At 71.9% G+C, this 46,007-nt stretch carries 44 protein-coding genes (1 of these 44 running past the window's edge); 21 read left to right on the top strand and 23 right to left on the bottom strand.

Annotation, left to right across the window (positions count from 1 at the left end; genetic code table 11):
* Positions 1-225 precede the first annotated feature (225 nt).
* The gene (locus ACIBK8_RS18105) at positions 226-1,047 is read left to right on the top strand and encodes a purine-nucleoside phosphorylase (RefSeq protein WP_399042826.1); all 822 of its coding nucleotides are present in this window, start codon (positions 226-228) and stop codon (positions 1,045-1,047) included.
* A 123-nt stretch (positions 1,048-1,170) separates the two neighbouring features.
* Positions 1,171-2,853 carry a phospho-sugar mutase gene (locus ACIBK8_RS18100; RefSeq protein WP_399042825.1) on the top strand — a complete coding sequence of 561 codons (1,683 nt, stop codon included), beginning with the start codon at positions 1,171-1,173 and terminating at the stop codon, positions 2,851-2,853.
* A 148-nt stretch (positions 2,854-3,001) separates the two neighbouring features.
* On the opposite strand, the gene ACIBK8_RS18095 is transcribed toward ACIBK8_RS18100, so the two are convergent.
* Positions 3,002-3,622, bottom strand: a complete 621-nt coding sequence (locus ACIBK8_RS18095) for a PH domain-containing protein (RefSeq protein WP_399042824.1) — start codon at positions 3,620-3,622, stop codon at positions 3,002-3,004.
* Between the two features lie 202 nt (positions 3,623-3,824).
* Here ACIBK8_RS18095 and deoC point away from each other — a divergent pair, with 202 nt between their 5' ends.
* From deoC to ACIBK8_RS18060, 7 genes are all read left to right on the top strand, one after another.
* Positions 3,825-4,820, top strand: coding sequence for a deoxyribose-phosphate aldolase (gene deoC, locus ACIBK8_RS18090; protein WP_399042842.1), 996 nt, complete (start codon positions 3,825-3,827; stop codon positions 4,818-4,820).
* Between the two features lie 25 nt (positions 4,821-4,845).
* The gene (locus ACIBK8_RS18085; RefSeq protein ID WP_399042840.1) at positions 4,846-6,276 is read left to right on the top strand and encodes an aldehyde dehydrogenase family protein; all 1,431 of its coding nucleotides are present in this window, start codon (positions 4,846-4,848) and stop codon (positions 6,274-6,276) included.
* Positions 6,269-7,129, top strand: coding sequence for an aldehyde dehydrogenase family protein (locus tag ACIBK8_RS18080; RefSeq protein ID WP_399042823.1), 861 nt, complete (start codon positions 6,269-6,271; stop codon positions 7,127-7,129). The genes ACIBK8_RS18085 and ACIBK8_RS18080 overlap by 8 nt, the downstream gene beginning before the upstream one ends.
* A 136-nt stretch (positions 7,130-7,265) precedes the next feature.
* Positions 7,266-7,583, top strand: a complete 318-nt coding sequence (locus tag ACIBK8_RS18075) for a hypothetical protein (RefSeq protein ID WP_399042822.1) — start codon at positions 7,266-7,268, stop codon at positions 7,581-7,583.
* Positions 7,580-8,752: a WXG100 family type VII secretion target gene (locus ACIBK8_RS18070; RefSeq protein WP_399042821.1), complete on the top strand. Its 1,173-nt coding sequence runs from the start codon at positions 7,580-7,582 to the stop codon at positions 8,750-8,752. Before ACIBK8_RS18075 ends, ACIBK8_RS18070 begins: the two co-directional genes overlap by 4 nt.
* Before the next feature lie 33 nt (positions 8,753-8,785).
* On the top strand, positions 8,786-9,460 hold the full coding sequence (locus ACIBK8_RS18065) for a hypothetical protein (RefSeq protein ID WP_399042819.1): 675 nt from the start codon (positions 8,786-8,788) through the stop codon (positions 9,458-9,460).
* Between the two features lie 2 nt (positions 9,461-9,462).
* Positions 9,463-10,128, top strand: a complete 666-nt coding sequence (locus ACIBK8_RS18060) for a hypothetical protein (protein WP_399042818.1) — start codon at positions 9,463-9,465, stop codon at positions 10,126-10,128.
* A gap of 58 nt (positions 10,129-10,186) precedes the next feature.
* Here ACIBK8_RS18060 and ACIBK8_RS18055 read toward each other — a convergent pair whose 3' ends face one another.
* Positions 10,187-10,579 (bottom strand): hypothetical protein, encoded by a 393-nt coding sequence (locus ACIBK8_RS18055; protein WP_399042817.1) that lies wholly within the window; start codon positions 10,577-10,579, stop codon positions 10,187-10,189.
* Positions 10,580-10,807: 228 nt separating this feature from the next.
* Here ACIBK8_RS18055 and ACIBK8_RS18050 point away from each other — a divergent pair, with 228 nt between their 5' ends.
* Positions 10,808-11,506: an ATP-binding protein gene (locus ACIBK8_RS18050; RefSeq protein WP_399042816.1), complete on the top strand. Its 699-nt coding sequence runs from the start codon at positions 10,808-10,810 to the stop codon at positions 11,504-11,506.
* A gap of 227 nt (positions 11,507-11,733) precedes the next feature.
* On the opposite strand, the gene ACIBK8_RS18045 is transcribed toward ACIBK8_RS18050, so the two are convergent.
* Complete coding sequence (locus ACIBK8_RS18045; RefSeq protein WP_399042815.1) at positions 11,734-12,537, bottom strand: SigE family RNA polymerase sigma factor; 804 nt, start codon at positions 12,535-12,537, stop codon at positions 11,734-11,736.
* 224 nt (positions 12,538-12,761) lie between these two features.
* Here ACIBK8_RS18045 and afsQ1 point away from each other — a divergent pair, with 224 nt between their 5' ends.
* From afsQ1 to ACIBK8_RS18020, 5 genes are all read left to right on the top strand, one after another.
* The gene (gene afsQ1, locus ACIBK8_RS18040; RefSeq protein WP_131124765.1) at positions 12,762-13,439 is read left to right on the top strand and encodes a two-component system response regulator AfsQ1; all 678 of its coding nucleotides are present in this window, start codon (positions 12,762-12,764) and stop codon (positions 13,437-13,439) included.
* Complete coding sequence (locus ACIBK8_RS18035; RefSeq protein ID WP_399042814.1) at positions 13,436-15,274, top strand: ATP-binding protein; 1,839 nt, start codon at positions 13,436-13,438, stop codon at positions 15,272-15,274. The genes afsQ1 and ACIBK8_RS18035 overlap by 4 nt, the downstream gene beginning before the upstream one ends.
* Positions 15,271-15,957, top strand: coding sequence for a hypothetical protein (locus ACIBK8_RS18030; protein ID WP_399042813.1), 687 nt, complete (start codon positions 15,271-15,273; stop codon positions 15,955-15,957). Before ACIBK8_RS18035 ends, ACIBK8_RS18030 begins: the two co-directional genes overlap by 4 nt.
* Before the next feature lie 358 nt (positions 15,958-16,315).
* Entirely contained in the window at positions 16,316-16,867 is a 552-nt protein-coding gene (locus ACIBK8_RS18025; protein WP_399042812.1) for a VanZ family protein, read from the top strand.
* Between the two features lie 43 nt (positions 16,868-16,910).
* The gene (locus tag ACIBK8_RS18020) at positions 16,911-17,114 is read left to right on the top strand and encodes a PspC domain-containing protein (RefSeq protein ID WP_393689900.1); all 204 of its coding nucleotides are present in this window, start codon (positions 16,911-16,913) and stop codon (positions 17,112-17,114) included.
* Between the two features lie 83 nt (positions 17,115-17,197).
* Here the strand turns inward: ACIBK8_RS18020 and ACIBK8_RS18015 are convergent, their stop codons facing one another.
* The gene (locus ACIBK8_RS18015; RefSeq protein WP_399042811.1) at positions 17,198-17,473 is read right to left on the bottom strand and encodes a hypothetical protein; all 276 of its coding nucleotides are present in this window, start codon (positions 17,471-17,473) and stop codon (positions 17,198-17,200) included.
* Between the two features lie 140 nt (positions 17,474-17,613).
* Entirely contained in the window at positions 17,614-18,774 is a 1,161-nt protein-coding gene (locus ACIBK8_RS18010; protein ID WP_399042810.1) for an adenosine deaminase, read from the bottom strand.
* 103 nt (positions 18,775-18,877) lie between these two features.
* Between ACIBK8_RS18010 and ACIBK8_RS18005 the strand changes: the two genes are divergently transcribed.
* Positions 18,878-19,693, top strand: a complete 816-nt coding sequence (locus ACIBK8_RS18005; protein WP_399042809.1) for an alpha/beta hydrolase — start codon at positions 18,878-18,880, stop codon at positions 19,691-19,693.
* A 39-nt stretch (positions 19,694-19,732) separates the two neighbouring features.
* On the opposite strand, the gene ACIBK8_RS18000 is transcribed toward ACIBK8_RS18005, so the two are convergent.
* The 3 genes from ACIBK8_RS18000 to ACIBK8_RS17990 all read right to left on the bottom strand — a co-directional run bounded on the left by ACIBK8_RS18000 (position 19,733) and on the right by ACIBK8_RS17990 (position 23,199).
* On the bottom strand, positions 19,733-21,556 hold the full coding sequence (locus ACIBK8_RS18000; protein WP_399042808.1) for a caspase domain-containing protein: 1,824 nt from the start codon (positions 21,554-21,556) through the stop codon (positions 19,733-19,735).
* A gap of 4 nt (positions 21,557-21,560) precedes the next feature.
* A complete protein-coding gene (locus ACIBK8_RS17995; RefSeq protein WP_399042807.1) occupies positions 21,561-21,944 on the bottom strand; it encodes a hypothetical protein in 384 nt (127 codons plus the stop codon).
* A 196-nt stretch (positions 21,945-22,140) separates the two neighbouring features.
* The gene (locus tag ACIBK8_RS17990; protein WP_399042806.1) at positions 22,141-23,199 is read right to left on the bottom strand and encodes a LysR substrate-binding domain-containing protein; all 1,059 of its coding nucleotides are present in this window, start codon (positions 23,197-23,199) and stop codon (positions 22,141-22,143) included.
* Between the two features lie 62 nt (positions 23,200-23,261).
* On the opposite strand from ACIBK8_RS17990, the gene ACIBK8_RS17985 reads away from it, so the two are divergent.
* The gene (locus ACIBK8_RS17985) at positions 23,262-24,566 is read left to right on the top strand and encodes an MFS transporter (protein WP_399042805.1); all 1,305 of its coding nucleotides are present in this window, start codon (positions 23,262-23,264) and stop codon (positions 24,564-24,566) included.
* Positions 24,567-24,637: 71 nt separating this feature from the next.
* On the opposite strand, the gene ACIBK8_RS17980 is transcribed toward ACIBK8_RS17985, so the two are convergent.
* From ACIBK8_RS17980 to ACIBK8_RS17915, 14 genes are all read right to left on the bottom strand, one after another.
* The gene (locus ACIBK8_RS17980; RefSeq protein ID WP_399042804.1) at positions 24,638-25,231 is read right to left on the bottom strand and encodes a Uma2 family endonuclease; all 594 of its coding nucleotides are present in this window, start codon (positions 25,229-25,231) and stop codon (positions 24,638-24,640) included.
* A gap of 97 nt (positions 25,232-25,328) precedes the next feature.
* Positions 25,329-26,606, bottom strand: coding sequence for a thymidine phosphorylase (locus ACIBK8_RS17975; RefSeq protein WP_399042803.1), 1,278 nt, complete (start codon positions 26,604-26,606; stop codon positions 25,329-25,331).
* 107 nt (positions 26,607-26,713) lie between these two features.
* Positions 26,714-27,115: a cytidine deaminase gene (locus tag ACIBK8_RS17970; RefSeq protein ID WP_399042802.1), complete on the bottom strand. Its 402-nt coding sequence runs from the start codon at positions 27,113-27,115 to the stop codon at positions 26,714-26,716.
* Positions 27,112-28,392: an ABC transporter permease gene (locus tag ACIBK8_RS17965; protein ID WP_399042800.1), complete on the bottom strand. Its 1,281-nt coding sequence runs from the start codon at positions 28,390-28,392 to the stop codon at positions 27,112-27,114. Before ACIBK8_RS17965 ends, ACIBK8_RS17970 begins: the two co-directional genes overlap by 4 nt.
* Positions 28,389-29,546: an ABC transporter permease gene (locus ACIBK8_RS17960; protein ID WP_399042799.1), complete on the bottom strand. Its 1,158-nt coding sequence runs from the start codon at positions 29,544-29,546 to the stop codon at positions 28,389-28,391. Before ACIBK8_RS17960 ends, ACIBK8_RS17965 begins: the two co-directional genes overlap by 4 nt.
* Positions 29,543-31,174, bottom strand: coding sequence for an ABC transporter ATP-binding protein (locus tag ACIBK8_RS17955; RefSeq protein ID WP_399042839.1), 1,632 nt, complete (start codon positions 31,172-31,174; stop codon positions 29,543-29,545). The genes ACIBK8_RS17960 and ACIBK8_RS17955 overlap by 4 nt, the downstream gene beginning before the upstream one ends.
* 136 nt (positions 31,175-31,310) lie before the next feature.
* On the bottom strand, positions 31,311-32,342 hold the full coding sequence (locus ACIBK8_RS17950) for a BMP family protein (protein ID WP_399042798.1): 1,032 nt from the start codon (positions 32,340-32,342) through the stop codon (positions 31,311-31,313).
* A 225-nt stretch (positions 32,343-32,567) separates the two neighbouring features.
* Positions 32,568-32,915, bottom strand: coding sequence for a hypothetical protein (locus ACIBK8_RS17945; protein WP_399042797.1), 348 nt, complete (start codon positions 32,913-32,915; stop codon positions 32,568-32,570).
* Positions 32,912-33,778 carry an oxaloacetate decarboxylase gene (locus ACIBK8_RS17940; RefSeq protein WP_399042795.1) on the bottom strand — a complete coding sequence of 289 codons (867 nt, stop codon included), beginning with the start codon at positions 33,776-33,778 and terminating at the stop codon, positions 32,912-32,914. Before ACIBK8_RS17940 ends, ACIBK8_RS17945 begins: the two co-directional genes overlap by 4 nt.
* 262 nt (positions 33,779-34,040) lie before the next feature.
* On the bottom strand, positions 34,041-35,288 hold the full coding sequence (locus ACIBK8_RS17935; RefSeq protein ID WP_399042838.1) for an amidohydrolase: 1,248 nt from the start codon (positions 35,286-35,288) through the stop codon (positions 34,041-34,043).
* 168 nt (positions 35,289-35,456) lie between these two features.
* On the bottom strand, positions 35,457-36,551 hold the full coding sequence (locus ACIBK8_RS17930) for a hypothetical protein (protein WP_399042837.1): 1,095 nt from the start codon (positions 36,549-36,551) through the stop codon (positions 35,457-35,459).
* A gap of 127 nt (positions 36,552-36,678) precedes the next feature.
* Positions 36,679-37,611: an N-acetylneuraminate synthase family protein gene (locus tag ACIBK8_RS17925; protein ID WP_399042794.1), complete on the bottom strand. Its 933-nt coding sequence runs from the start codon at positions 37,609-37,611 to the stop codon at positions 36,679-36,681.
* Between the two features lie 80 nt (positions 37,612-37,691).
* Positions 37,692-39,002: a cytidylyltransferase domain-containing protein gene (locus tag ACIBK8_RS17920; protein ID WP_399042793.1), complete on the bottom strand. Its 1,311-nt coding sequence runs from the start codon at positions 39,000-39,002 to the stop codon at positions 37,692-37,694.
* A 53-nt stretch (positions 39,003-39,055) separates the two neighbouring features.
* Positions 39,056-40,408: a DUF6716 putative glycosyltransferase gene (locus tag ACIBK8_RS17915; RefSeq protein ID WP_399042792.1), complete on the bottom strand. Its 1,353-nt coding sequence runs from the start codon at positions 40,406-40,408 to the stop codon at positions 39,056-39,058.
* A 187-nt stretch (positions 40,409-40,595) separates the two neighbouring features.
* Between ACIBK8_RS17915 and ACIBK8_RS17910 the strand changes: the two genes are divergently transcribed.
* Genes ACIBK8_RS17910 through ACIBK8_RS17900 form a run of 3 tightly spaced genes read left to right on the top strand, consistent with a single transcriptional unit; the run spans position 40,596 to position 44,124 of the window.
* A complete protein-coding gene (locus tag ACIBK8_RS17910; RefSeq protein WP_399042791.1) occupies positions 40,596-41,573 on the top strand; it encodes a glycosyltransferase family 2 protein in 978 nt (325 codons plus the stop codon).
* A complete protein-coding gene (locus ACIBK8_RS17905) occupies positions 41,573-42,922 on the top strand; it encodes an alpha-2,8-polysialyltransferase family protein (RefSeq protein WP_399042790.1) in 1,350 nt (449 codons plus the stop codon). Before ACIBK8_RS17910 ends, ACIBK8_RS17905 begins: the two co-directional genes overlap by 1 nt.
* Positions 42,919-44,124: an acyltransferase family protein gene (locus ACIBK8_RS17900; RefSeq protein WP_399042789.1), complete on the top strand. Its 1,206-nt coding sequence runs from the start codon at positions 42,919-42,921 to the stop codon at positions 44,122-44,124. Before ACIBK8_RS17905 ends, ACIBK8_RS17900 begins: the two co-directional genes overlap by 4 nt.
* A 21-nt stretch (positions 44,125-44,145) precedes the next feature.
* Here the strand turns inward: ACIBK8_RS17900 and ACIBK8_RS17895 are convergent, their stop codons facing one another.
* Positions 44,146-44,844 (bottom strand): TetR/AcrR family transcriptional regulator C-terminal domain-containing protein, encoded by a 699-nt coding sequence (locus ACIBK8_RS17895; RefSeq protein ID WP_399042788.1) that lies wholly within the window; start codon positions 44,842-44,844, stop codon positions 44,146-44,148.
* A gap of 38 nt (positions 44,845-44,882) precedes the next feature.
* Between ACIBK8_RS17895 and ACIBK8_RS17890 the strand changes: the two genes are divergently transcribed.
* Positions 44,883-46,007, top strand: the 5' portion of a protein-coding gene (locus tag ACIBK8_RS17890) for an FAD-dependent monooxygenase (RefSeq protein WP_399042787.1). It continues 459 nt past the right edge of the window; 1,125 of the gene's 1,584 nt are visible here — the first part of the coding sequence; the start codon lies at positions 44,883-44,885; the stop codon falls past the right edge of the window.

Below are 46,007 nucleotides of genomic sequence, written 5' to 3'. Positions count from 1 at the left end.
GCAGCGACAGGTGCCAACACCGGCAGCTTTCTTGACTGGTACCCGAGGGCACATGCGTCGAGGAGACGACCCGGTGCGGCCCCTCCGACCCACCCCCACCCACAAAGACCAAGCCCCCCACCGGGACCACCGACCCCCTCGACACCGGCCCCACAAACGCGCCATTCCCACCCCACACCCAGCACCATCTACGCGCGTAGGAGATTTCCCGCTACCCTCGTCCGCGTGAACGCATCTGTTACTTCGGACATCGCCCGCGACCCGCAGGGCGCCGCCGCCGACGCCGCCGCCCGCCTGCGCGACCTCACCGGCGCGGAGACCCACGACGTCGCCCTCGTCATGGGCTCCGGCTGGGCCCCCGCCGCCGAGGCCCTGGGCGCGCCCGAGCACGAGTTCCCGGTCACCGAGCTGCCCGGCTTCCCGCCCCCGGCCGTCGAAGGCCACGGCGGCAAGATCCGCTCGTACCGCATCGGCGAGAAGCGCGCGCTGGTCTTCCTCGGCCGTACCCACTTCTACGAGGGCCGCGGCGTCGCCGCCGTCGCGCACGGCGTACGGACCGCCGTCGCCGCCGGCTGCAAGACCGTCGTGCTCACCAACGGGTGCGGCGGCCTGCGCGATGGCATGCGCCCCGGCCAGCCGGTGCTCATCAGCGACCACATCAACCTCACCGCCACCTCCCCGATCGCCGGCGCGAACTTCGTCGACCTGACGGACCTGTACTCGCCGCGGCTGCGCGCGCTGTGCAAGGAGGTCGACGCGAGCCTGGAGGAGGGCGTCTACGTCCAGCTCCCCGGCCCGCACTACGAGACCCCCGCCGAGATCAAGATGATCCGCACCCTGGGCGGCGACCTGGTCGGCATGTCCACGGTGCTCGAAGCCATCGCCGCACGCGAGGCCGGCGCCGAGGTGCTGGGCCTGTCCCTGGTCACGAACCTCGCCGCGGGCATGACCGGCGAGCCGCTCAACCACGAAGAGGTGCTCCAGGCCGGCCGCGACTCCGCGACCCGGATGGGCAGCCTGCTCGCCCAGGTGCTCGGCAAGCTCTGAGCCACGGGCCGCACGGCGGGCGGGCCGGGGGTGCTCGCCCGCCCCGCCCCCCGGGGCGGACGACAGGACTTCACGGACGCCCCCAGCGCTCCCCCACCCGCACCCACCCGTCAGGAGCATCACGTGGCCACCGATCCCACGGAGCTGACCCACCGCGCCCAGGCATGGCTGGCCGAGGACCCCGACCCGGAGACCCGGGACGAGCTGTCCCGGCTGATCGAAGCCGGGGACCACACCGAGCTCTCCGCCCGCTTCGCCGGCACCTTGCAGTTCGGCACCGCCGGCCTGCGCGGTGAGCTGGGCGCAGGACCGATGCGGATGAACCGCGCGGTGGTCATCCGTGCGGCGGCCGGACTCGCCGCGTACCTCAAGGCCAAGGGCGACGGCGCGGGCCTCGTCGTCGTCGGCTACGACGCGCGCCACAAGAGTGCCGACTTCGCGCGCGACACGGCCGCCGTGATGGTCGGCGCGGGGCTGCGCGCCGCGGTGCTGCCCCGCCCGCTGCCCACGCCCGTCCTGGCGTTCGCGATCAGGCACCTGGGCGCGGTGGCCGGTGTCGAGGTCACCGCCAGCCACAACCCGCCGCGCGACAACGGCTACAAGGTCTACCTGGGCGACGGCTCGCAGATCGTGCCGCCCGCCGACGGCGAGATCGCCGCGGAGATCGCGGCGGTGCGCTCGCTGGACGACGTGCCGCGCCCCGAAGCCGGCTGGGAGACGCTCGGTGAGGACGTCCTGGCGGCCTACCTGGCGCGTACCGACGCGGTGCTGACCCCCGGCTCGCCGCGGGACACCCGGGTCGTCTACACACCGATGCACGGCGTCGGCCGGGACACCCTGCTGGCCGCCTTCGCCCGCGCCGGCTTCCCGGCCCCGCGGGTCGTCGCCGAACAGGCCGATCCCGACCCGGAGTTCCCGACGGTGGCCTTCCCGAACCCGGAGGAGCCGGGCGCGATGGACCTCGCGTTCGCCACCGCCCGCGCGGCCGGTCCCGGGATGGTCGACATCGTCGTCGCCAACGACCCCGACGCGGACCGCTGCGCCGTCGCCGTACCGGCACCCGGCACCGACGACGGCTGGCGGATGCTGCGCGGCGACGAGGTCGGCGCCCTGCTCGCCGCGCACCTCGTCAGCAAGCGGGCCGCCGGTACCTTCGCCACCACCATCGTGTCGTCGTCGCTGCTGTCCCGGATCGCGGCGGCCTCCTCACTCCCCTACGAGGAAACCCTGACCGGGTTCAAGTGGCTGGCCCGGGTGGACGGCCTGCGCTACGCGTTCGAGGAGGCGCTGGGCTACTGCGTCGACCCGGAGGGCGTACGGGACAAGGACGGCATCACCGCCGCGCTGCTGATCACCGAACTGGCCGCCGAACTGAAGCAGTCGGGGCGCACCCTGACCGATCTGCTGGACGACCTCGCGGTGGAGTTCGGCCTGCACGCGACCGACCAGCTGTCGGTGCGGGTCGACGATCTGTCGCTGATCGCCGACGCCATGCGCAGGCTGCGCGAGACGCCGCCCACGACCCTTGCGGGCCTGGCCGTGCGCAGCGCCGATGACCTGTCGCAGGGCACCGACGCGCTGCCGCCGACCGACGGGCTGCGGTACCAGCTGTCCGGCTCGGCGGATTCCGGCGTGGCGGCGGGCCGGGTGGTGGTCCGTCCCAGCGGGACCGAGCCGAAGATCAAGTGCTACCTGGAGATCGTGGTCCAGGTCGCTTCGGCGGCGGCGCTCCCGGAGGCCAGGGCGAAGGCGGCGGCGGCGCTCGCGGCCGTCAAGTCCGACCTGTCGGCGGCAGCCGGTATCTGACGAGCGGGGCCCCGTCACCGGACGGGGCCCGCTTCGGCACGGCGGGCCCCGCTTCGGCACGGCGGATCCCGCAGGGCAATCCCCGTAGGGAATCCGCCCGGCGCCCCCGCAGGGAAGCCCGGCGGAACCGGCACCCCGCCCCGCCGCCCTACACCGCCAACATCACGATCAGCCCCACCACACCCACCACACACGGCCCGATGAAGCCATAGGCCCACCGCACCACCGGCTCACCCTTGGCGCTCTCGCGGTGGGCGGCGCGTTCCTTGATCTCGCGGAGTTCGTCCATCGTCTGGTCGGCCATCGCGCGCGGCACAGGACCGGCGTCGGCGCGCGGCCCGAAGCGGCGGGGTGCGGTGCCGCGGGCGGCCTGCTTGCTGACCTTCTTGCGCTGCCGCAGCGAGACCGGCACCGCCCACAGCTGGTACTTGCCGTCGGCGGTGAACACCTCGCTGGTGAACGACGCCCGCAGGTCATCCACCGCGCCCCAGGGCAGCGTGATCGTCCGGAACGGGTTGCGCACCAGCAGCCGGTCCTCGCCCGCCTTCACCAGGGGCCGCAGCGTGTAGGCGGCCACCAGCGGCACGCCGACGAACAGGGCGAAGGCCGCCGTCAGCTTGGTGTGCGCGACGCCGCGCAGCAGCGCGTCGCCGCCGAGCCAGAGCCCGAGCAGGAGCAGCAGCACGCCGCCGACGAGGGCCGCCGGTGAGCGGTAGGTGCGCTCGGCGTATTTCTGCTGCGGCGTGGTGGAGGGTTCCGGGCTCGTCATGCTGCCGATTCTGCCTGACCGTCCGGATGCCGGACATTGCGTTACGGCATCATTCGGGCACCGCGGCGCCGCCCGGCGATCCCGTACGGGACGACGTCGACGCACCCGTACGGGACGGCGGCCGTCCCCCGCAGGGTCCTGATTCGGCCCACCGCGGGGGATGACAGGGCGCTACGCGCGTAGATATGCTCCCCTCGTGACCATGCCCATCACTGTTCCCGCATACGGCAAGGAAGCCGCGGGGCGTCTGGCGTCGATGGCGGACGTGACCGCCGACGACGGTGCGCTGCGCCGCTTCCTCCACGGCCTCCCCGGTGTCGACGCGGTCGGCCTCGAAGCCCGCGCCGCGACCCTCGGTACCCGCTCGGTCAAGACCACGGCGAAGGCGTACGCCATCGACCTCGCCGTCTCGATGATCGACCTGACGACGCTCGAAGGAGCCGATACCCCCGGCAAGGTGCGGGCGCTGTGCGCCAAGGGCATCAACCCGGACCCCACCGACCGGACCGCCCCGAAGGTCGCGGCGATCTGCGTCTACCCCGACATGGTCGCGACGGCCAAGGAGGCGCTGGGCGACAGCGGCATCCACGTCGCGTCGGTCGCCACCGCGTTCCCCGCGGGCCGGGTCGCGCTGCCGGTGAAGCTCGCCGACACCCGTGACGCGGTCGCGGCGGGCGCCGACGAGATCGACATGGTCATCGACCGCGGCGCCTTCCTCTCCGGCCGCTACCTGGCGGTCTTCGAGGAGATCAAGGCCGTCAAGGAGGCGTGCGCACGCCCCGACGGCAGCGCCGCGCACCTCAAGGTCATCTTCGAGACCGGCGAGCTCCAGACGTACGACAACGTCCGCCGGGTCTCCTGGCTCGCGATGCTCGCGGGCGCCGACTTCATCAAGACATCGACCGGCAAGGTGGCCGTCAACGCCACGCCCCCGGTCACCCTCCTGATGCTGGAGGCGGTCCGCGACTTCCACGCGGCCACCGGCGTCCAGGTCGGCGTGAAGCCGGCCGGCGGTATCCGTACGACCAAGGACGCGATCAAGTACCTGGTCATGGTCAACGAAACGCTGGGCACGCCCTGGCTGACCGCCGACTGGTTCCGCTTCGGCGCCTCCAGCCTGCTCAACGACCTGCTGATGCAGCGCCAGAAGCTCAGCACCGGCCGGTACTCCGGCCCCGACTACGTCACGGTGGACTGAGGCACCCATGACCTTCGACGGATCCATGACCTTCGATTACGCACCCGCCCCCGAGTCCCGCTCGGTCGTCGACATCGCGCCGTCCTACGGCCTGTTCATCGACGGCGAGTTCGCGCCGGGCGCCGACGGCAAGGTCTTCAAAACCACCTCCCCATCCTCCGAGGAAGTCCTCTCCGAGGTCGCCCAGGCCAACACCGCCGACGTCGACCGCGCCGTGCAGGCCGCCCGCAAGGCGTTCGAGAAGTGGTCCGCGCTGCCGGGCGCCGAGCGCGCCAAGTACCTGTTCCGGATCGCCCGGATCATCCAGGAGCGCTCGCGCGAGCTGGCCGTCCTGGAGTCGCTGGACAACGGCAAGCCGATCCGCGAATCGCGCGACGCCGACCTCCCGCAGGTCGCCGCGCACTTCTTCTACTACGCGGGCTGGGCCGACAAGCTCGGCCACGCGGGCTTCGGCCCCGACCCCCGGCCGCTGGGTGTCGCGGCCCAGGTCATCCCCTGGAACTTCCCGCTGCTCATGCTCGCGTGGAAGGTCGCGCCCGCGCTGGCCACGGGCAACACCGTCGTCCTCAAGCCCGCCGAGACCACCCCGCTCTCCGCGCTGTTCTTCGCGGATATCTGCCGCCAGGCGGGCCTGCCCAAGGGTGTCGTCAACATCCTTACCGGCGACGGCTCCACGGGCGCCGCGCTGGTGGCCCACCCCGGCGTCGACAAGGTCGCCTTCACCGGTTCCACCGAGGTCGGCAAGGCCATCGCGCGTACCGTCGCGGGCACCGACAAGAAGGTGACGCTCGAACTGGGCGGCAAGGCGGCGAACATCGTCTTCGACGACGCCCCCGTCGACCAGGCCGTCGAGGGCATCGTCAACGGCATCTTCTTCAACCAGGGGCACGTCTGCTGCGCGGGCTCCCGGCTGCTGGTCCAGGAGTCGGTCGCCGACGAGGTGCTCGACGCGCTCAAGCGCCGGATGCGGACGCTGCGGGTCGGCGACCCGCTGGACAAGAACACCGACATCGGCGCCATCAACTCCGCCGAGCAGCTGGCCAGGATCACGGCGCTGGTCGAGGCCGGCGAGGCCGAGGGCGCCGAGCGCTGGGCCCCGGACTGCGAACTCCCCGGCTCCGGCTACTGGTTCGCGCCGACCCTGTTCACCGGCGTCACCCAGGCGCACCGCATCGCCCGCGAGGAGATCTTCGGCCCGGTCCTGTCCGTGCTGACCTTCCGCACCCCGGAAGAGGCGGTCGCCAAGGCCAACAACACCCCGTACGGCCTCTCCGCCGGCATCTGGACGGAGAAGGGCTCCCGGATGCTGTGGATGGCGAGCAAGCTGCGGGCCGGCGTCATCTGGTCCAACACGTTCAACAAGTTCGACCCGACGTCGCCGTTCGGCGGCTACAAGGAGTCGGGCCACGGCCGCGAGGGCGGCCGGCACGGTCTGGAGGCGTACCTGAATGTCTGACCGACTCTCCGTCTTCAAGACCTACAAGCTGTACGTCGGGGGCAAGTTCCCCCGGTCCGAGAGCGGGCGGGTGTACGAGGTGACCGACTCCAAGGGCAACTGGCTCGCCAACGCGCCGCTGTCCTCCCGCAAGGACGCCCGGGACGCCGTCGTCGCGGCCCGCAAGGCGTTCGGCGGCTGGTCGGGCGCCACGGCGTACAACCGCGGCCAGATCCTCTACCGCGTCGCCGAGATGCTGGAGGGCCGCCGCGAGCAGTTCGCGGCGGAGGTGGCGGGCGCCGAGGGGCTGTCGAAGTCCAAGGCGGCGGCCCAGGTGGAGGCCGCGATCGACCGCTGGGTCTGGTACGCGGGCTGGTCCGACAAGGCCGCCCAGATCGCCGGCTCGGCGAACCCGGTCGCCGGTCCCTACTTCAACCTCTCCTCCCCCGAACCGACCGGCGTGGTCGCGGTCCTGGCCCCCCAGGACTCGTCCTTCCTCGGCCTGGTCTCGGTCATCGCCCCGGCCATCGTCACCGGCAACACCGTGGTCGTCACGGCGTCGGAGAACTCCCCGCTCCCCGCCCTCTCGCTGGGCGAGGTGCTGGCCACGTCCGACCTGCCCGGCGGCGTCGTCAACGTCCTCTCCGGCCGTACGGCCGAGATCGCGGCCCCGCTCGCCGCGCACCAGGACGTCAACGCCATCGATCTGGCGGGCGCGGACGCCGGACTGGCGCAGGAACTTGAGGTCGCCGCGGCCGACAACCTCAAGCGCGTGCTGCGGCCGGCCCCGGTGGACTGGACCGCCGATCCCGGCACCGGCCGCCTGCTCTCCTTCCTGGAGACGAAGACGGTCTGGCACCCCATGGGTGTTTGAGCCCGTTCTGCCGCCGTCCGGCGGCGGCAGCGGGACTGTGCGGGGCCTCACCTTTGCGGTGGGGCCCCGCACGGGTTTGCGAGTTCTTGACTACCATCGGTCAAGACCGTGAGTCATACCGGATCGGGGGAGATCTGTGGCGGAGCAATTCACCGCTGCGCAGGACGCCTTGCACACATTCGCCAAGTCTTCGGACGAGCGGGCGGAGAAGCTGCGCGCGATACGCAGCAGCCTCGGCTCACACAAGGTGGACCGTGAGGCGTTCGGCAAGCTGCCGGAAGCGGACGAGATCAGCAAGGACTACGAGGAGCGCCAGGAAGACGTCCTGGAGACGCTCGGGTCGCTGGCCACCCTCCAGGAGAAGATCGGCGAGGCCGTCACCGCCACGGCGCAGTCCTACCAGGACACCGATGACGAGACCGTCACCACGATGTCCGGCGGGGGTGGCCGGTGAGCGGGCCCGCATCGACGGCAGTTGGCGCCTACAACAAGGTCAACGACTGGATGAGCGGGATGGACAGCGTCGTGGACGGCATCATGCGTCCACTCGTCGAACCGCTCGCCGACCAGCTGGAGTTCGTCACCGGAGACCCGGAGAGCCTCGCGGAGGCGGCGAAGCTGTGGCGGGACAAGGCGGCCGAGTTCCGGGAGATCGTGGCGGACCAGCGGCGCGACCGTGCCGACCTCGCCCACGAGTGGACCGGCGAGGCCGCCGAGGCGTTCCAGAACCACCTCGCCGAGCTGGAAACCGCCATGGAGGCGGAAGCCAAGGACATGGACGCGACGGCCGACGTCCTGGACGGGGCGGCGGAACAGGCGCGCGTGGCGCAGGAGATGGTCGAGGCCGTCATCCGCGAGCTGATCGAGTGGGCGCTGATCACGCTGGCCGCCGCGGTGGCGCTGAGCGTGGTGACCGCGGGGGTGTCGCTGGCGGCCGAGGCGGCGGCTGCCGCTGCCGAGACCGGCATCGCGTCGACCCGGATCGCCAGCCTGGTGGCCAGGCTCGCCGAGGAGCTGAAGAGCCTCGCCAACATCCTCAAGATGCTCAAGCAGGCGAAGAAGCTGTCCAAGGTCAAGCGGTACAACCCGATGACCTGGAAGCACATCAAGGAGGCCGGGGAGGCGGAGAAGTTCGCCATCTCCCAGGGCGCCAGGATGGCGCACAAGGCGATCAAGCACGGCGCCAAGGACGTGATGGGCGGCCTCGGATTCACCGGCAACCCGGTGGGTGCCGCGGCGCAGCCGCTCATCGACCACGGCATCGACAAGGCCGCCGAGAAGATCGACGAGACGCTGGCCGGCACCCGGTCCTCGTCCGGCGGCGAGGAAGGCGCCCCTCCCGGCGGGGAAGGAGTGGCCCCTCCCCGCAGCACCCACCTGCCCCCGCCCTCGACCTTCGACCCGCAGCCCTCCGCCCAGGACCCGCTCAGCCGCTACCGCGACCCGGCGGTCCAGGAAGACCCTTCGGCGTCACCGCTGCCCGGCGAGCCCGTCGCGTCCGACCCGGTCGCCCAGGATCCGCTGAGCCGCTACCGCGAGCCGGCCGTCGAGCAGGACCCCCGGCTGGTGACCCGCCCGGCCGCCGCGCGGCAGCCGCGGGATCCCGACAACCCCTTCGGCTGACCGCCGGAGCGCACCAGAGAGGAACCGCGCCGGATGAAGCCGGAGTACCGCGACTGCTATCTGCCCTTCCTCCAGCCGGGAGAGCGGCTGATCATCGCCACCGACCACTTCGCCAATACGGCGCTGCCCGCCGTCCCCGCCGCGCTGCGCACCCCGCAGCCCCGGCCCGCCCCCTCGCCGCTGGAGGAGCGGGTGCGGGGCGTGCTGGGCAGCGCGCTCGGCGCGGTCGCCAGGCCGCTGGGGGCGGTGAGCAACAACCGCCTGGTCAACAACCCGCTCACCCGCGCCGCCGGGCGGGCGGGCGACCGCGTGGAGCAGGTGACCGACACCCTCGACCATGCCGCCGACCGGGCCGTCGAGAAGGCGATCTGGGGCACCGTCATGGACGGGGGCTGGCACAGCATCGCCGGCCGTTTCCTCGTCGACCTGACCAACGCGGGCGGCACGCCCCGGCGTCAGGCGATGACCGACCGCCGGCTGATCCTGCTGGTGGACCGCAACACCAGCTGGCGGAACACCACTCCGCAGTGGGACCTGGGGGTGGCGGTGCCGCGTACGCACATCACGCACGTCACCGCACACCCGAAGGCCGTCGGCGGTCGCGGCCGGTTCGACGTCGGCTTCACCGACGGTTCGTGGATCGCTCTGGGCAGCGCGGTACGCAAACACATGGAGGCGTTCGTGGCCGCCTGCGGTCAAGGGGCTTGAGCATGCCGAAACCTGACCACACGTCACCCTGCCTGCCCTTCCTCCAGGCCGGTGAAGTCCTGCTGAGCGCCCACGATTACACGGAGTATCCGAACCTCCCGCTCGTCCCCGCCCATCTGCGGGTTCCACGGAAGCGGTCGCCGCTGGAGCAGCGGGTCCTGGGGGCGCTGGGCAACGTCGTCGGCAGGGCCTCGCGGCCACTCGGGAGGGTGGCCGACAACCGGATGGTCAACAACCCGCTGTCACGGGCCGTCGGAAACATGGCGGAGGGGCTGAGCGAAGCTCGGGAGAACATCGAGGACGCCGTCGACGACGCCGTGGAGCACGCGATGTACGGCAAGCCCATGGAGGGCGCGTGGACGAGCATGGCAGGGCGTTTTCGGGTCATGGCCGCCAACGCGGGCGGTTCGCCCCGGCATCAGGCGCTCACGGACCGGCGGCTGTTCGTCGTGACGGATCACGCCGGCGGCTGGCGGGCCCGCGAGCCCGAGTTGGCGATCGCGGTGGAGGTGCCACGTCAGGACATCGCGGAACTCCGCCCCAGGGCCCGCACGTCGTTCCCCCGAGGCCGCTTCGACCTCGTGTTCGTGGACGGCTCGTGGATCGCGCTGAGCTGTTCGTTCCAGCGGGACATGGAGGCGATCGTGGGGGCCTTCTACGGACGCTGAGCCCGTAGAAGGCCGGACCGGCCCCGCCGTTTCACCTCGCGCGCCCGGACCGCCCCCGTCACCCCGGCAGAATCCGCGTCACCGGCCCCACCAGCGGGAGGTCCTGGAGGGCGCCGCCCCGGGCGAGGGTGCCGGTGAGGAGTTGGGTGCCGATCGGCTTGAAGTCGGCCACCTGGGTGCCGACGCCGTTGGTCAGCGGGTCGACCGGGGTTTTGGCCAGCGGGTTGAGCTGAAGGGTCTTGATGGGGTGGAGGGCACCCCCGACGGAGGTCGTCAGCGCGCCGGTCAGTGCCGAAGCGGTGGCGTTGGTGTCGGCCGAGGTCGTCGGGATCACGTCGGCGTGTGCCGTGCCGCCTGCCGCGAGCGCGGCGCCCGCCGCGGAGACGGTGAGCCCGGCGCGCAGGAGCGTGCGCGGGATGCGGCGGGGCTTGGGACGTGCGTGCGAGGCCATGTGCTGCCACCTGCCTGTGAGGTTGGGGGTTCCCTGGGAGGAGGGCCCCGCCCGGGGAGCGGAGCCCGTCAGGGTAATCGTTCGACTGCACAGAGTAGTTGAGCGGCGGCGCCCGATCCAGCGCCCGCCGGACGGGCAGGCCCGCCGTCGCGTCGGGGCGGGTGCGACTTCGGATGTGCCCGTCCAAGGGGATGGCCCGGACGGCTCCATGCCCGACAATGGGTGCCCGTGAGCTTCCAGTCCCCCGCCCGGCCGCCCGCCGCCCGCGTCGTCCTGCTGACCGGCCCGTCCGGTTCCGGCAAGTCGTCCCTCGCCGCCCGCACCGGCCTGCCCGTGCTCAACCTCGACGACTTCTACAAGGAGGGCACGGACCCCGGTCTGCCGCAGCTGCCGGACGGCGGCGGCGCGGACTGGGATTCGCCGCTCTCCTGGGACGCGGGCGCCGCCACCGCCGCCATCGAGGCGCTGTGCCACGGCGGGCGCAGCGCGGTGCCGGTGTACGACATCGCGGCCAGCGCCCGGGTCGGCGCGTCGGTCCTGGAGACCGGCGGGGCCCCGCTGTTCGTCGCCGAGGGCATCTTCGCCGCCGACGTCATAGGGCACTGCCGGGAGGCCGGGCTGCTGGCCGACGCGCTGTGCCTGTGCGGCAGTCCCGTCACGACGTTCCGCCGCCGGCTGCTGCGCGATCTGCGTGAGGGCCGCAAGCCGGTGCCGTATCTGGTGCGCCGTGGCCTGCGTCTGCTGCGCGCCGAGCGGTCCGTGGTGGCCAGGCAGTCCGCCCTGGGCGCGTATCCGTGCGCGGGCCCGGAGGCGATGGCCCGGATATCCGCGGCCCGTACGGCGGGTCCTGTGGCGGCTCCCGCGGTGGTGCGCTCCGGGGTGTGCGGTTGCGGCGACGATACGGATGTGGCACCCGTAGTCTCCTGAGTTCCGGCGCCCCGGTCGCGACGGATGCGGGCGGGGCGTGAGGACGACGAGGGGGCCGCCCCTTAGGGGTCCTCAACCGCGCCCGGCGGCGGGCGGATCGCGACGGGCACGTCACAAGGAAGCGGGTCCTGACAGCCCCCCGGCCGTCAGGACCCGCTTCGATTCCCCTTGTACTCCCCCGTACTTCCCCCGTGTCCCGCTTTCCCCTCGGGCTCTTTCCCCGCCCTTCAGGCCACCAGCTCGCCGAAGGACTCCTCCTCGTCACGGCCGAAGCTGAGGACCTCGTCCTCGCGCAGCCGACGCAGGGAGCGCCAGATGCTGGACTTCACCGTGCCGACACTGATGTTCAGTATGTCCGCGATCTCCGGGTCCGTACGGCCTTCGTAGTAGCGCAGGACGAGCATCGTGCGCTGCGGCTCGGGGAGCCTGGCCAGTGCCTGCCACAGCACGGCGCGCAGTTCGGTGCCCCGCATCGCGTCCACGTCGGCCGCCGTCTCCGGCAGTTCCTCGGTCGGGTATTCGTTGAGCTTGCGCCGACGCCAGGCACTGATGTGCAGGTTGGTCATCGTGCGCCGCAGATAGCCGCCCAGCGCCGCCTTGTCGCTGATCCGGTCCCAGGCGCGGTAGGTCGAGAACAGCGCGCTCTGGAGCAGGTCCTCGGCCTCGAAGCGGTCACCGGTCAGGTGGTAGGCGGTGGCGTAGAGGGCGGCGCGGCGCTCCTGGACGTAGGCGGTGAAGGCCGCTTCGGCCTCCGGCGTCTTCGTCCTGCCCTCCCCGTACGGGACCGCCCCGGTGTTCCCCCGATGTCCCCGGGCGGCCTCGTCGTCTCCCCCGTTGGCGGCGGATGCCCCGTGTCCCCCGTGGCATCCGTTCGCCGGGGCGTCGACGGCCACCATGTACGGCGGCCGTTGACGTCCGGTGCCGCGAGCGCACCCCCGTAGGCTCACGGCACCGGACTTCTCTCCGGCTCGTGCGACGTCGTGAAGACGCGTGATAACTGCGCTGGTAGTGGTTCCGTGCAGTGTGTTCATCTCGCGCCCCCCGTCGGTAGAGCCTTGATCTTCCGGCTGTCCGGGTGACGTTCTCTCCCGGTGCCGAGAACACTGCCAACCCAGTTTCATCGCGGTGTCCGCCGACTGTCACAGCCCTGTCACAGGGGTCAAAGAGGCGTGAGACGCCGCCGGTGCACGTGTGATGCGCACGGGAGGGGCCCACCGGTCGATGCGGTGGCGTCCCATGCGCCAGAATGGCTGCTGTGCCTTTCCTGTTGCTGATCGAGGACGACGACGCCATCCGCACGGCTCTCGAACTCTCGCTGTCGCGCCAAGGTCATCGTGTGGTGACCGCGGCGACGGGCGAGGACGGCCTGAAGCTGCTGCGGGAGCAGCGCCCTGACCTGATCGTGCTGGATGTGATGCTGCCCGGCATCGACGGTTTCGAGGTGTGCCGGCGGATCAGGCGTACGGACCAACTGCCCATCATCCTGCTCACCGCGCGCAACGACGACATCGACGTCGTGGTGGGCCTGGAGTCCGGAGCCGACGACTATGTCGTCAAACCGGTCCAGGGGCGGGTGCTGGACGCCAGGATCCGGGCCGTACTGCGCCGCGGGGAACGCGAGTCCAGCGACTCCGCGACCTTCGGCTCACTGGTGATCGACCGCTCGGCGATGACGGTCACCAAGAACGGCGAGGACCTGCAACTGACGCCCACCGAACTGCGGTTGCTGCTGGAGCTGAGCCGCAGGCCGGGACAGGCCCTGTCCCGGCAGCAGTTGCTGCGGCTGGTGTGGGAGCACGACTACCTCGGCGACTCGCGCCTGGTGGACGCCTGCGTGCAGCGGCTGCGCGCCAAGGTGGAGGACGTACCGTCCTCACCGACCCTGATCCGCACGGTCCGCGGCGTCGGCTACCGGCTGGACACCCCGCAGTGACGGACCGCTCGACCGGGGAAGGCGGCAGGACGGCGGACATCGAGGGGGACACCGGCACACACGGCGCGACGGGCGCGACCCGCGGCAGGGGAAGGCCGCTGCTGCGGGCCCTGCGCCGGGCCTCGGGGCTGCTGCGCTGGACGAGCCTGCGGGTGCGCCTGGTGTTCGTCTTCGCCCTGGTCGCGCTGACCGCAGCGGTCTCCGCGTCCGGCATCGCGTACTGGCTCAACCGCAACACCGTCCTCGACCGCACCCAGAACGCCGTGCTCAAGGACTTCCGCAAGGCCCTGGACGAGCGCGCGGGTTCGCTGCCGCTGCGCCCGCGGTGCGCCGAACTCCAGGACGCCGCACGGCAGATGGCGGCCGGGCCGCAGAACTACACCGTGCTGCTGATCGGAGTGGACTCCGACGGCAAGGACTGCGCGGCCACCACCGACAAGAATCTGCTGACGCTCGACACCGTGCCCGCGTCACTGCGCACGGCCGTCGACACCGCGCGCCCGGTGGACGACGCGAACCGCTACCCGCACCACCTGTACTGGCAGCGCAAGGAGGCCGGGGACACCCCCTACCTGGTGGCCGGCGCGAAGGTCATCGGCGGCGGCCCGACCGGCTACATGATGAAGTCGCTGGCCACCGAGCGGCAGGACCTCAACTCGCTGGCCTGGTCGCTGGGCATCGCCACCGCGCTGGCCCTGGTCGGCTCCGCGCTGCTGGCGCAGGCCGCGGCGACCACCGTCCTGCGGCCCGTACAGCGCCTGGGCCACGCGGCACGGCAACTCGGCGAGGGACGCCTCCAAACCCGGCTGCGTGTCACCGGAACGGATGAACTCGCCGACCTGTCACGGACGTTCAACCGCACCGCGGAACAGGTCGAGCAGCGGGTGAAGGAACTGAGCGCCCGCGAGGAGTCCTCACGGCGGTTCGTCGCCGACATGTCACACGAACTGCGGACGCCGCTCACCGCGATCACCGCGGTGTCGGAGGTGCTGGAGGAGGAGGCCGACTCCCTCGACCCGATGATCGCGCCCGCCGTACAGCTGGTGGTCAGCGAGACACGGCGGCTGAACGACCTCGTGGAGAACCTGATGGAGGTCACCCGCTTTGACGCCGGCACCGCCCGCCTGGTCCTGGACGACGTCGACGTCGCCGACCAGGTGACCGCCTGCATCGACGCGCGGGCCTGGCTGGACGCCGTCGAACTGGACGCCGAGCGCGGCATCGTCGCCCACCTCGACCCGCGGCGCCTGGACGTCGTACTCGCCAACCTGATCGGCAACGCACTCAAGCACGGCGGATCGCCGGTACGGGTATCGGTACGCACCGAGGACGCGCCGGCGGCCGGCCCCGACGGCACCGCCCGTACGGGCAGCTCCGCCACGCCGCCCGCCCCCCAGAGCGGCCAGGACACGGCCCCCGCCGACACGCCGCAGCGGGCGGGCGGCTCCCTGGTGATCCAGGTACGCGACCACGGCCCCGGCATCCCGGAGAACGTACTGCCGCACGTCTTCGACCGCTTCTACAAGGCGAGCGCGTCCCGGCCACGCTCCACCGGCAGCGGCCTCGGCCTGTCGATCGCCCTGGAGAACGCGCACATCCACGGCGGCGAGATCACCGCGGCCAACCTGCCCGACGGCGGCGCGGTCTTCACCCTGCGTCTCCCCAGGGACGCCTCCCCGCTCGTCGAGGGCGGCGGCCCGAGGGACGGCGGCGGCATCACCCAGAGCCGGGTCGCCCGACGCGGCACCGGACCCGACGGTACGGGCGCCCCCGGCGCCTCCGGGCAGGACAACGGATCCGGCGCGGACGGCGCGGGGACAGGGGACGGACGATGAGGCACGGCCTGCCCACCGCGGACGGGCACGGACAGGGGCGGGGACGGGGGCGGGGGCGCGGCGGCGCCCGGCGGCCCGCCGCTTCCGTCGCCGTACTGGCCGGCGCCCTGGTCCTCACCCTGGCCGGCTGCGGCATCCGGGGCACGTCCGTCCCGGTGGACGCCGGCGGCGCACCGGCCCGGTCGAGCTGCAAGGCGGCCGACGGCGGCAAGACACCGGACCGCCCCGACGAGGAACAGGCCACCGTCTACCTGGTATGCAGCTCGGCGCTGATACCGGTGCAGCGCACCGTGGCCCGCACCGCGGACTCACCGTCCGGCGCGGAGCGCCTGCGGGCCGCCCGCTACCTCATCGGCGCCCTGCAGCAGCCCCCGACACCGGCCGAGGAAGAGGCCGGATTCAGCACCGCGGTCCCCGATGACCTGAAGGTCGACGGCCCGCGCGCGGACGACCCCGACGACACCCTGCGCCTGAGCAGCAGCCCCGAGGACCTGCCCTCCTTCGCCCTGGCACAACTGGCCTGCACCTACGGCACCGCCCCGGCACTCGGCCGCACCCACGCAGCGGTACTCGGCGGCCCCGACGACGCCACACCACGGCGCTACCCCTGCTCGACCGAGGTACGCACCCACCCGGACATCACCCAGAACGGGGACTGGGGGGTGGCGGTACCGGGGGGCTAGGGGGCTGGGTGAGGTGGGCTGGGGTGTAGCGGATCGGTTCAGCTCGGCTCGGCTCGACCCAGTGGATCGGCTCGGTTCGGCCCAGTTCCGCTCGGCTCCGCTCGGTCGGTTCGGCTCGCCCCAGCTCGGCTCAGCCCAGCGGTTCGGCTCGGCCCAGCGGCTCGCCCCAGCTCGGCCCGGCTCGCCCCCCGCCCCCTCCCCCTCTCCCCCTTCGGGGGAGGGGGCGGGGGTGGGTTCGGGGGTGGGGGGATGCGCAGGAAGCCGAAAGCGCAGGAAGCCGAAAGCCCCCTCCCCCCACCGGCCAAGTCGGGCGCAACAGGGCGGAACCGCAGCCACCGCTACCGGCGTCCTGGCCTGTGTGCAGCGTCATGGCTCCGGCGACACCGTCACCCTCCGTATGCGCGCCACCGGACTTCTCCTCCTTGTGGTGCATCTGCTGATCGTCGGCGGGCTGACGCTGCGCCCCCGTACGGTGCCGTGGGTTCCGGCGGCGAACGTCGAGCCGCTGGCGTCGATCACCGCCGAGCTCGCGCGCGGCCCGTGGTCGGCGGTGCAGAGCCTGGGCGGCTCGATGCTGCTGCTGGCCCCGCTGGGGGTGCTGCTTCCTCTGTCGGCCGGGCGCCTGAACGTTTCCTCACTGGCGTCGCTGACCCGCACGGTGTTCGCCGGGGCGATGCTCTCGCTGACCATCGAGGTGCTCCAGAGCGCGGTTCCCGGACAGGTCCCGGACATCGACACGGTCCTGCTGAACACGGCGGGCGTGGCCCTCGCGCACCTCGCTGTGGTCCCACGGGCGCGGGCCAGGATCCGCCGCCGGAAGGAGGATCTTCAGGGTGCGACCCCGACGATCCCCAGGGTCGGTCTAGCCCCACAGGCCGATGTTCTCGCCGCGTACCGGACCTACCTTTGAGATATGGGGCAACCGCCCCCGGCATCGAAAAGGAGTAGTCCTCATGGCCGCCGCACTGGTCCGCCCCCGCAACAACCGAATAATCGCCGGAGTGTGCGCGGGACTGGCCCGTCGCTTCGGTACGACGCCGACGACAATGCGCGTGATCTTCGTGCTCTCCTGCCTTCTCCCGGGACCGCAGTTCCTGGTCTACCTGGCCCTGTGGCTGCTGCTCCCGTCCGAGAAGGGTGCCGCGGCAGCCTGGTAACAGCCGACCGTTTTCCCCTTGTGCACGGCAATGCCCCGGCCCGTACGCCTTCTCGCGTACGGACCGGGGCACGTCGGGGATGCTCAGCCGAGCGGGAGGACCTTGGTGACGATGCCTGTGGGCAGGCCGCCGAGCAGTTTGTTGCCCTGGCTGTTGGCGTTGACGCCGTCGGGGGTCGGCCGGCCCTGGGGGACGTCGGTGAGGGACTCGGTGGTCTGCTCCACCGGCAGCTTGCCCAGGACGTCGGTGGTGCCGTCGACGCCGGTCGCCGGGGCGGCGGCTGCGGTGCCCGCTGCCGCGGCGGCGAAGGCGACGCCGAGTGCTGCGGCACCGAGAGTCCTGATGGTTCCCTGCTTCATCGCGATACGTCCTCATGATGGGGTTCTGACGGGCACTGCAACCTAGTGACGCGACCGGCGCCCCGCAATCATCCCCGGACACGGAAATACGGCCGGTGGACACGCCGCCGGCCGTATTCCGTGAATTCCTCGATGCTGCCTTATGCGGGGTCAGAACCGCTGGCGGCGACGGCAGTTGAACCGGGCTGCGGGAACAGCCATTCGGAGCGCAGGGTGGCATATCCGGGCTTGATCACGTCATTGATCATGGCCAGACGTTCATCGAAAGGAATGAACGCCGATTTCATCGCATTGACCGTGAACCACTGCATGTCATCGAGCGTGTAGCGGAACGTCTTGACCAGGTGCGCGAATTCGCGGGACATCGTGGTGCCGCTCATCAGCCGGTTGTCGGTGTTGACCGTCAGCCGGAACTGGAGCCTTCGCAGCAGCCCGATGGGGTGCTCCGCGTACGAGGGGGCCGCGCCGGTCTGGAGGTTGGAGCTGGGGCACATCTCCAGCGGGATGCGCTTGTCGCGCACGTAGGAGGCGAGCCGGCCGAGCTTCACCTCGCCGTCGTCGCCGACCTCGATGTCGTCGATGATCCGGACGCCGTGGCCGAGCCGGTCGGCGCCGCACCACTGGAGCGCCTGCCAGATGGACGGCAGGCCGAACGCCTCGCCCGCGTGGATCGTGAAGTGGTTGTTCTCGCGCTTGAGGTATTCGAAGGCGTCGAGGTGGCGGGTGGGCGGGTAGCCGGCTTCGGCGCCCGCGATGTCGAATCCGACGACACCCAAGTCGCGGTAGCGGTTGGCGAGTTCGGCGATCTCCAGGGCGCGGGCCGCGTGCCGCATGGCGGTCAGCAGGGCGCCGACGCGGATGCGGTGGCCGTTGGCGCGGGCCCGCCGTTCGCCTTCGCGGAAGCCGTCGTTGACGGCTTCGACGACCTCTTCGAGGGTGAGCCCGCCCTCAAGGTGCTGCTCGGGCGCGTACCGGATCTCCGCGTAGACGACGCCGTCGGCGGCCAGGTCCTCGGCGCACTCGGCGGCCACCCGGGCCAGCGCGTCGCGGGTCTGCATGACGGCACAGGTGTGCGCGAAGGTCTCCAGGTAGCGCTCCAGCGAACCGGAGTCGGCGGCCTCGCGGAACCAGATCCCGAGCTTTTCCGGGTCGGTTTCCGGCAGTCCGCCGTAGCCGTTGGCGCGGGCCAACTCGACGATCGTGCCGGGGCGGAGCCCGCCGTCGAGGTGGTCGTGCAGCAGCACCTTGGGGGCGCGGACGATCTGGTCACTGGTCGGGAGGGTAGTGGTCTCGCTCGTCATCTCGGCACTCTAGCCCCTACGCGCGTAGATCTCACCGAACGATACGTAACAGTGACCCGTCCACGGGGTGGCCCGCACCCCACGATCTGCCATCGTTCTCGGCATGGCTCAGCAAGCGCTGCCGGTGCGGGACGCCCGGCTGGGAAAACCGCTGGGATTGTCCGGTGACGAGGGGGCGCGCACCGCGCTCCGGTGGAAGGGCGGCGGGCGGGTGCCAGGCCGCGCGGTGAGCGGTGTCGCGCTGCTCCTGCCGGGCGGGGAGGCGAGCGGCGTGCGGCGCCCTTCGCCGGTTTCGGCGCTGGCGGTACGGCCGCTGGCGGCGAAACTGGCGAAGGTGGGCCGCCCCGAGGGCCTGGCCGCCCATGTCGTCCACTACCGCTGCCGCGGCTGGAACGGCACGGCGGCCCACCCGGCACAGGACGCCGCCTGGGCGGTGACCGAGGTCGTCCGCCGCTACGGCGACGTGCCCGTCTGCCTGGTCGGTACCGGCATGGGCGCGCGGGCCGCACTGCGCGCCGCGGGGCACCCGGCCGTCCACTCCGTGCTGGGGATCGCCCCGTGGCTGCCGGAGCCCGGCGGTGAGCCCGGGGATCCCGATCCGGTCAAGCAGCTCGTCGGCCGTCACGTCCTGCTGGTGCACGGCACGAACGACGAGCGCACCGACCCCGATCTGTCCTATCGCTTCGCCGAGCGCGCCAAGAAGATCAACCGCGACACCTGCCGCTTCGAGGTGCACTCCGACGGCCATTCCCTCTTCCAGCACCGCGCCGAAGTCCACGCGCTGGCCGCCGACTTCATGCTGGGCTCGCTGTTCGCCCGGGACTTCGCAAGGCCGGTGAAGGACGCCTTGGCCGCGCCGCCGCCGCTGGGCCTGCGCATGCCGCTCGCCTCCGGCTTCGGCGCGTCGCTGCGGTACTAGCGCCAACTCGCCGCTGAAGCGCGGCCCTTCATGCTCCCGTCAGCCGTGATCGGCCGCCGCCATGGCCCGCTTCTGGATGCGCAGGAGCTTGTCCGTGTCGGGGAGGGGCAGTTGTTCCCGTGCCCGGCTGTGGAAGACCAGGGTGACGGCGATGTTGCCCTGCGCGCTGACGAGGCTGCGGGTGTGGCCGTCGTCGGATTCGGCCGCGAAGCCGTCGGCGCCGAGGCCGGGTGGCGCGCTGACGTGCCCGGCGCGGGAGGCGTCCGACTTCGCCGCGCTGACGTGCCGGCGGGCGTGCCGGTCGCCGCTGCCGGCCGCGTTGGTCTCGTACCGGGTGTATTCGAGGGAGACGTTTCCCGTGTTGCCGAACAGCACCACGGAGTACTGCCAACGGCAGAGGCTGTTCTGGTCGTTCTTCGTATCGGTGCCCTTGTCGGGCGAGACGACGGGGTACGTGAGGGACAGGCTCGCCGCCGCGTCGTGATCGAGCTGGGAGCAGGCCCGCGGCACCGTCGCCACGTCGGGTCCGCCTCTCGTCCAGGGCCGGTCGATGCCGACGAACAGCGTCAGCCCGACGAGGACGACGGCGCCGACACCGCGTAACGGGAGCCACATCGTGCCGTGGTGGACGGGTGCCGGGGAGCCGCGTCGCAGCGACCAGTGGCGCAGCGTCGCGACGTGCTGGTCGAAGCCGGGCGGCCCGAACGGCCAGTGGCTGCGGGGCGCGGCCAGGACCAGGCGGCGCACCACCGCGGTGTCGGCGCGGCGCAGGGCGACGGTCGTGGCGAACAGGGTCTTGCGGGTTTCGATGGCGAGGACCGAAGGCCAGGGAATCCGGGTCCGGTGCCAGCCGCGGACGTGAACGGCGTCCGCCGCCAGGACGGTCCGTCCGAACAGGCGGACCGCCATCCCGGCGAGCGAGGCCACCAGGAGGCAGGCGCTGACGAAGGCCACGCCGGTGAGGGGCGCGCGCCAGCCGCTCCACCCCCACCACAGGCCCACGGCGCCGACGGCGGCGGGCGGTACGGCGGTGAGTGCCTGCCGGCGCGCGGGGAGCAGGCACAGCGGGTCGGGGTCAGGGGCCGGTTCGGGGCGCTCGGCCGGGCCGGGTCCTGCGGTGTCGAGGTGCCGCCTGGCGATCACCATGCGGCCCCGTGCGCCGTAGATCCATCGGCAGGGGGTCTGCTGCCCTGAGTGGGTGGCGTGGACCGCGTCGAAGACGTACTGGTACAGCTCGTCGAGGGTGATCTCGCCGTCGTTGTCGAGGTCGGCGGCGCCGGTGCGCAGTCCCCTGATCAGTTCGCCGGTGAAGACGGATGGGTGTGGTTCCTCGTCTGCCAACTGCCCGCTTTCGAAGGCGTATTCGCGTGCGGTGGTGGCGGTGATGAGGGTCAGCCCGCTGCCGCCGAAGAACTCCTGGACGTGCATCCGGCTCTCGCTCTTGGGGACCATGCGTTCGGCGAACGCTCCGCTGTAGCAGCAGTCGAGGATCAGCACGATGCGCTGGGAGCGGCAGGCGCTGAGCCAGTCCTTGAGCACGCCGGCGGACAGGGCCGTGTGCGGCAGCGCGTCCAGCGAGGTGTCGGCGCCCGCCAGGTACAGTTCGTCGCCTTCCTTGATGCCGTGTCCCGAGTAGTAGAGCAGCAGGACGTCGTCGCGTTTCCTGCCGCTCAGGAACTGTTCGACGCCGTCCCGCAGCGCCGCGTGCGACGGGTTGTCCACGCTGCTCGTCCCGAAGGCCCCGATGTCCGGGTCGGCCAGGACCTGGGAGAGTTCGGTGACGTCCTGTGCCGGGGATCTGAGGCGGTCCAGGCGGGTGTCGTGGAAGGTGTGGTTCCCCAGCAGGAGGGCGAAGCGCGCCAAGGCGCTAGTCCGTGGTGCGGCGCTGGAGGAAGGACTCGGCCAGCTCCGCGGTGCGTTCCGGCGACATGCCGTTGATCTCCATGCTGTCGTCGCCGAGCCGGACGACCACGGAGCGGTTGTCCGCGCGGTGCACCCATACCCGTAGGGCGTCCACCAGCACCCGCAGTCCCCGGTGGGCGCCCAGCACCGTGACGGCCATCGCGCCCAGTTCGAGTGCCGTGCCCTTCGAGCCGGACGGCGCGCCGGGCGACCGGAGTTCACGGGCGCCGACCTCCGGGAGGGTGTCGAGCAGCCGGCGCAGGGACAGCGTCGCGTCGTCCAGTTCGTCCGGGTCGTCGGTGTCCGTGAGTCCCACCCGAACCAGCAGTTCGAGTCCCCCGTCGGGCATGTCCTTCTCCTCGCACTCGGTGTCCGCAATCGCTGCCGCCGCGGCGCCGCGTCGTGCACCGCGGTGTTCCGCCCTGCCGCGGCGGCTCCCGGCAAACATAGGCGCCGGGTGCACGCGCGGGCAGCGGAACCGGGAAGGCCGGTCGCCGGACGCAGGTGTGGGCGGCGGGGCGCGCGGGGAGGCCGCCGTCCGCCCGCTACCGCGGCAGCAGCACCCCGCGCCGTCCCAGCAGGAACTTCTTGAACGCGGCCACCGGGGGTGTGTCCTGGTGGCCGTCCAGCCAGGCCACGCCGATTTCGCGGACCGCGCGGGGTGCGGTCACCGTCAGTTCGGCGACGCCGGGTCTGGGGACCGCGGGCGGTGGCAGCAGGGCCACGCCGAGGCCGGCCGCGACCAGGCCGCGCAGGGTCTCCGCCTCCTCCCCCTCGAACGCGACGCGCGGGGTGAACCCGGCCTCGGCGCACAGCGCGTCGGTGATCCGGCGCAGCCCGTAGCCCGGTTCGAGGGTGACGAACAGTTCGCCGGACGCCTCGGCCAGCCGGATCCGCTTGCGCCGGGCGAGCGGGTGGTCGTCGGGGACGACCAGGCGCAGCTTCTGTTCGTCGAGGCGGCGGGCGACGAGGTCGGGGTAGTCGGGCACCGGTGAGGTCAGGCACAGGTCGAGGTCGCCGGCCCGCAGCCGTTCGATCATCGCCTCGCCGTAGTTCTGGACGAGTTGGAAGCGGACCCGGGGGTGGTCGGCGCGGAAGGTGCGGATCAGGCCGGGGACGGTTTCGGAGCCGAGGGTGTGCAGGAAGCCGAAGGCGACCTTGCCCGCTGTGGGGTCGGCGTCGGCGCGTACGGATTCGGTGGCGCGTTCCAGGTCGGCGAGCGCCTTTTCGGTCCAGGCGCGGAAGGCGCGGCCCGCCGGGGTGAGCGAGAGGGTGCGGCCGTGCCGGGCGAAGAGGGCGACGCCGAGGTCGTCCTCCAGGCGGACGAGGGCGCGGCTGAGGGTGGGCTGCGGCATGCCGAGTTCGTGCGCGGCGCGGGTGACGTGTTCGTGCCGGGCGACGGCGGTGAACTGGGCCAGCCGGGGCGCGAGGGTCAACGCCCAGGAGTCGGCCCCGACTTCCGCGGTCTCGGCGATCTCCGCCGTCCGCTGAGCCCCACGGCCCCCTCTCGTACCGTCCTTTCCCACCCGCCGGTTCCTTCCCAGGATGTCTTTTCTCTTGCCGTCTTGTGACACAGACCCGCGTGAACTGCGATCATGCGTCACAGCATCGATTATGGCGTTTCCATGCATTGGACGCATAAAACCTGTGTGTCTACCTTCGAACCATGCCTCCCGCTGATACCGGGGCGTCCGCCATCCTTCCCGCGGTCGCCTCTTCCCCGTCATCCGCCGACACCGCCGCCGACCCCGACGCGGCGAAACTGCACCCCGGCGGCCCCGGCTACCGCCGGATGAGCTTCGCCCTCTTCGCCGCGGGTCTGGCCACCTTCGCGCTCCTCTATTCGACGCAGGCGCTGCTGCCCGCCATCTCGGACGGTCTGCACGTACCGGCGGACCAGGCGAGCTGGACGGTCTCGGGCGCCACCTTCGGCCTGGCGATCGCGGTGATCCCGCTCAGCGCGCTCTCCGAACGCTTCGGCCGCCGCACGATGATGACCGCCTCGCTCTCGGTCGCCGCGCTGATCGCCATGGCGGTGCCGTTCGCGCCGTCGCTCGGCTGGCTGATCGCGCTGCGCGTCGTCCAGGGCGTGGCACTCGCCGGTCTCCCGGCTTCGGCGATGGCCTTCCTCGCGGAGGAGGTGCGTCCCAAGGCGCTGGTCGCCGCCATCGGCCTGTTCGTGGCGGGCAACAGCATCGGCGGCATGTCGGGGCGGATCGTGTCCGGCTGGGTCGCCCAGGCGTGGGGCTGGCGGGTGGGCCTCGGCTCGGTGGGTCTGATGGCCGTGGTGTGCGCGGTCGCGTTCCAGCTCCTGGTCCCCAAGGCCCGGCATTTCGCGTCCCGTTCGGTCGGCCCGCGGGCGCTCGCCCGTACCCTCGGCGGTCACCTCGCCGATCCGCTGCTGCGCCGCCTGTACGGCATCGGCGCGCTGTTCATGACGGTGTTCGGCGCGGTCTACACCGTCATCGGCTACCGCCTGGTCGCCGAACCTTTCAGCCTCCCGCAGGGCATCGTCGGTTCGATCTTCCTGGTCTACCTCGTCGGCACGGTCTCATCGGCCGCGGCAGGCAAGCTCGTCGGCCGTCTCGGCCGCCGCGGCGCCCTCTACCTCGCGCTGGGCACCACGTCCGCCGGTCTGCTGCTCACCCTCGCCGACTCGGTCGCCGCCGTGCTGGCCGGGCTGATCCTGATCACCGCGGGCTTCTTCGCCGGCCACGCGGTCGCGTCGGCCGCGGTCAGCCGCACGGCCAAGACGGCCCGCGCCCAGGCGTCGGCGCTGTACCAGTGCGCGTACTACATCGGCAGCAGCATCGGCGGCGCGCTCGGCGCCTTCGCCTTCCACGCGGCCGGCTGGGAGGGCACCATCGCCCTCGGCCTGGCCGCCATGGTCGGCGCCGCCGCGATCACGCTGTACGCCACCCGCAAGGCCCTGGCCGAACAGCGGCTGCTGCGGCTGGAGCGGGCGGCGTAGCGCCCCCGGCGCCCCGGAACGCGGAGGGCCCGCCCCACCACCTGTCCTGGTGGGGCGGGCCCTTCGTCGTGTCAGCGGACGGGGAAGATGCCCGTGTCCAGGGCGAGTTCGAAGGGTGCAGGAAGCGTCAGCCCGTCGCCGAACTTCACCGCCTGCAACACCCGGTAGACGTCGCCGGCCGGCTCGCCGTAGAGCGTGATCGTCGGACCGCCGGGGGCCCATCGGTCGACGAGCAGGTAGAGCGGGACGCCGGCACGGGCGTACCCCGCGGCCTTCGCGATCCGGTCGTGGCTCGCGTTGGACTTCGAGGTGACCTCGACGATCAGTTCGGCGGCGGCTGCGGGTACGTAGTAGCCGGTCTCCCCGCAGACGACGCCATCCGGAACCACGGCGAGATCCGGGATGTAGAGCCCCTTGCGTGAGGGAATCGAAGCCCCGAGCGTCTGATAGACGCCCCAGTCCTCGGGGAGTACGGAGTACAGGCGGCGCTGGACCTTTTCGGCGATGAAGTTGTGGATGTTGTCGGGCGGCGGCGACACGGTGACGATCCCCTCGATGATCTCCACCCTGCAGCCCTCGGGCGCGTCCGTCTGTTCCCAGATGCGGACGGCGTCGTCCCACTCGTGTCCGTTGTCCGACGTGTGGTCGACGGTGAGTGCGCTCATGGCGGTCTCCTCTATCGGTACGTCACCGATCCCAGCATGCCCAACCGCCCCCGACCCCGTCCACAGCTCCCCTTCACCCATACGGGAAAACCCCAGGTCAGCCGATACGTTCCAGCACCACGGGCGGGGCGGCGAAGGCCGTGTCGGCGGGGCCGACGAGGACCTGGCCTTCCAGGGCCTCCAGGGCGTAGGGGAACTTCTCGGGGGTGTCGGTGTGCAGGGTCAGCAGCGGCGCTCCCGCGGTGACCGGGTCGCCCGGCTTGGCGTGGAGTTCGACACCTGCGCCCGCCTGGACGGGGTCCTCCTTGCGGGCGCGTCCTGCGCCCAGGCGCCAGGCGGCGAGGCCGACGGCGTAGGCGTCGAGGGTGGTGAGGATGCCGGACGAGGAGGCGGTGACGACGTGCTGTTCGCGGGCGACCGGGAGTGCGGCGTCGGGGTCGCCGCCCTGGGCGCTGATCATGCGGCGCCAGTGGTCCATGGCGGAGCCGTCGGCGAGCGCCCTGGCCGGGTCGGCGTCGGTCAGTCCTGCGGCGTCGAGCATCTCGCGGGCGAGGGCGAGGGTGAGGTCGATGACGTCCTGGGGGCCGCCGCCCGCCAGGACCTCGACGGACTCGCGGACTTCGAGCGCGTTGCCCGCGGTCCGGCCGAGCGGGGTGGCCATGCCGGTGAGCAGGGCGACCGTGGGTACGCCGTGGTCGGCACCCAACTCGACCATGGTGGAGGCGAGTTCGCGGGCGTCGTCGAGGTGCTTCATGAAGGCGCCGGAGCCGACCTTGACGTCGAGGACGAGCGATCCGGTGCCCTCGGCGATCTTCTTGGACATGATGGAGGAGGCGATGAGCGGGATGGCCTCGACGGTGCCCGTCACGTCGCGGAGCGCGTAGAGCTTCTTGTCGGCGGGGGCCAGGCCGTCGCCTGCGGCACAGATGACGGAGCCGACGTCGTGGAGTACGGCCAGCATCTCGTCGTTGGAAAGACCGGCGCGCCAGCCGGGGATGGACTCCAGCTTGTCGAGGGTGCCGCCGGTGTGGCCGAGGCCGCGGCCGGAGAGCTGGGGCACGGCGGCACCGCAGGCGGCGACGAGCGGGGCGAGCGGGAGGGTGATCTTGTCGCCGACGCCGCCGGTGGAGTGCTTGTCGGTGGTGGGGCGGGACAGTGCGGAGAAGTCCATCCGCTCACCGGAGTTGATCATCGCGGCGGTCCAGTGGGCGATCTCCGTGCGGTTCATGCCGTTGAGGAAGATCGCCATCGCCAGGGACGACATCTGCTCGTGGGCGACCTCGCCGCGGGTGTAGGCGTCGATCACCCAGTCGATCTGATCGGCGGTCAGCTCACCGCGGTCGCGCTTGGCGCGGATGACGGAGATGACGTCCATGGGGGCTTCCTTTCGGGCGGTTGGTCAAGTTCTACCCGCATAGACCGCGGGGTGCGAGGGCGGCGGCGCACCGGGCGGCAATCCGGTGCGCCGCCGTCTTCCCGGCGTCAGGCGCGCAGGTGTCCGGGGCCGAAGGCGTCCGGCAGCAGCTCGGCCAGTGTGCGGATGCCGGCCGCCGTGTCGACGAGCAGCGGCCCGCCGCCGTGTTCGTACAGCAGCTGGCGGCAGCGACCGCACGGGACCAGCGGCTCGCCCGCGCCGTCGACGCAGGTGAAGGCCGTCAGCCGGCCGCCGCCCGAGGCGAACAGGGCGGAGATCAGGCCGCATTCGGCGCACAGCGCGAGGCCGTACGAGGCGTTCTCGACGTTGCAGCCGGTGACCGTGCGGCCGTCGTCGACGAGCGCGGCGGCGCCCACGGGGTAGCCGGAATACGGGGCGTAGGCCCGGGACATGGCGTCCCGGGCCTGCGCGCGCAGTGCGGTCCAGTCGACCTGCACCTGTGGGGTCATGTGCCTTGTCCTCGGCGATAGGGCTTGCCGCCGGCCTTCGGCGGGCGGAGCCGCTGGGAGAAGAGGGCGAGCACGAGCAGGGTGGCGATGTAGGGGCTGGCCTCGACGAGTTCGAGCGGCACGGTGTCGGCGACGAAGTACCAGGCGACCAGCGCGACGGCGATGACGGCGGCGAGAGCTGCCTGGCCGCGCTTGGCGGCGCGCAGCCGCAGCAGGGCGAGGACGGCGAGCAGCGCGGCGAGGCCGAGCAGCAGGGCGTGCACGGTGGGGCCGCCGCTGCGCAGCTGCATGGCGTCCATGAAGCCGAAGAGTCCGGCGCCCATCGCGACGCCGCCGGGGCGCCAGTTGCCGAAGATCATCGTGGCCAGGCCGATGTAGCCGCGACCGCCGGTCTGGCCGTCCTGGTAGAAGTGCACGCCGATGGAGAGGAAGGCGCCGCCGAGTCCGGCGAGCGCGCCGGAGACCAGGACCGCCGCGTACTTGTACCGGTAGACGTTGACACCCAGCGTCTCGGCGGACAGCGGGGCCTCGCCGCAGGACCGCAGCCGCAGGCCGAACGGCGACCGCCACAGCAGGTAGAAGCTGCCGACGAACAGGCCGATGGTCGCGACCGTCAGCCAGGAGACGTTGGTGACGGCGGCGCCGAGGATGCCGGCGAGGTCGGAGACGGCGAACCAGTGGTGCGCCTCGATGGAGTTGAGCCAGTCGGAGAGGCCGGGGACGGTGAAGGTCGGCATGTCAGGCATCGGCGGGGACTGCTTGTCGTTGCCGCCCGCGGCCTGGGCGGCGCTGTCCTCCCTGCCGAACCACAGGGTGGCGAGGTACTGGGTGGCGCCGAGGGCGAGGATGTTGATGGCGACGCCGGAGACGATGTGGTCGACGCCGAAGGTGACGGTGGCGACCGCGTGGATCAGGCCGCCGAGCGCGCCGCCGATGACGCCGGCCAGCGCCGCGGCCCACGGCCCGTGCTGCCAGCCGATCCAGCCGGCCGCGAACGAGCCGAGCATCATCATGCCTTCGAGGCCGATGTTGACCACGCCGGCCCGCTCGGACCACAGGCCGCCGAGGCCCGCCAGGCCGATCGGCACGGCGGCGCTCAGCGCGGCGCCGAACTGGCCGGTGGAGGTGAGGTCGGCCGTGCCGGTGACGGCCCGCAGCGCGGAGACCGCGAGCAGGCCGACGGCGATGATCAGCAGGACCCAGGGGTAGGTCAGCCGGCGCCGGCCGCCCGTCGCGGTGGCCGCGGGCTGCGCCGCGGGCTTGAGGTCCGCACTCACGCCGACACCTCCGGCTTGTCGTTGTTGTCGGCACCCGCGGTACGGGCCGCGGCTGCCAGTTCCTCGCCGACCTTGCGCTGCTGGAGCCGCAGTCCGTAGCGGCGCACGATCTCGTACGCGATGACCACGCACAGCACGATGACGCCCTGGATGACGCCGACGATTTCCTGGGCGTAGCCCTCGAACTCCAGGCGGGAGCCGGTGCGGTCGAGGAAGGCCCACAGCAGGGCGCCGAAGGCCATGCCGACGGGGTGGTTGCGGCCGAGGAGGGCGATGGCGATGCCGGTGAAGCCGATGCCGGCGGGGAAGTCGGTGCCGTACTGGAAGGACTCGCCGAGCAGGGTGGGCATGCCGACCAGTCCTGCCGCCGCGCCGGACAGCAGCATGCTGATGACGACCATCCCCTTGACGCTGACGCCGCTGGCCTCGGCTGCGGGTTCGGATGCGCCGACGGTCCGCAGGTCGAAACCGAAGCGGGTGCGGGAGAGCAGGAACCAGTAGAGGGCGCCCGCCGCCACCGCGATCACCACGAAGCCGTAGACCGGCTTGGGGTGGGTGGGGAAGGAGAAGAAGTGGCTGGATTCCGGCAGGAATTTGGTGTGCAGGAGGTTGCCGTCCTTGACGGCGAGGCGGCCGTCCTGGAGGAAGTAGCCGATGACCGACGCGGCGATGGAGTTCAGCATGATCGTGGTGATCACTTCGCTGACACCGCGGGTGGTCTTGAGCAGGCCAGCGATACCTGACCAGATGGCGCCCACCAGCATCGCGATGACGATGAGCAGGATGATCTGGAGCGCGCCCGGCAGTGCGATGGCGCCGCCGACGGCCGCGGCGGCGAAGGCGGCGAGGCGGTACTGGCCGTCGACGCCGATGTTGAAGAGGTTCATCCGGAAGCCGATGGCGACCGCGAGCGCCGAAAGGTAGTACGGCACCGACTTGTTGATGATCCAGACCTGGCTGTCGCTGTAGTGGCCGTAATCGGCCATGATCCCGTAGGCCCGGAACGGGTTCTCGCCGGACGCCAGGAAGACCAGCGAGCTGATCACCACAGCGGCGACGATGGCCAGCAGCGGCGCGGCGACCGCGAGGATCACCTTGTCGCGGGTGGCGCTCCTGGCGGCGTCCCCGGCGGGGAGCTTGGTCGTGGTGCTCATGCCTGGTCACCGCCGGTCGCGTCGGTGCCGTCGGACGCGGGGTGGCCGGTGCCGGTGTCCCCGTCCGCTGTGAGGTGGCCGCTGGCGGCACCGGTCATGGCGGAGCCCAACTCCTCCGGGGTGATGACGGCGGGATCGGCGTCCGCGACCAGCCGGCCGCGGTACATCACCCGCAGGGTGTCGGACAGGCCGATCAGCTCGTCGAGGTCGGCGGAGATCAGCAGCACCGCCAGGCCCTCGCGGCGTGCCTCGCGGATCTGTTCCCAGATCTGCGCCTGCGCGCCGACGTCCACGCCGCGGGTGGGGTGGGCGGCGATCAGCAGCTTGGGGTGGTGGCTCATCTCGCGGCCGACGATCAGCTTCTGCTGGTTGCCGCCGGACAGCGAGGCGGCGGTGACCTCGATGCCGGGGGTGCGCACGTCGTACGCGTCGACGATGCGGGCGGTGTCCTTGCGGGCGCCGGGGATGTCGAGGAGCTTGCCCTTGCTGTTGGGGCGTTCGGTGACGTGCCCGAGGATGCGGTTCTCCCACAGCGGGGCTTCCAGCAGCAGGCCGTGGCGGTGCCGGTCCTCGGGGATGTAGCCGATGCCGCCCTCGCGGCGCCTGCGGGTGGTGGTGCGGGAGATGTCGGTGCCGTCGAGGGTGACGGTGCCGTGGTCGGGTGCCCTGGTGCCCATGATGGCCTCGACCAGTTCGGCCTGGCCGTTGCCCTCCACGCCCGCGACGCCCAGCACTTCGCCCTGGTGGATGGTGAGTCCGACGCCGTCCAGGACCGTGCGGACCACGCCGTCGGAGTCGGTGGCCGTCAGGTGCAGCCCGTCGACCTCCAGCATCGGCTGGTCGGTGACGGTCGACTCGCGGGTCTCGGGGGACGGCAGTTCGCTGCCGACCATCAGCTCGGCGAGCTGCTTGGGGGTGGTGGCGGACGGTTCGACGGACGCGACGGTCGTGCCGCGCCTGATGACGGTGATGTCGTCGGCGACCGACAGCACCTCGCCGAGCTTGTGGGAGATGAAGATGACGGTCAGGCCCTCGGACTTCAGCTCGCGCAGGTTGTCGAAGAGCGCGTCGACCTCCTGCGGGACGAGGACCGCGGTCGGTTCGTCGAGGATGAGGGTGCGGGCGCCGCGGTAGAGGACCTTGAGGATCTCCACGCGCTGCCGGTCGGCGACCCCGAGGTCTTCGACGAGCACGTCGGGACGGATGTTCAGCCCGTACGCGTCGGAGATCTCCCGTATCTTCGCGCGGGCGCCGCCGGAGATGCCGTGCAGTTTCTCGGCGCCCAGGACGGTGTTCTCCAGGACGGTGAGGTTGTCGGCGAGCATGAAGTGCTGGTGCACCATGCCGATGCCGCGGGCGATGGCGTCGCCCGGTGTGTGCAGGGTGACGTCGTGGCCGTCCAGCGTGATGGTGCCCTCGTCCGGCTTCTGCATGCCGTAGAGGATCTTCATCAGGGTGGACTTGCCCGCGCCGTTCTCGCCGCACAGGGCGTGGACGGTGCCGCGGCGCACGGTGAGGTGGATGTCGTGGTTGGCGACGACGCCGGGGAACCGCTTGGTGATGCCGCGGAGTTCAACGGCGGGGGCGTCCGGGCTCGCCGGACTGCTGCTCGTGGGTGCTGCGTTGATGGCGCACTCCCCTCGGGGATGAAGGAGCGGAAGGGGCGGGTGTGATGCGGAAGGCCGGACGGGGACGCGGGCCCGGCCTCGGGGGCCGCCGCCGTGCCGCCCGTTTCCCGGGCTAGATGACTTCGGGCTCACTCATCTAGGGCGTCTCCTTGACCTTCACCTTGCCCTCGACGATCTGCTTCCTGGCCGCGTCGATCTGCGGCTGGATGTCCTTGATGAAGCCGCCCGACGTGGCGAGTGTGACGCCGTTCCTGCGCACGTCGTAGCTGTGCACTCCGGTGAGCGGCTTGCCGTGTTCGACGCTCTTGATCAGGTCGTAGACCGCGACGTCGACGTTCTTGACCACGGAGGTGAGGATGCAGTTCCGGTACTTCGCCAGGCCCGCCTGGCGGTACTGGTCGGAGTCCACGCCGATCGCCCAGGCGCCCTTGCGCTTGCTGATCGCCTCGATGGATCCGGCGCCCGACTGCCCGGCCGCGGAGTAGATCACGTCGATCCCGCTGTCGAGCATGCCGGACGCCTTGGCCTTCGCGGCGGCCGGGTCGTTGAAGCCCTTGTCGTTGTTCGGGTACAGGTACTGCGAGGTGATCTTGGCCTTCGGGTCCGTGGCCCGCACCCCCTGCTCGAAGCCGGCCTGGAACTTCTGGATCAGCGCGTTGTTGACGCCGCCGATGAAGCCGACCCGGTGCGTCTTGCTCTTCAACGCGGCGGCGACACCGGCCAGATAGGAGCCCTCGTGCTCGGCGAAGACCATCGCGTCGACGTTCTTGCCCGTCGGCACCGCGTCGACCACGCCGAACGTGGTGGCGGGGAAGTCCTTGGCGACGTTCTGCACGGACTGGCTGTAGGCGAAGCCGACACCTATGACCGGGTTGTAGCCGGCCTCGGCGAAGGACGTCAGCCGCTGCTCGCGGTCGGCCTCGGTCTCGCCGTTCTTGGCCGTCAGCATCTTGACCTTGACGCCGAGCGCCTTCCTGGCGTTCTCCGTACCACGCGCAGCCGCCTCGTTGAACGAGTGGTCGTCCCGGCCTCCGATGTCGAAGGCGAGCCCGACACCGGCGTGCTTGGCGCGGTTGGCCTCGGCGAAACTCTGTCCGCACGCGGTGGCGGTGAGCGCGAGAACCGCGGTGGCACTGGCCGCGGCGGCAATCCTGGTGACCCGGCGCACGGGGCCTTCCCTTCGCTCCCGGCACCTTCGGTGGCGCCGGCTTAGCGGGAGATTAACGCGCGTAGACATGGCGCAAAACCCTCCACGACGCGGCCGTTATCGATTCGTCGTGAAGGGGCGGCGCGGGCGCACGCGCCCGGCACGCGCGATGGGGCGGGGCTTGCGCCACCGCCCCATCGGGGTCGTCAGGTCACACCGGGCGGGAAGGGCCGCCGGGTCACCCGGTCACTCCTCCTCGTTCTCCGCCGTGTCCAGTTCGCCGTGGTTGCCCTGGTCGCCGCGGGTCAGCGGGGACAGCAGCGTGTGCGTGAGGTGCGTCCCCCCGCCGTCGAGGTCACTGCCGGTGACTCCGCCGCCCAGCTGGAGGTTGAAGGCCCGGTCGATCTCCAGCCAGGAATCCGCGTGGGAGTTGTCGATCACGATCAGGGAGCTGGGGACCGCGGCCTCGGCGGTCAGCGCCCCGGCGCCGAGCAGGTCCCCGGCCACGGCGACGGCGACGGTGGTCCCGCCCACCAGACGCTTCAGGTGCCGGGGCCGCGGGCGGGCGTGCCGCGGCCCGGCTCCGTCCGTCATGCCAGGACGGTCTGTCGCTGCGGGTGCTGCCGCCCGATGTTCCTGGCCAGCAGGTCCGTCGCCTCCTTGACGCCGATGTCGCCGCCGTCCGCCCCGGCGGCCGGCAGCCTGCCGTCGGCGAACTTCAGCTCCGCCATGGCCGTCTCCATCGCGCGGTGCGCGGCGAACAGGCAGGGGGTGCTGTAAATGGCCACGTCGACACCCAGCTCGGTCAGCTCGGTCAGCGAGAGGCGCGGGGACTTCCCGCCGGCGATCTGGTTGAACAGCAGCGGCTTGTCGCCGACGACCTTGCGGATGCGGCGGATCCAGTCGACGCTGCGCACGCCGTCGACGAGCACCACGTCCGCCTCGGTCTCGGCCAGCGCCGCCGCCCGGCGCAGGATGTCGGCCTCCTCGGTGGCGTCGGTACGCGCCACGACCAGCAGGTCGCTGCGGCTGGCCAGTACGAGGTCGAGCTTCTCCAGGTACTCGTCGAGCGGCAGCACCATCTTGCCGTCGGCGTGCCCGCATCGGCGGGGGCGCTTCTGGTCCTCCAGGATGACGCCGGTCGCCCCGATCCGCTCCAGGCGCCGCACGACGTGGCAGGCGACCTCGGGGTCGACGTAGCCGTCGTCGATGTCGACCAGCAGGTGGTGGCGGGGGAAGGCGCCGCGCAGGCGTTCCACGAAGGCCACCATGTCGGGCCAGGCGATGAATCCGATGTCGGGGAGTCCGTAGTACGACGCGGCGAAGCCGAAGCCGGACACGAAGAATCCGTTGTAGTGGGCGGCGGCGACGGATGCCGAGTACATGTCGTAGACGCCGATGAGGGGCGTCGTCCCCTCGGACGCGATCTCGTTACGCAGTGCTTGTCCATAACGCATGGTGTTGCTCCTCATGGAACGGGCGGGGCACGGCCCGGCGTACGGGCACGCTGATAGGCGCGCTGTTTTGTCCCGGCGCCGCGGACAGCCCGCTCGCATGAAGAACGGGCCAGAGGCATATCTATACGATGGCCCGCCCGAATCGCTTTAACACGCCATGGGTTTCCCTTTACTTCATCCATGCGATGGCATGACCTTGGCTGAGCCGGTCGGATGAAAGGCCGGGGCGCGCGACAGAGCGCCGCCCCGGCCGGGAAACGCCCTAGCCGCGCGCCGCGTCCAGCAGCGCCGCCGCCGTGAACAGCTCCACACCCACCTGGATCGCCTGCTCGTCCACGTCGAAGTCGCCGCGGTGCAGATCGAGCCGCGCGGGGTCGCCGGGCGGCCGTACGCCGAGCCTGGCCATCGCGCCCGGTACGTGTTCGAGGTACCAGGAGAAGTCCTCGCCGCCCAGCGACTGTTCGGTGTCCTCGATGGCGGCCGGGCCGCGGCGGGCGGCCATCGCGTCGTGCAGCAACTGGGCCGAACCGGCTTCGTTGACCACCGGCGGCACCCCGCGGATGTAGGTGATCTGGGACTTCGCGCCGTGCAGCGCCGCGGTCTCGTCGATGGCGGCGTGCAGGAGGTCGGGGGCCCGGCGCCAGGCGTCCAGGTCCAGGCAGCGCACCGTTCCCGACAGTTCGGCGTGCTGCGGGATGACGTTGCAGGCGTGGCCCGCGTCCAGCCGGCCCCAGGTGACGGCGAGTCCCGAACGTGCGTCGACGCGGCGGGCGACCAGGGCCGGGACGTCGACGGCGATCCGGGCGGCGGCGGTGACCAGGTCCGTGGTCAGGTGCGGGCGTGCGGTGTGGCCGCCAGGACCGTCGACGGCGACCTCCAGGCGGTCGCAGGCCGAGGTGATGGGGCCGGTGCGCAGGCCGATCCGTCCGGCGTCCACCCGCGGGTCGCAGTGCACGGCCAGGATGCGGCCGACGCCGTCCAGCACGCCGGACTCGATGGCGTCCGACGCGCCGCCCGGCAGGACTTCCTCGGCGGGCTGGAAGATCAGCCGGACCGGGCGGGGCAGCAGCCCTTCGCGGGCGAGACCTGCGAGTACCAGGCCGGCGCCGAGCACGACGGTGGTGTGCACGTCGTGGCCGCAGGCGTGCGCGCGGTCGGTGACCGTGGAGCGGTAGGAGACGGTCTTGGTGTCCGGGATGGGCAGCGCGTCGATGTCCGCACGCAGGGCCAGTACGGGGCGGGCCCCGGGGTCGGCGGCGAGGCTGCCGGGGGCGGTGCCGATGTCACACACCAGGCCGGTGCCGATGTCCAGGACGCGGGGCCGCAGACCGGCCTGCTCCAGGCGGTCCTTGATCGCCGCGGTGGTCCGGAATTCCTGGTTCCCCAGCTCGGGGTGCATGTGCAAGTCGCGGCGGAAGGCGATGAGTTCGCCGCGCAGCGGGTCGGGCAGGACGCCGGGGAACAACTCCTTCGCGGGGACGTCGTCGGTATCGGCAGCGCGGGACTTCAGTTGGTTCACGCGGGGAAGGTTACGGGCCCGGCCGGGGCAACTGGCCCTAGATCAACAAAAGTTCAGCCCCATAGGGGAGAAAATCTGGGCCGCCCGGCGCATGAGCCATCCGTCCGAGGGGTATCACTTACCGCTTCATTCGGCGGATTCGGGGCTCCGCGGCTCCCGTCACACACCCTGGCCCGGAGGCAGTCGCTGCACGTCACGCGCGGTGCCGGTGACCCCGTCGAGGAAGCCCTGGGCCCGCGGCGACGCGTTGCTCGTCAGCCATGCCGGATCCACGTCGCAGACCGCGACCCGCACGCCGGTGCCGAGCAGCGCGAGCGGCAGGGTGTGCACGACGGTGGAGGGGAAGCTGAGGATCAGCGCCCCGATGGGGCCGCGGCGGGCGATCAACTCCAGGGGCAGGTCGGGGCGTACCACTTCCAGGCCGGTCTCGGTCGCGAGCCGGTGCAGTTTGTCGGTGTGCTCCCTGCGGTGCGCGAAGTAGCGGGTGGCGCCGTGCGCGCGGGCCAGGGCGGCGACCGCCTTCAGGTAGCGCTCGGTGTCCACGACGCCCGTCTCGACGAGCGAGGTGCCGACGATGTCGGCGGCGCGGGTGAGCCGGGGCGGGCCGAACCGGCCCCGGGTCCAGGCGAATTCGTTGGCGGTGACGCGGACACCTGGCGGCGGTTCGACCGGCATCGAGCTGAACACGCCGACGGCGCGCCGGCCGCCTTCGGGCGGCGGGGTGAGCCGTCGGCGTGCGGTGGCCGAGAACGGTGCGAAGAGCAGGTCGCGCACGCCGCGTCCGCTGCCGTGCCGGTGCCAGCGCACCAGCCGTTCGCCGCGCGCCAGTTGGGCGATGAACTCCATGGTGGCGGTGCCGTCGTCGACCACCACCAGGTCCCGGGCGCGGGTGAGGGTGAGCAGCAGCTGGACGTAGCGCGAGAAGGGGTCGCCGATGACGACGCGCCGGGCGCGGCGCAGCAGCGGGGTGAGGCCGCCGATGGTGCGCAGCGGGGCGCTCGCGCCGCCGCGTGCCTCTTCCCAGCGCACGGTGTGGCCCTCTTCGCGGGCGAGTTCGGCCATCCGCCGGAGCTGGCCGCGGGTCATGGGGTCGTACGGCGCGAGGACGACGACGGTGACCTGGGCGGCCTGCTGGGTGTGTGCCCATTCCAGGACGTTGAGGAGCTGGACGGGGCTCTCGACGAAGGCGAGGGTGCCGCCGCCGGGTTCCGGTTCCGGGTCGCCGGTTCCGGGTCTCCTGCGCTGTCGGGGCACCCCCAGGAGACCGTGGGCGGGAGTGTCCGCGGTCTCCTGGGGCGGGGCCGCCGCTTCGCCGTCGGGCGGCGTGGCGCAGGCCCCTTCGGATGCGCTCACAGTCTTCTCCCGCCGTCCTTCCCGCTGGTCAGACCGAGGCCGGGGCGCGGTCGGCGGCCTCCGCTTCGGCGACCACGCCGCCCACCCGGCGCAGCTTCTTCATCGGGCCCAGCTCGCTCTCGTAGACCTTCTTGACGCCGTCGCCGAGCGACTCCTCGATGGTGCGGATGTCGCGGACCAGGCGGGTCAGGCCCTGCGGCTCGACGGACGCGGCCTGGTCGGAGCCCCACATGGCGCGGTCGAGGGTGATGTGGCGCTCGACGAAGGTGGCGCCGAGGGCGACCGCGGCGAGGGTGGTCTGGAGGCCGGTCTCGTGGCCGCTGTAGCCGATCGGGACGTTCGGGTACTCGTCCTGAAGGGTGTTGATCATGCGGAGGTTCAGCTCTTCGGCCTTGGCCGGGTAGGTGCTGGTGGCGTGGCAGAGCAGGATGTTGTCGCTGCCCAGGACCTCGACGGCGTGCCGGATCTGCTTGGGGGTGGACATGCCGGTGGAGAGGATGACGGTGCGGCCGGTGGCGCGCATCGCGCGCAGCAGCTCGTCGTCGGTGAGGGAGGCGGAGGCGACCTTGTAGCAGGGCACGTCGAACTTCTCCAGGAAGGCGACGGACTCGACGTCCCACGGGGAGGCGAACCAGGCGATGTTGCGCTTCTTGCAGTACTCGTCGATGGCGCGGTAGCCGTCCTCGTCGAACTCGACGCGGTGGCGGTAGTCGATGTAGGTCATCCGGCCCCAGGGGGTGTCGCGCTCGATGTCCCACTGGTCGCGCGGGGTGCAGATCTCCGGGGTCCGCTTCTGGAACTTCACGGCGTCGCAGCCGGCTTCGGCGGCGGCGTCGATCAGCGCGAACGCGTTCTCCAGGTCGCCGTTGTGGTTGATGCCGATCTCGCCGGTGACGTAGACGGGGCGGCCGGGGCCGGCCTCGCGGTTGCCGAGGGTGCGGATGCGGGAGGTGCTGCTCATGGGGAGGATTCCTTAAGGGATGGGTCAGGCGTGGGTAAGGGGCGTGAAGCGGGCCGGTGGGCCCGGGTGTTGCGGGTGGGTCAGAGGGACGGGCCGAGCAGCCAGGAGGCGATCTCGCGGATCGCTCCGCTGCCGCCCGGGGTCGCGGTGACCGCGCGGGCCGCGCCGCGGACCACGTCGTGTGCCCCGGCGACCGCGACCGGCCAGCCGACGAGGTCGAAGCAGGGCAGGTCGTTGACGTCGTTGCCGACGTAGAGCACCCGCTCGGGGGCGACTCCTGACTCCTCGCACCACTGCTTGAGTGCCAGGTCCTTGCGGTCGATGCCGTGCAGGACCGGGATCCGCAGCTTGCGGGCGCGGGCGGCGACGACCGGGTTCTGCTCCGACGACAGGATCAGCAGCTTCAGTTCGGCCTTGCGCAGCGCGGCGATGCCGAGCCCGTCACCGCGGTGCACGGAGACGAACTCCCGTCCCTCGGCGTCGATCAGCACCCGGTCGTCGGTCTGGGTGCCGTCGAAGTCGAGGACGACCGCGTCGATGTCGTCGGCGCTGGGGAGCGCGCCCGGCAGCTGCGCGTCGAGCAGCGGTGCCAGGGCGCGGGCGCGGGCCAGGTCGTGCGGGTCGTCGATCTCCAGGACGCGGGCCGGGTCGGTGCGGACGAGTTCGGTGCGGCCGAAGAAGCGGTGGCGCGCGGTGCGGAATCCGGCGGCTGCCATGCCGTAGGCGGCACCGGTCTCCAGGAGGTCCTGGGGGCGGTCCTGGCGGCGCGGCCGGAAGGACGAGTCGTGGTTGACGCCGTAGCCGCCGGACGTGGCGACGGCCGTGGCGGTGGCGGTGGCCTGCTGGGACGGTATGGATCCGGCGCCGAAGGACCCGCTGCGCCCGCCGGCCGGCTCCAGCGCGTCCACCGCTTCGGCCACCGCGTCGGCGTCCCGCCAGACGAAGCCGTGGAAGGGGGCGACGGTCAGCGCGCTGTCCGCGCCCTGTTCGACGATCGCGGCGGCGACGCCGTCGATGTCATCGCCGGTGAGGAAGGGGCTGGTGCACTGGACGAGGAGGACGGTGTCGATCCGGGTGCCGTGTTCGGCTTCGTAGGCGTCCATGGCGTGCAGGACCGCGGCCTCGCTGGTGGCGGTGTCGCCTGCGATCTCGCCGGGGCGGCGGACGACGACGGCTCCCGCGCCGCGGGCCGCGGCCTCGATGGCGCTGTCGTCGGTGGAGACGACGACATCGGTGACCAGGCGGGCGGCGCGGCAGGCGCGGACCGCGCGGGCGACGAGGGGTACGCCGCCGACGGCCGCGAGGTTCTTGGCGGGTACGCCCTTGGATCCGCCGCGGGCGGGGATGACGGCGACGACGGTCGCCTGGCTGCTCTGCGGGCTGTGCGGCATGTCGGGCTCCTTCCGGGGGCGGTGCGGGCTGCGGGTGCGGGCGGGCGGGGTGCTCAGAGCTGCCCCCAGCGGCGGATGGCGGGGGCGACGCGCTGCACGCCGTGGCGGTAGGCGCCGCGGGCGGCTTCGCGGACCGTGTCGCGGGCGACCTTGCGCAGGCCGCCGGGGGCCTGCGGGCCGTCGGCCCGGTATCCGGCGAGCGGGGCGCCCTGCGGGTCGATGCCGTGCCGGGCGAGGATGCCGGGGAGGTAGCCGGGGGCGGTGCGCGGTGTGTAGTACGGGGTGATCGGCGGCAGCGGTCCCGCGGTGCGCAGCGCGGTGACCCGGTCGCGGGCCGCGTCGAAGGCCCGCTCGTATCCGCCGTCGGCCGCGACGCCCTGCCCGGCCAGCCAGGAGGGGTCGGGCTCGGGCCGGTGTCCGGCGTCGAGTTCGTCCCAGGAGGCGAGGCAGCCGGAGCCGGTGAAGTGGTGGTTGCCGAGCACTTCGCGGACGCCGAGGTCGGTGAGGACGGCGGTGGGGATGCCGCGGTGCAGGGATTCCAGCGCGGCGGTGGAGCTGACCGTGACCATCAGGTCGGTGCGGTCCAGGACCTCGCCCATGTTGCCGTACACCAGGCGGCAGTTGGCGGGCAGCCCGCCGGGCGCCCTGGCGGCGAGCTTCTGGTACGGCAGTTCCTCGATGTGCGTGGTGTGCTCGCCCGGCTTGCTGCGGAGCTTGATCAGCACCTCGCGGTCGGGGTGCCTGCGGGCGTGCTCGACGGCTCTGCGCAGCAGGTATGTACGGTCCGCGCGGCTGTCGGGTACGGAGGGCTGGGCGGCGAACACCACGGTGTAGGGGCGGTCCTTGCCGTCGGGGGCGCCGGTGTAGGGCGCGCCGCCGAGGAAGGGCAGGGCGCATTCGACGACGCTGCCCGGGTCGGCGCCGACGCCGCGGTAGACGTCGCGGAAGCGGTCCGCGTCGTGCCGGGAGTTGGCGAGTACGACGTCCGCGCCGTGCCGCAGCAGCAGCCCGTCGGTGAGCTTTTCGTAGACCACGCCGACGTAGCCGGTGACCACGACGGGGCGGCGGGCGGCGGCGTTCTCCCAGGCGTGGGCGAGGCCGTGCAGCATCGCCTGGACCGCACCGCCGACGCAGGCCAGCACGACGACGTCGTAGGGCGCGTCGGATATGGCGTCGTCCCTCATCAGGTCGAGGAAGTCGACGCCGCGGATTTCGCGCAGCTGCTCCGCACGGGCGCCGACCTCGTCGAGCTGGCGGACCGTGGGAGTGGCTCGGCCGCGCAGGAGGTAGCCGTCGAGCCGGGCACCTGGCTGGATTCGGTACGCTGTCAAAGCGCCCCATTTCCACCGGGTGTCCGAGTCGGCGAGTACGGCAACTCGCGGCGTAGAAGTGGTACGTGATGGCACGTCGATGACGCTAGGAAGGCACGGGGCTCGGCGGGCCAACTGGGACGCAACAAAGGGTTAACAGCGGGCCGCCGAATGGCGAACCGGCCCCGGAAATGGCCTGGTTAACCATCCCGCCATTCTTCGTTCACCGTGAAGTTCACCTCCTGTAAAGACGAATGGCGGCGGCGCACCTAACGTCACCCGGGTGGTTAAGCTCTCCGTCATCGTGCCGTTCTACAACGTGCAGACATATGCGCCCGACACCCTGAAAAGCCTCGCGGCCAATGCCCGCGACGACTTCGAATTCCTGCTCGTCGACGACTGCTCGCGCGACGAGACGCCGCAGATCCTCGAACGCGCCGAGCGTGAGCTGCCGGGCGCCAGGCTGCTGCGGCACGAGAAGAACGGCGGCCTCGCCACCGCGCGCAACACCGGGCTGGACGCGGCCCGCGGCGAGTACCTCACCTTCCTCGACGGCGACGACTGGCTCGCGCCCGGCTACTTCGCCGAACTCCTGGGAGTCATAGAGGAGTTGGGTTGCGACTTCGTGCGCACCGACCACGTCCAGTGCACCGGGCGCACCCGCACCGTGCACCGCGTCCCGCACGGCAGGCGCGGGGTGGTCATGGACCCGCGGGCGCTGATCCTGCCGGCCGACCGCTCCACGTCCGTCGACTACGCCTACGCCTGGGCCGGTATGTACCACCGCAGGCTGCTCGACGACGGCGTGCTGCATTTCCGGGACGGGCTGCGCACCGCGGAGGACCGCCCGTGGATCTGGCGGCTGCACCGCGAGGCGTCGTCCATGGCAGTGGTCGGGCTGCTCGGCGTCTTCTACCGGCGCGGGGTGGCGTCCTCGCTGACCCAGATCGGGGATGTGCGGCAATTGGACTTCATCCGCGCATTCGATCAAGTAATCGAGGAGACCGCACGGGACCGTGACGCGGCGGAATTGCTGCCGAAGGCGGTCCGTACGTATTGCGCGATCATTTCCCACCACCTCGGTTCGATCGAACGCTTCGAACCGCAGGTCGCCCGCACTTTGCGCGACATGAGCGCCGCGGCCATGAAACGCATGCCGCAGGACGTATTGAAGGAAGCCTTGGAATCGATGGATGTGCAGCGTGCGTCCCGGCTGCGGCGGCTGCGCCGCAGGCCCGTCGCCACGGGGGTCGCCGCCTGATGCCCGGCCGCCCCCTGACCCAGATCTTCCTGGCGTCCACCCTGTACGGCGCGGCGACCCTCGCCGCTGCCCTGGACAGCGACGCCTTCGCCCCGGCCGACCGCAGGCTGCTGCTGGTCTGCAACAACGCCACGACTCCCGAGACCGCCTCCGCGGTGGACGCCATGCCGGGCTTCGAGCCGCTGCGCGGCCGGTTCGACCGTGTCCTTTCGTGGAACGAGACGATCAGCCCGTTCCACCCCGGCGGCTGGTCGCCGCGCGCCGACGACGTCCCGCTGTGGGAGCGGTATCTGCGGCTGTTGTGGGGCCTGGGCGACGACCGCGTCGAGCTGGTCGTCGAGTCCATCCAGGTCAACCCCGCCCTCGCGGTCGCCCAGCTGTTCCCCGACGCGCCGATCGACGTCTACGCGGACGGCCTGATGAGCTACGGCCCGACCCGCAACAAGCTGGATCCGCTCGTCGGCACCCGCATCGGCCGGCTGCTGCACCTGGATCTGGTGCCGGGCCTGAGCCCGCTGCTGCTCACCGAGTTCGGCGTGCGGGCGCACACCGTGCCGACCGACGCGTTCACCGAAGTGCTCACCGAAATCGGCGCGGCCAGCGGCGAGTTGGACGTACCGGAGGGCGGCGCGCTGCTCCTGGGGCAGTACCTCTCCGCGCTGGGCATCCTCACGCCGCAGGAGGAGGAGGACCTGCATGTGCGGATGGTGCGCGGCGCCGTGGCGCGCGGCCACCGCGAGGTGGTCTTCAAGCCGCATCCCTCGGCGCCGGCCCGCTGGTCGCGCCTCATCGAACGGGAGGCGGCCAAGCTGGACGTGACGCTGACCGTCCTGGACGAGCCGGTGCTCGCCGAGGTGCTCTACGCGCGGATGCGGCCCGCGCTGGTCGTCGGCTGTTTCTCCACCGCGCTGCTGACCGCGTCCGCCTTCTACGGCCTGCCGACCGCGCGGACCGGCACCGGACTGCTGCTGGAGCGGCTCACGCCGTACCAGAACAGCAACCGCGTGCCGGTGACGATCGTGGACGCGCTGGTGCCCGACCTCAGCGACGGTGACGGTGGCGCCCGCCCGGCCACCGCGCCGCCGACCGGCCTGGTGCAGGCCGTCGGCTACGCCATGCAGCACCAGATCTACCCCGATCTGCGCCCGGCAGCCGAGCGGTATCTGACGGCCCATCTCAACCAGCACACCTGGCGCTACTTCAAGCGCCGCAGGCTCACCGCGCTGGCACTGCCGGGCGCGATCCCCTCGCAGCTGTCGTTCCTGCCGCGCAATGCCGCCGTCCGCCGGGTGGCGCGCCGCGCGCGGGCCGTGCAGCGGCGCCTGAAGAAGCGGGCCGCGTTCGGATGACCGGTCAGCTGACGGCCGCGGCGCCCGCGGCCCCGGAAGCGGCGGGCGCCCCCGCAGGGGCCGCGCCGTCCGGCATACCGTCCACACCCCGGGGTCCGTCCCGGCTGCGGGCGCTGGACGGGCTGCGGCTGCTGGCCGCGCTGATGGTCGCCGGGTACCACTACGGCGGCCGGGACGGCGAGATAGCGGCGGCCTGGGGCAGCTCGCCCGCGCACCAATTCCCCACCGCTTCCGGCCTGTTGGCGTACGGCTGCCTGGGCGTGCAGATCTTCTTCGTGATCAGCGGCTTCGTCATCTGCCTCAGCGGCTGGGCCCCACCCGTCGCCCACCGCCACCCTTCATCGGGCCGGGCTTCGCCCGGTCTGCGACATCTGCGGGCCTTCATCGCCTCCCGCGTCTCGCGGCTCTACCCGGCGTACTGGGTCGCCGTCCTCCTGGTCACCTTCGTCTTCGCGCTGCCGTGGGTGGCGTACAAGGCGCTGCCGCCCGGTGACGTGCTGACGAACCTGACGATGCTGCAAATGCCGTTGGGTGTCCACCGGGTGCTCGGGGTGTGCTGGACGCTCTGGGCCGAGATGCGGTTCTACGCGCTGTTCGCCCTCTGCGTGGTGCTGCCCGGCGCCACCCGCACCCGCGTCGTTCTCTTCTGCGCCGGCTGGACGCTGGCCGCCGCGCTCGCGCAGGCCGCCCACCAGCCGTTCCTCGACGTCGTGCTGATGCCGGAATACGCGCCGTTCTTCATCGGCGGCGTCGGCCTCTACCTGCTGCACCGCTACGGCGCCCGCGACCCGATCGCCTGGTCGATCGTGCTGGTCAGCTGGCTGATCGGGCAGCACTACGCGGTCGCGGGACTGTGGCACCCGGCGTCCGCCGGCGGCTTCTCCTACCGTTCGGCGACCGGCATCATCGCGGTCGTCACCGTCGGCTTCGCGCTGGTCGCCGCCGTCGCGCTGGGCAAGCTGCACTGGGCGAACTGGCGCTGGCTGACCGTCGCGGGCGCGCTGACCTACCCGTTCTATCTCGTGCACGAGCATCTGGGCTGGGTCGTCGTCCACGCGCTGCACGTCGGCGCGGGGCTGCCGTCGTACGCGACGTTCCTCCTGACGGTCGCCTCGATGCTGGCGCTCGCGTGGCTGCTGCACCGCTGGGTGGAGCGCCCGCTGACCCCCGTGCTGAAGCGGGCCGTCGACCCGCGCCGCTGACCGGCGTCCGGGGCGCGCGGGTCAGCCGCCCGCCCCGGGCGCCACGGTGGCCGCCGTCCCCGCCACGATGATCCGCAGCCCCTGCTCGAAGCCGGCGTCCAGGTCGTCGAAGAGCACCCGCCCGGCCCCTGCGGCGAGCGGATACGCGGCGCCGATCCGCCGCTCCCGGTCGTCGGTGTCGTAGGCCGGGTCGCGCTTTTCGGGGCTGCGCTGCTCCGGGGCGCCCGGTTCGGGGTAGACCGACTGTTCCTCGATGACCACGCCGATCGTGTAGTTGTACGCCGTCCACCAGGCGCGGACCGCGTCGGGCAGGGTGAATCCGGCGTCGGTGAAGCGGCGCAGGATGCCTTCGAGCGGCGCCGCGTAGCCCGCGTCGGTCATCCGGGTGCCGCTGAAGACCTTGCCGCCGTCGCGGTGGCCGAGCAGTTCGCGGCGCAGCGCCGAGCAGCTGCGGAGCATGGCGTCCTGCCAGGTCCCGCCGAGCGGGTCGGGGCCGCCGCGGTGGGCGCCGGGCATGAACTGCGCCGCCATCCGCCGGAAGATCTCGGTGGCCATCTCGTCCAGCAGCTCCTGCTTGTTCCTGAAGTGCCAGTACAGCGCGGGCGCCTGGACGTTCAGCTCCTTCGCGATGCGGCGCAGCGTGAGGCCGTCGAGACCCACGTCGTTCAGCAGCCGCAGGGCGGTGTCGACCACCTGCTTCCGGTCAATTCGCGATGCCATGTTGACAACTTAACACCGTTAAGGTCACTCTCGGAAACATGGAACTTAACAATGTTAAGGACGTACCTGCCGCCCTGCCCGCCGAACCGGCCGCCACCGCCGGATCCCCCGTCGACGTGCTGATCACCGGCGCCGGCCCCACCGGCATCGCCCTCGCCATCGACCTCGCCAGGCGCGGCGTCACCGCCCTGCTCGTCGAGCGCCAGGACCGCCTCTCCCCCGGCGCCCGCGGCACCGGCGTGCAGCCGCGCACCCAGGAGGTCTACGAAGACCTCGGCGTCATCGAGGCGGCGCGGGCGGCCGGCGGCCCGTACCCGAAGATGGCCCGCTGGGAGGACGGCCGCATGACCAAGGTCTCCGACATGATCATCGGCGGCGAGCCGACCCCCGCGCGGCCGTACGCCAGCGCCCTGATGATCCCGCAGTGGCGCAACCTCGAAGTGCTCCGCGACCGCCTGACGGAACTGGGCGGCAGCGTGCTGCTGAACACCGAAGTCACCGGCTTCGAGCAGGACGCGGACGGCGTACGCGGCCTGCTCCGCGCCGCCGACGGCAGCCTCCGCACGGCCCACGCGCGCTACCTGGTGGCGGCCGACGGCGGCCGGAGCACGATCCGCAGGGCGATCGGCGTCGGCATGGACGGCCCCTCACTGCCGACCGGCGCGGCCCTCCTCGCCGACCTCGCCATCGAGGGCCTGGACCGGCAGCACTGGCACCGCTGGGAGCAGCCGAACGGCGCCTTCGTCATGCTCCTCCCGCTGGCCGGCACCACCGACCACTTCCAGTGCTACGTCGTCGACGGATCCGAGCCGGACACCGCACCGGACGCGGTACGCGCCGCGGTCGCCGCCCGCACCCACCTGACGGTGGAGCAGATCCGCGAGGTCGTCTGGTCCTCGGTGTTCCGCCCCAAGGCCGGGATGGCCGACAGCTTCCGCGCCGGCCGGGTCTTCCTCGCGGGCGACGCCGCGCACATCCACTCCCCGGCCGGCGGCCAGGGCCTCAACACCAGCGTCCAGGACGCCTACAACCTCGGCTGGAAGCTCGGCCAGGTCCTGCGGCACGGCGCCCCCGACGCCCTGCTCGACAGCTACGAAGCCGAGCGCCGTCCGATCGCCGCCCGGATCCTGGAGACCAGCTCCCGGCTGCACCGCTCCGGGACG

The sequence above is a fragment of the Streptomyces sp. NPDC050161 genome, assembly GCF_044460025.1.
Lineage (GTDB): Bacteria > Actinomycetota > Actinomycetes > Streptomycetales > Streptomycetaceae > Streptomyces.
Note: the sequence above shows the minus strand (reverse complement) of the source record. Positions and strands in the feature narration are given on the sequence as shown.

Excerpts from the sequence above, each read along its gene's own strand:
- ACIBK8_RS18095 (WP_399042824.1), bottom strand. The coding sequence starts at position 3,622 with ATGACGAGCCCGGAACCCTCCACCACGCCGCAGCAGAAATACGCCGAG.
- deoC (WP_399042842.1), top strand. The coding sequence starts at position 3,825 with ATGCCCATCACTGTTCCCGCATACGGCAAGGAAGCCGCGGGGCGTCTG.
- ACIBK8_RS18085 (WP_399042840.1), top strand. The coding sequence starts at position 4,846 with ATGACCTTCGATTACGCACCCGCCCCCGAGTCCCGCTCGGTCGTCGAC.
- ACIBK8_RS18080 (WP_399042823.1), top strand. The coding sequence starts at position 6,269 with ATGTCTGACCGACTCTCCGTCTTCAAGACCTACAAGCTGTACGTCGGG.
- ACIBK8_RS18065 (WP_399042819.1), top strand. The coding sequence starts at position 8,786 with ATGAAGCCGGAGTACCGCGACTGCTATCTGCCCTTCCTCCAGCCGGGA.
- ACIBK8_RS18060 (WP_399042818.1), top strand. The coding sequence starts at position 9,463 with ATGCCGAAACCTGACCACACGTCACCCTGCCTGCCCTTCCTCCAGGCC.
- ACIBK8_RS18055 (WP_399042817.1), bottom strand. The coding sequence starts at position 10,579 with ATGGCCTCGCACGCACGTCCCAAGCCCCGCCGCATCCCGCGCACGCTC.
- ACIBK8_RS18045 (WP_399042815.1), bottom strand. The coding sequence starts at position 12,537 with ATGAACACACTGCACGGAACCACTACCAGCGCAGTTATCACGCGTCTT.
- ACIBK8_RS18030 (WP_399042813.1), top strand. The coding sequence starts at position 15,271 with ATGAGGCACGGCCTGCCCACCGCGGACGGGCACGGACAGGGGCGGGGA.
- ACIBK8_RS18020 (WP_393689900.1), top strand. The coding sequence starts at position 16,911 with ATGGCCGCCGCACTGGTCCGCCCCCGCAACAACCGAATAATCGCCGGA.
- ACIBK8_RS18015 (WP_399042811.1), bottom strand. The coding sequence starts at position 17,473 with ATGAAGCAGGGAACCATCAGGACTCTCGGTGCCGCAGCACTCGGCGTC.
- ACIBK8_RS18010 (WP_399042810.1), bottom strand. The coding sequence starts at position 18,774 with ATGACGAGCGAGACCACTACCCTCCCGACCAGTGACCAGATCGTCCGC.
- ACIBK8_RS18005 (WP_399042809.1), top strand. The coding sequence starts at position 18,878 with ATGGCTCAGCAAGCGCTGCCGGTGCGGGACGCCCGGCTGGGAAAACCG.
- ACIBK8_RS17995 (WP_399042807.1), bottom strand. The coding sequence starts at position 21,944 with ATGCCCGACGGGGGACTCGAACTGCTGGTTCGGGTGGGACTCACGGAC.
- ACIBK8_RS17985 (WP_399042805.1), top strand. The coding sequence starts at position 23,262 with ATGCCTCCCGCTGATACCGGGGCGTCCGCCATCCTTCCCGCGGTCGCC.
- ACIBK8_RS17980 (WP_399042804.1), bottom strand. The coding sequence starts at position 25,231 with ATGAGCGCACTCACCGTCGACCACACGTCGGACAACGGACACGAGTGG.
- ACIBK8_RS17975 (WP_399042803.1), bottom strand. The coding sequence starts at position 26,606 with ATGGACGTCATCTCCGTCATCCGCGCCAAGCGCGACCGCGGTGAGCTG.
- ACIBK8_RS17970 (WP_399042802.1), bottom strand. The coding sequence starts at position 27,115 with ATGACCCCACAGGTGCAGGTCGACTGGACCGCACTGCGCGCGCAGGCC.
- ACIBK8_RS17960 (WP_399042799.1), bottom strand. The coding sequence starts at position 29,546 with ATGAGCACCACGACCAAGCTCCCCGCCGGGGACGCCGCCAGGAGCGCC.
- ACIBK8_RS17945 (WP_399042797.1), bottom strand. The coding sequence starts at position 32,915 with ATGACGGACGGAGCCGGGCCGCGGCACGCCCGCCCGCGGCCCCGGCAC.
- ACIBK8_RS17940 (WP_399042795.1), bottom strand. The coding sequence starts at position 33,778 with ATGCGTTATGGACAAGCACTGCGTAACGAGATCGCGTCCGAGGGGACG.
- ACIBK8_RS17925 (WP_399042794.1), bottom strand. The coding sequence starts at position 37,611 with ATGAGCAGCACCTCCCGCATCCGCACCCTCGGCAACCGCGAGGCCGGC.
- ACIBK8_RS17920 (WP_399042793.1), bottom strand. The coding sequence starts at position 39,002 with ATGCCGCACAGCCCGCAGAGCAGCCAGGCGACCGTCGTCGCCGTCATC.
- ACIBK8_RS17905 (WP_399042790.1), top strand. The coding sequence starts at position 41,573 with ATGCCCGGCCGCCCCCTGACCCAGATCTTCCTGGCGTCCACCCTGTAC.
- ACIBK8_RS17900 (WP_399042789.1), top strand. The coding sequence starts at position 42,919 with ATGACCGGTCAGCTGACGGCCGCGGCGCCCGCGGCCCCGGAAGCGGCG.
- ACIBK8_RS17895 (WP_399042788.1), bottom strand. The coding sequence starts at position 44,844 with ATGGCATCGCGAATTGACCGGAAGCAGGTGGTCGACACCGCCCTGCGG.